The sequence below is a fragment of the Rothia santali genome (assembly GCF_024199905.1).
In the GTDB taxonomy this organism is placed as follows: Bacteria; Actinomycetota; Actinomycetes; order Actinomycetales; family Micrococcaceae; genus Rothia; species Rothia santali.
In genome coordinates, this window is record NZ_JANAFB010000008.1 from 1 (window position 1) to 55,937 (window position 55,937).

General features: G+C 73.7%; 49 protein-coding genes, 4 tRNA genes and 4 pseudogenes. 22 read left to right on the forward strand and 35 right to left on the reverse strand.

The annotated features are described in order from the left end of the window. Nucleotides 1-331 (reverse strand): hypothetical protein (locus tag NBM05_RS04615; protein ID WP_254165466.1); only part of this gene is annotated, 331 nt, incomplete at its 3' end. After that, entirely contained in the window at nt 328-801 is a 474-nt protein-coding gene (locus NBM05_RS04620; protein WP_309248115.1) for a sugar O-acetyltransferase, read from the reverse strand. The genes NBM05_RS04620 and NBM05_RS04615, both read right to left, overlap by 4 nt. On the opposite strand from NBM05_RS04620, the gene NBM05_RS04625 reads away from it, so the two are divergent. Next, entirely contained in the window at nt 778-1,398 is a 621-nt protein-coding gene (locus tag NBM05_RS04625; protein WP_254165467.1) for a hypothetical protein, read from the forward strand. The two genes, NBM05_RS04620 and NBM05_RS04625, sit on opposite strands and share 24 nt — an antisense overlap. A gap of 89 nt (nt 1,399-1,487) precedes the next feature. On the opposite strand, the gene NBM05_RS15965 is transcribed toward NBM05_RS04625, so the two are convergent. The 5 genes and pseudogenes from NBM05_RS15965 to NBM05_RS04645 all read right to left on the reverse strand — a co-directional run bounded on the left by NBM05_RS15965 (nt 1,488) and on the right by NBM05_RS04645 (nt 6,576). Next, nucleotides 1,488-2,537: a dihydrolipoamide acetyltransferase family protein gene (locus NBM05_RS15965; protein WP_444965567.1), complete on the reverse strand. Its 1,050-nt coding sequence runs from the start codon at nt 2,535-2,537 to the stop codon at nt 1,488-1,490. Nucleotides 2,538-2,964: 427 nt separating this feature from the next. After that, nucleotides 2,965-3,129, reverse strand: a pseudogene (locus tag NBM05_RS15970) (biotin/lipoyl-containing protein); the annotation flags it as partial. Between the two features lie 30 nt (nt 3,130-3,159). Then, entirely contained in the window at nt 3,160-4,149 is a 990-nt protein-coding gene (locus tag NBM05_RS04635; RefSeq protein ID WP_254165468.1) for an alpha-ketoacid dehydrogenase subunit beta, read from the reverse strand. Further along, nucleotides 4,146-5,312 carry a thiamine pyrophosphate-dependent enzyme gene (locus NBM05_RS04640; protein WP_254165469.1) on the reverse strand — a complete coding sequence of 389 codons (1,167 nt, stop codon included), beginning with the start codon at nt 5,310-5,312 and terminating at the stop codon, nt 4,146-4,148. The genes NBM05_RS04635 and NBM05_RS04640 overlap by 4 nt, the downstream gene beginning before the upstream one ends. Nucleotides 5,313-5,382: 70 nt before the next feature. Then, nucleotides 5,383-6,576 (reverse strand): histidinol-phosphate transaminase, encoded by a 1,194-nt coding sequence (locus tag NBM05_RS04645; protein ID WP_254165471.1) that lies wholly within the window; start codon nt 6,574-6,576, stop codon nt 5,383-5,385. Between the two features lie 443 nt (nt 6,577-7,019). On the opposite strand from NBM05_RS04645, the gene NBM05_RS04650 reads away from it, so the two are divergent. Then, the gene (locus NBM05_RS04650) at nt 7,020-7,382 is read left to right on the forward strand and encodes a PepSY domain-containing protein (RefSeq protein WP_254165472.1); all 363 of its coding nucleotides are present in this window, start codon (nt 7,020-7,022) and stop codon (nt 7,380-7,382) included. A 96-nt stretch (nt 7,383-7,478) separates the two neighbouring features. Here NBM05_RS04650 and NBM05_RS04655 read toward each other — a convergent pair whose 3' ends face one another. After that, entirely contained in the window at nt 7,479-8,438 is a 960-nt protein-coding gene (locus NBM05_RS04655) for an alpha/beta hydrolase (RefSeq protein ID WP_254165473.1), read from the reverse strand. A 91-nt stretch (nt 8,439-8,529) separates the two neighbouring features. On the opposite strand from NBM05_RS04655, the gene purB reads away from it, so the two are divergent. Beyond that, nucleotides 8,530-9,981, forward strand: a complete 1,452-nt coding sequence (gene purB, locus NBM05_RS04660) for an adenylosuccinate lyase (RefSeq protein WP_254165474.1) — start codon at nt 8,530-8,532, stop codon at nt 9,979-9,981. 194 nt (nt 9,982-10,175) lie between these two features. Here purB and NBM05_RS04665 read toward each other — a convergent pair whose 3' ends face one another. The 5 genes from NBM05_RS04665 to NBM05_RS04685 all read right to left on the reverse strand — a co-directional run bounded on the left by NBM05_RS04665 (nt 10,176) and on the right by NBM05_RS04685 (nt 14,032). Next, the gene (locus tag NBM05_RS04665; protein ID WP_254165475.1) at nt 10,176-11,111 is read right to left on the reverse strand and encodes a di- and tripeptidase; all 936 of its coding nucleotides are present in this window, start codon (nt 11,109-11,111) and stop codon (nt 10,176-10,178) included. 77 nt (nt 11,112-11,188) lie between these two features. Then, nucleotides 11,189-12,088: a spermidine synthase gene (locus NBM05_RS04670; protein ID WP_444965568.1), complete on the reverse strand. Its 900-nt coding sequence runs from the start codon at nt 12,086-12,088 to the stop codon at nt 11,189-11,191. Beyond that, on the reverse strand, nt 12,085-13,005 hold the full coding sequence (locus NBM05_RS04675) for a cation diffusion facilitator family transporter (RefSeq protein WP_254165478.1): 921 nt from the start codon (nt 13,003-13,005) through the stop codon (nt 12,085-12,087). Before NBM05_RS04675 ends, NBM05_RS04670 begins: the two co-directional genes overlap by 4 nt. Further along, entirely contained in the window at nt 13,006-13,335 is a 330-nt protein-coding gene (locus NBM05_RS04680; protein ID WP_254165479.1) for an acylphosphatase, read from the reverse strand. Nucleotides 13,336-13,354: 19 nt separating this feature from the next. Then, nucleotides 13,355-14,032 (reverse strand): SDR family oxidoreductase, encoded by a 678-nt coding sequence (locus NBM05_RS04685; protein WP_254165480.1) that lies wholly within the window; start codon nt 14,030-14,032, stop codon nt 13,355-13,357. A 213-nt stretch (nt 14,033-14,245) separates the two neighbouring features. Here NBM05_RS04685 and NBM05_RS04690 point away from each other — a divergent pair. Both NBM05_RS04690 and NBM05_RS04695 read left to right on the forward strand, forming a co-directional pair. Then, nucleotides 14,246-14,318 (forward strand) — tRNA-Thr (locus tag NBM05_RS04690). A 126-nt stretch (nt 14,319-14,444) separates the two neighbouring features. Further along, nucleotides 14,445-15,290, forward strand: coding sequence for an HpcH/HpaI aldolase/citrate lyase family protein (locus tag NBM05_RS04695; protein WP_254165481.1), 846 nt, complete (start codon nt 14,445-14,447; stop codon nt 15,288-15,290). Between the two features lie 275 nt (nt 15,291-15,565). Here NBM05_RS04695 and NBM05_RS04700 read toward each other — a convergent pair whose 3' ends face one another. From NBM05_RS04700 to NBM05_RS04715, 4 genes are all read right to left on the reverse strand, one after another. Beyond that, nucleotides 15,566-16,099, reverse strand: a complete 534-nt coding sequence (locus NBM05_RS04700; protein ID WP_254165482.1) for a dehydrogenase — start codon at nt 16,097-16,099, stop codon at nt 15,566-15,568. Nucleotides 16,100-16,352: 253 nt separating this feature from the next. Continuing rightward, nucleotides 16,353-16,631 (reverse strand): CstA-like transporter-associated (seleno)protein, encoded by a 279-nt coding sequence (locus tag NBM05_RS15580; RefSeq protein ID WP_309248116.1) that lies wholly within the window; start codon nt 16,629-16,631, stop codon nt 16,353-16,355. Between the two features lie 7 nt (nt 16,632-16,638). Then, entirely contained in the window at nt 16,639-18,915 is a 2,277-nt protein-coding gene (locus tag NBM05_RS04710) for a carbon starvation CstA family protein (RefSeq protein ID WP_254165483.1), read from the reverse strand. 193 nt (nt 18,916-19,108) lie between these two features. Continuing rightward, a complete protein-coding gene (locus NBM05_RS04715) occupies nt 19,109-20,161 on the reverse strand; it encodes an NAD(P)H-quinone oxidoreductase (protein WP_254165484.1) in 1,053 nt (350 codons plus the stop codon). Nucleotides 20,162-20,271: 110 nt separating this feature from the next. Here NBM05_RS04715 and NBM05_RS04720 point away from each other — a divergent pair. After that, nucleotides 20,272-20,359, forward strand: a tRNA-Ser gene (locus NBM05_RS04720). 157 nt (nt 20,360-20,516) lie between these two features. Here the strand turns inward: NBM05_RS04720 and NBM05_RS04725 are convergent. The 3 genes from NBM05_RS04725 to NBM05_RS04735 form a co-directional block, all read right to left on the reverse strand. Beyond that, a complete protein-coding gene (locus NBM05_RS04725; RefSeq protein WP_254165485.1) occupies nt 20,517-21,236 on the reverse strand; it encodes a DUF3800 domain-containing protein in 720 nt (239 codons plus the stop codon). Nucleotides 21,237-21,401: 165 nt separating this feature from the next. Beyond that, on the reverse strand, nt 21,402-21,902 hold the full coding sequence (locus NBM05_RS04730; RefSeq protein WP_254165486.1) for an NUDIX hydrolase: 501 nt from the start codon (nt 21,900-21,902) through the stop codon (nt 21,402-21,404). Continuing rightward, nucleotides 21,899-23,887 carry an FAD/NAD(P)-binding protein gene (locus NBM05_RS04735; protein WP_254165488.1) on the reverse strand — a complete coding sequence of 663 codons (1,989 nt, stop codon included), beginning with the start codon at nt 23,885-23,887 and terminating at the stop codon, nt 21,899-21,901. Before NBM05_RS04735 ends, NBM05_RS04730 begins: the two co-directional genes overlap by 4 nt. Before the next feature lie 149 nt (nt 23,888-24,036). Here NBM05_RS04735 and NBM05_RS04740 point away from each other — a divergent pair. After that, nucleotides 24,037-24,128, forward strand: a tRNA-Ser gene (locus NBM05_RS04740). Between the two features lie 232 nt (nt 24,129-24,360). Here NBM05_RS04740 and NBM05_RS04745 read toward each other — a convergent pair. From NBM05_RS04745 to upp, 3 genes are all read right to left on the reverse strand, one after another. Then, nucleotides 24,361-24,894: a SixA phosphatase family protein gene (locus NBM05_RS04745; RefSeq protein ID WP_254165490.1), complete on the reverse strand. Its 534-nt coding sequence runs from the start codon at nt 24,892-24,894 to the stop codon at nt 24,361-24,363. A gap of 134 nt (nt 24,895-25,028) precedes the next feature. Beyond that, nucleotides 25,029-25,820 (reverse strand): winged helix-turn-helix domain-containing protein, encoded by a 792-nt coding sequence (locus NBM05_RS04750; RefSeq protein WP_254165492.1) that lies wholly within the window; start codon nt 25,818-25,820, stop codon nt 25,029-25,031. Between the two features lie 703 nt (nt 25,821-26,523). Continuing rightward, nucleotides 26,524-27,162, reverse strand: coding sequence for a uracil phosphoribosyltransferase (upp, locus tag NBM05_RS04755; protein WP_254165494.1), 639 nt, complete (start codon nt 27,160-27,162; stop codon nt 26,524-26,526). A 64-nt stretch (nt 27,163-27,226) separates the two neighbouring features. Between upp and tadA the strand changes: the two genes are divergently transcribed. From tadA to NBM05_RS04780, 5 genes are all read left to right on the forward strand, one after another. Continuing rightward, complete coding sequence (tadA, locus tag NBM05_RS04760) at nt 27,227-27,694, forward strand: tRNA adenosine(34) deaminase TadA (RefSeq protein WP_254165496.1); 468 nt, start codon at nt 27,227-27,229, stop codon at nt 27,692-27,694. A 235-nt stretch (nt 27,695-27,929) separates the two neighbouring features. Continuing rightward, nucleotides 27,930-28,853 (forward strand): P-loop NTPase family protein, encoded by a 924-nt coding sequence (locus NBM05_RS04765; protein ID WP_254165498.1) that lies wholly within the window; start codon nt 27,930-27,932, stop codon nt 28,851-28,853. Further along, entirely contained in the window at nt 28,850-31,312 is a 2,463-nt protein-coding gene (locus NBM05_RS04770; RefSeq protein ID WP_254165500.1) for a YhgE/Pip domain-containing protein, read from the forward strand. Before NBM05_RS04765 ends, NBM05_RS04770 begins: the two co-directional genes overlap by 4 nt. Next, on the forward strand, nt 31,313-32,104 hold the full coding sequence (locus tag NBM05_RS04775; RefSeq protein WP_254165502.1) for a TetR/AcrR family transcriptional regulator: 792 nt from the start codon (nt 31,313-31,315) through the stop codon (nt 32,102-32,104). Nucleotides 32,105-32,357: 253 nt separating this feature from the next. Beyond that, nucleotides 32,358-32,445, forward strand: a tRNA-Ser gene (locus tag NBM05_RS04780). 61 nt (nt 32,446-32,506) lie between these two features. Here NBM05_RS04780 and NBM05_RS04785 read toward each other — a convergent pair. Further along, nucleotides 32,507-33,607 carry a PrpF domain-containing protein gene (locus NBM05_RS04785; protein ID WP_254165504.1) on the reverse strand — a complete coding sequence of 367 codons (1,101 nt, stop codon included), beginning with the start codon at nt 33,605-33,607 and terminating at the stop codon, nt 32,507-32,509. A gap of 89 nt (nt 33,608-33,696) precedes the next feature. Here NBM05_RS04785 and NBM05_RS04790 point away from each other — a divergent pair, with 89 nt between their 5' ends. Further along, nucleotides 33,697-34,242 carry a GNAT family N-acetyltransferase gene (locus tag NBM05_RS04790; RefSeq protein ID WP_254165505.1) on the forward strand — a complete coding sequence of 182 codons (546 nt, stop codon included), beginning with the start codon at nt 33,697-33,699 and terminating at the stop codon, nt 34,240-34,242. Between the two features lie 117 nt (nt 34,243-34,359). Here the strand turns inward: NBM05_RS04790 and NBM05_RS04795 are convergent, their stop codons facing one another. Beyond that, a complete protein-coding gene (locus NBM05_RS04795; protein ID WP_254165614.1) occupies nt 34,360-34,911 on the reverse strand; it encodes a GNAT family N-acetyltransferase in 552 nt (183 codons plus the stop codon). After that, a pseudogene (locus tag NBM05_RS04800) lies at nt 34,900-35,283 on the reverse strand (VOC family protein); the annotation flags it as partial. The pseudogene NBM05_RS04800 and the gene NBM05_RS04795, both read right to left, overlap by 12 nt. Before the next feature lie 183 nt (nt 35,284-35,466). Here NBM05_RS04800 and NBM05_RS04805 point away from each other — a divergent pair. The 4 genes and pseudogenes from NBM05_RS04805 to NBM05_RS04820 all read left to right on the forward strand — a co-directional run bounded on the left by NBM05_RS04805 (nt 35,467) and on the right by NBM05_RS04820 (nt 39,171). Further along, nucleotides 35,467-36,399, forward strand: coding sequence for an ornithine cyclodeaminase family protein (locus NBM05_RS04805; RefSeq protein ID WP_254165507.1), 933 nt, complete (start codon nt 35,467-35,469; stop codon nt 36,397-36,399). Between the two features lie 217 nt (nt 36,400-36,616). Beyond that, nucleotides 36,617-36,928 (forward strand): annotated as a pseudogene (locus NBM05_RS04810) (DEAD/DEAH box helicase family protein); the annotation flags it as partial. A 211-nt stretch (nt 36,929-37,139) separates the two neighbouring features. After that, nucleotides 37,140-37,547 (forward strand): annotated as a pseudogene (locus NBM05_RS04815) (hypothetical protein); the annotation flags it as partial. Between the two features lie 400 nt (nt 37,548-37,947). Next, on the forward strand, nt 37,948-39,171 hold the full coding sequence (locus NBM05_RS04820) for an ATP-dependent helicase C-terminal domain-containing protein (RefSeq protein ID WP_254165509.1): 1,224 nt from the start codon (nt 37,948-37,950) through the stop codon (nt 39,169-39,171). Between the two features lie 204 nt (nt 39,172-39,375). Here NBM05_RS04820 and NBM05_RS04825 read toward each other — a convergent pair whose 3' ends face one another. Next, a complete protein-coding gene (locus NBM05_RS04825) occupies nt 39,376-41,529 on the reverse strand; it encodes a RecQ family ATP-dependent DNA helicase (RefSeq protein ID WP_254165511.1) in 2,154 nt (717 codons plus the stop codon). An 80-nt stretch (nt 41,530-41,609) separates the two neighbouring features. Here NBM05_RS04825 and NBM05_RS04830 point away from each other — a divergent pair, with 80 nt between their 5' ends. Both NBM05_RS04830 and NBM05_RS04835 read left to right on the forward strand, forming a co-directional pair. After that, nucleotides 41,610-43,154, forward strand: a complete 1,545-nt coding sequence (locus tag NBM05_RS04830) for an MFS transporter (RefSeq protein ID WP_254165514.1) — start codon at nt 41,610-41,612, stop codon at nt 43,152-43,154. 52 nt (nt 43,155-43,206) lie between these two features. Beyond that, nucleotides 43,207-43,923 carry a VTT domain-containing protein gene (locus NBM05_RS04835; protein ID WP_254165516.1) on the forward strand — a complete coding sequence of 239 codons (717 nt, stop codon included), beginning with the start codon at nt 43,207-43,209 and terminating at the stop codon, nt 43,921-43,923. An 88-nt stretch (nt 43,924-44,011) separates the two neighbouring features. Here the strand turns inward: NBM05_RS04835 and NBM05_RS04840 are convergent, their stop codons facing one another. After that, nucleotides 44,012-45,736, reverse strand: coding sequence for a purine-cytosine permease family protein (locus NBM05_RS04840; protein WP_254165518.1), 1,725 nt, complete (start codon nt 45,734-45,736; stop codon nt 44,012-44,014). A gap of 187 nt (nt 45,737-45,923) precedes the next feature. Here NBM05_RS04840 and NBM05_RS04845 point away from each other — a divergent pair, with 187 nt between their 5' ends. From NBM05_RS04845 to NBM05_RS04855, 3 genes are all read left to right on the forward strand, one after another. Continuing rightward, on the forward strand, nt 45,924-46,994 hold the full coding sequence (locus NBM05_RS04845) for a FecCD family ABC transporter permease (protein WP_254165520.1): 1,071 nt from the start codon (nt 45,924-45,926) through the stop codon (nt 46,992-46,994). 215 nt (nt 46,995-47,209) lie between these two features. Further along, on the forward strand, nt 47,210-48,172 hold the full coding sequence (locus NBM05_RS04850; protein WP_254165522.1) for an ABC transporter substrate-binding protein: 963 nt from the start codon (nt 47,210-47,212) through the stop codon (nt 48,170-48,172). Then, the gene (locus NBM05_RS04855; RefSeq protein ID WP_254165523.1) at nt 48,169-48,930 is read left to right on the forward strand and encodes an ABC transporter ATP-binding protein; all 762 of its coding nucleotides are present in this window, start codon (nt 48,169-48,171) and stop codon (nt 48,928-48,930) included. Before NBM05_RS04850 ends, NBM05_RS04855 begins: the two co-directional genes overlap by 4 nt. Nucleotides 48,931-49,006: 76 nt before the next feature. Here NBM05_RS04855 and NBM05_RS04860 read toward each other — a convergent pair whose 3' ends face one another. The 7 genes from NBM05_RS04860 to NBM05_RS04890 form a co-directional block, all read right to left on the reverse strand. Continuing rightward, nucleotides 49,007-49,933, reverse strand: a complete 927-nt coding sequence (locus NBM05_RS04860; RefSeq protein WP_254165615.1) for an NADP-dependent oxidoreductase — start codon at nt 49,931-49,933, stop codon at nt 49,007-49,009. Between the two features lie 177 nt (nt 49,934-50,110). Then, a complete protein-coding gene (locus NBM05_RS04865) occupies nt 50,111-51,172 on the reverse strand; it encodes an aldose 1-epimerase family protein (RefSeq protein ID WP_254165524.1) in 1,062 nt (353 codons plus the stop codon). Next, entirely contained in the window at nt 51,172-51,516 is a 345-nt protein-coding gene (locus NBM05_RS04870) for a hypothetical protein (protein WP_254165525.1), read from the reverse strand. Before NBM05_RS04870 ends, NBM05_RS04865 begins: the two co-directional genes overlap by 1 nt. Nucleotides 51,517-51,549: 33 nt before the next feature. After that, a complete protein-coding gene (locus tag NBM05_RS04875) occupies nt 51,550-53,223 on the reverse strand; it encodes a sodium:solute symporter family protein (RefSeq protein ID WP_254165526.1) in 1,674 nt (557 codons plus the stop codon). 350 nt (nt 53,224-53,573) lie between these two features. Continuing rightward, entirely contained in the window at nt 53,574-54,977 is a 1,404-nt protein-coding gene (ulaA, locus tag NBM05_RS04880) for a PTS ascorbate transporter subunit IIC (RefSeq protein ID WP_254165527.1), read from the reverse strand. Nucleotides 54,978-55,008: 31 nt separating this feature from the next. Continuing rightward, nucleotides 55,009-55,299, reverse strand: a complete 291-nt coding sequence (locus NBM05_RS04885) for a PTS sugar transporter subunit IIB (protein WP_254165528.1) — start codon at nt 55,297-55,299, stop codon at nt 55,009-55,011. A 121-nt stretch (nt 55,300-55,420) separates the two neighbouring features. Further along, a complete protein-coding gene (locus NBM05_RS04890) occupies nt 55,421-55,867 on the reverse strand; it encodes a PTS sugar transporter subunit IIA (RefSeq protein ID WP_254165529.1) in 447 nt (148 codons plus the stop codon). Nucleotides 55,868-55,937: the final 70 nt, after the last annotated feature.

The window sequence follows — 55,937 nt, forward strand, 5'->3', positions numbered from 1 at the left end:
CCTCGGAGGTGTGTATAAGAGCCAGGGTCTCCGGCGCGTCCACGGTGGGCATCCCCGCCGTGGGCGGAAGCCGCGGGGCGTCGTCGGCCGGCACGGCGCCCAGGGGCAGCGTGCGGTTGTCCTCGAGGACCTCCGTGGGCTCGTGGTCCAGGCGATCCCCGTCCCAGGGCTCCCCGCGGGGGCCGCCCAGGGGGACCGTGGCGTTCGGGTCGTCCGCGGCCCAGGAGCCGGCGGGCAGGGCCTCGGTGGCGTCGGGGTCCTCGGAGCGGCGCGGCCGCCGGGGGAGCGGCTCGGTCGCGTCGTCGCGGTCGAAGGGGCGCTCGCGGCTCATGCCGAGGCCTCCGCGTGGCCCGAGGGGCGCACGGGCGCCTCGGGACCCTCGGCGGCGACCTGCTCGCGGTACGCGGCCGGGTAGTTCTCGAGGGCGAACTGCCCCGAGCGCTCGGCGGGGTCGATGGTCCTGATGACGCGGGCGGGGGAGCCCACCGCGACCGAGAGCGGCGGGACGTCGCGCGTGACCACGGCGCCGGCGCCGATCACCGAGTCGCGGCCGATGGTCACGCCCGGCATCACGATCGCGCCGCCGCCGAGCCACACGTTGTCCTCGATCGTGATCGGCAGGCCGCCCTCCCAGCCCCGGGCGCGGTCGACCGGGTGCAGGGGGTGGGTGGGGGTCAGCAGCTGGACGTTGGGCCCGATCTGCACGTCGTCGCCGATCCGGATCTCGCACGTGTCCAGGGCGGTGAGGCCGAAGTTGGCGAAGAGGCGGTCCCCGACGTGGAGGTTCCAGCCGTAGTCCACGGCGAACGGCGGCCTGATCCGCACGCCCTCGCCCATCGAGCCGAGCAGGCCGCGCAGGACCTCCTGGGCCGCCTCCCGGTCCTCGAGCTCGAGCTGCTGGTACCGCGCCGTGGCCCGGGCGGCGTCGGGATGGCCGGCTTCCTGGGCTGGGCGGTGGCCCTGCTGCTGCCGGCGCTGACCGGGCTCGCGGTCGCCGCCGCGCCCGGGGGTGCCCTCGAGGACCTGACCGGCGGTGACGCGGCGGGGCTGGCCGGCTCGCTCGGATTCGCCGCCGTCTACCTGGTCTCATTCCTGTTCGGCGGGTACGCCGCGGGCCGCTCGGCCCGCTTCGCCGGGGCGAAGCAGGGCGTCGCCGTCTGGCTCTGGCAGCTGATGGGCGCCGCGGTGAGCACCGTGCTGTCCATGATCTTCGCCGACCGCGTGCCGGGCCTGCCGGCGCTGGGCACCGTGCAGGCGATGGGCGCCGACGCGCTGCTGTGGAACGTGCTCGCCGCGCTGTGCGTGCTGGCGATCGGGCTGCTCGCGGCGGTGCTCGGCGGCATGTGGGGCATGCGCTTCCACCACCGGGCCGACCGGTTGGGCTTCGAGGCCCGCTAGACGGCCGCCCGCCGGGCCCCGAGACGACGAGGACGCCGCCCCGCGGGGCGGCGTCCTCGTCGTCTCTGCGAGCGCGAGCGGCCGGGCGGCTACATGTCCAGCAGCAGCGCCGGCTCCTCCATCACGGCCGCGACGTCGGCCATGAAGCGGGCCGAGAGGTCGCCGTCGAGGATCCGGTGGTCGAAGGATCCGCCCAGCGTCGTGACCCAGCGGGGGATGACCTCGCCGTCCACGACCCACGGCTTCTGCTTGATGGTGCCGAAGGCGACGATCGCCGCCTCGCCCGGGTTGATGATGGGCGTGCCGGTGTCGATGCCCAGGGCCCCGATGTTGGTGATCGTCATGGTCCCGCCGGTCATGTCGCCCGGCTGGCTCTTGCCCTCCCGCGCCGTCTTGGTCAGCGAGTTCAGCGCGATGGCCAGCTCCTTAAGCGAGAGGTCCTGCGCGTCCTTGATGTTGGGGACCATCAGGCCGCGCGGGGTCGCCGCCGCGATGCCGAGGTTGATGTACCGCTTGATGAGGATCTCCGACTCGGTCCAGGCGGAGTTGACCTGCGGGTTGCGAGCCGTCGCCCAGATGACGGCCTTGGCCAGGATCAGCAGCGGCGTGATCTTGATGCCCTCGAAGCTCGGCGAGGTCTTGAGCCGCTTGACGAACTCCATGGTCCGGGAGGCGTCGACGTCGACGAAGATCGACACGTGCGGCGCCTCGAAGGCGGACTTGACCATGGCCTTGGCGGTCGCCTTGCGCACGCCCTTGACCGGGATGCGCTCGATGCGGTCCCCGGCCCCGTGGGAGGCGGGAACCCAGAAGTCCTGGGCCTTGGCCTCGCCGAGGTCCTGGGAGTTGGCGGCGTAGTTGATCAGGTCCCGCTGCGTGACCTGGCCCTGCGAGCCGGTCGCGGGGACCTGGGCGAGGTCGATGCCCATGTCCTTGGCGGCCTTGCGCACCGGGGGCTTGGCCAGCGCGGGGCGCCGGGGCGGCTCGGAGGGCACCGTGCGGTGGGCCGCGGCGCTGGGCATCGGCTCCTCGGCGGCGCGGCCCGGCAGGCGGTTCAGGGCGTCGCGGCCGCCCTCGGCCAGCCGGCGGGCGCGTTCGGCGAGGCTCGCGCCGAGCCCGTTGCCGCCGAGCCCGCCCATGCCCCGAGGAGGCCCGGGAGGCGGGTCTCGGCCCCGGCCGCGGGTGCGGCGGCCGGGCGGGCGGCGGCGTCGTGCCCTGGGGCGCGGGGGCGGCGGGGCGCCGGCGGGCCCGGCGCGAGACGGGATCCGCCTTGGGACCGCTGCCGACCAGGGCGGCGTTCCCGGACCCGCCGTCGGCGGCTCCGGACTCCGCGGCTCCGGACTCCGCCTCCGCGGCGGGGCGCCCGGGATCGTCCGGGGTCGGCGTCGAGGACTCCGGCGCGGAGCCGGCGGCGGGCTCCACCCCCGACGACGCGGCGGCGGGAGGCGCGGCGGCCGCGGTCCCGGCGTCCCCGGCTCCCGTCCCGCCCTCACCCGCGACGGCGACGGAGACGAGCGGCTGCCCGACCTCCACCGTGGCGCCCTCCTCGGCGATGATCCGCTCGACGGTGCCCGCGAACGGCGAGGGCAGCTCGACCACGGACTTGGCGGTCTCGATCTCCACGAGGACGTCGTTGACCTCCACCGTGCTGCCGGCGGCGACCTTCCAGGCGAGGATCTCCGCCTCGGTCAGCCCTTCGCCGACGTCGGGGAGGTTGAAAATCGATGACATGGGGAACTCTCCTCGTGCTGAGCGAGCCGGCTAGTGGCTGAGGGAACGGTCGAAGGCCTCGAGGAGGCGGTCGATGTTGGGCAGGTAGTCCTCCTCGACGCCGGCCACGGGGTAGGGCATGTGGTAGCCGCCGACGCGGATCACGGGCGCCTCGAGGCTGTAGAAGCAGCGCTCCCCGATCTCCGCGGCGAGCTCGCCGCCCATCCCGCCGAAGGTCGGGGCCTCGTGCGTGACCACGAGGCGGCCGGTCTTGTTGACCGACGCCTCGACCGTCGCGACGTCCAACGGGGAGATCGAGCGCAGGTCGACGACCTCGACGCTGCGGCCGTCCTCCCGCGCGGCCTCGGCCGCGGCCAGGGCCACCGGGACCAGCGAGCCGTAGGCGGCGAGCGTCAGGTCCCGACCCTCCCGGACCACCTGCGCGCGCTGCGTGTCCGTCGAGGCCGCCGAGCGGTCGACGTCGCCCTTGAGCCAGTAGCGGCGCTTGGGCTCGAGGAAGATCACCGGGTCCGGCGAGGCGATGGCCTCGCGCAGCATCGAGTAGGCGTCCTGGGCGTTGGACGGCGTCATGACCCGCAGGCCCGCGGTGTGCGCGAACAGCGCCTCCGGGGACTCCGAGTGGTGCTCGATCGAGCCGATGTTGCCGCCGTAGGGGATGCGGATGACCACGGGCAGGTCGATCCGCCCGTCCGAGCGGAACCGGATCTTGGCCAGCTGCGAGGTGATCTGGTTGAAGGACGGGTAGACGAAGCCGTCGAACTGGATCTCGCACACCGGCCGGTAGCCGCGCATGGCCAGCCCGATCGCGGTGCCCACGATCCCGGCCTCGCCCAGCGGGGTGTCCATGACCCGGTCCGCGCCGTGGGTCTCCTTGAGCCCCTGGGTCACCCGGAACACCCCGCCCAGGGTCCCGATGTCCTCGCCCATCATGAGCACGCTCGGGTCCGCCGCGAGGGCGTCGTCCATTGCGGCGTTCAGCGCCTTGGCGATCGGCAGGTTCTCGACCTGGTGGGTGCTCATCGGGTGTCCTCCTGAGCGGCGTCCTCGAACCCCGCCTCGTACTGCTCGAACCAGGCGCGCTCCTGGTCCACCAAGGCGTTGGCCTCGGCGTAGATCGTGTCGAAGTAGCCCTTGAACTGCGGCGGCTCCATGGCCAGCACGGCCTCGCGGACGCCGCGGCCGTACTCCTGGGCGGCCTCGGCGGCCTCCTCGAAGAACGCGTCCTCGACGCCCTCGAGCCGCAGGTGCTTCTCCAGGCGCACGAGCGGGTCCTTGGCGGTCCAGCCCTGCTCCTCCTCGCGGGTGCGGTACTTGGTGGGGTCGTCGGCGGTGGTGTGCGCCCCGAGGCGGTAGGTCTCCGCCTCGATCAGCACCGGGCCCTCGCCGCGGCGGATCTTCTCGAGCGCGTACGCGGTCACGGCCTGGACGGCGAGCAGGTCGTTGCCGTCGACCCGGATGCCCTCGAAGCCGTAGCCCGCGGCGCGCTCGGCGAGCGGGAGGCGGGACTGGGTCGAGAACGGGACCGAGATGGCCCACTGGTTGTTCTGGACGAAGAACAGGACCGGGGCGTCGTAGGAGGCCGCGAAGACCATGGCCTCATGCGCCTCGCCCTCGGTCGAGGAGCCGTCGCCGAAGTACACGATGGTCGACGGCGGCTGCTCGCCCTCGGCCGGGCCGTGCCCCGTGCCGAGGCGGGCGTCGAGCCGCTGCCCCATCGCGTAGCCCACGGCGTGCGGGATCTGCGCCGCGAGGACGAAGGTGTAGAGGTGGAAGTTGTGCGCCCTCGGGTCCCAGCCGCCCCCGGAGAAGCCGCGGAACACGCGCATCATGTCCGCGAGGTCGACGCCGCGCTCGTAGGCCAGCGCGTGCTCGCGGTAGGACGGGAACACGTAGTCCTGGGGCAGCATCGCCCGCGCGGAGCCGATCTGCGCCGCCTCCTGGCCGCGGGACGGGACCCAGAGGGCCAGCTTGCCCTGGCGCTGCAGGGCCGTCGCCTCGTCGTCGAAGCGGCGGACCGTGAGCATGCTCCGGTAGGCGGCCTTCAGGTCCTCCGGAGTCACCGCCTCCAGGTAGCGGTCGAACTCGGGGTCGCTCCCCCGCCGTCCGTCCTCCCCCAGGATGCTCACCCGGCGCAGGCGCCCCGGGGTCGCCCCCGGATGCTGGGTTTCCGGCTGCTCGGCCATCGTTCCTCCAGTGTGAATGCGTCGTTGGGGCGCGGGCGGGTCGGGTCCCCGCCGCGCGCGCACTACAACATTACCTGTCCGCGGGGGCCGATCCCCCAGGCCGCCCCGGGAATCGCGCGCAGAGCTCGAGCAGGCGCGTGTTGGCCTCCTCCTCGCCGATGCTGACCCGGACCCCCTCGGGGTGGAAGGCGCGCACGGCCAGCGCGTTCTCCTCGGCGAAGGCCGCGAACTCGGCCGAGTGCTCCCCCAGCGCGAGCCACACGAAGTTGGCCCGCGTGAGGGGCACGTCCCAGCCGATCTCCCGCAGCCCGGCGACGACGCGCTCCCGCTCGGCCACGATCCACCCGACCTGCTCCGCGATCTCGTCCGGGTGCTCCACCGCGGCGACGGCGCAGGCCTCCGCGAGCGAGCTGACGGCGAACGGCGTCGCGGCCACCCGCAGGGTCCGGGTGATCTCCTGCTGCGAGATCGAGTAGCCGACCCGCAGCCCGGCCAGCCCCGCGGCCTTGGAGAAGGTCCGCAGCACCACGAGGTTGGGGTGCCGCCGGTAGAGCGCCACCCCCTCGGCCAGGCCGCCCTCGGCGCGCTCGCGCCGCGTCAGCTCGGAGGCCTCGCAGAACTCCAGGTACGCCTCGTCCAGCACGACGACGACGTCGCGCGGCACCCGGGCCATGAACGCCTCGACCCGGTCGACGGTCAGCGCCGGGCCCGTGGGGTTGTTGGGACTGCAGAGCAGGACGACGCGGGTGCGCTCGCCGATCGCGTCGGCCATCGCGTCGAGGTCGTGCTCGCCGGTGGCCAGCAGGGGCACCTGGACGCTGCGAGCCCCGCCGAGGCCGACGATGATGGGGTAGGCCTCGAAGGAGCGCCACGCGTAGACCACCTCGTCCGGCTCCCCGGACTCGGACTGGCCGGCGAAGGCGCTGACGATCTGGGTCAGCGCCCCGTAGCTCCCGGCCCCGGCGACGATGTCCTCGGCCGGGACGCCCAGGGAGTCCGAGAGCGCGGTGCGCAGGCGGGTCGTCAGCGGGTCCGGGTAGAGGTGGGTCGCGGCGTCGTACTGCGCCAGCGCGCGGCGCACGGCCGGGACGGGGCCGAGCGGGTTCTCGTTGGAGGACAGCTTGTACTGGCGCAGGCCCTCGACGACCCGCGGCGGCTTGCCCGCCGCGTACCGGGGCAGCCCGCCGAAGACGTGGCGGGGGCGGATGGGCCGCCCGGCCTCGGGCTGGGGGGCGGCGGGGTCGGGGCGCTGCTGATCGGTCATGGACCCCAGCCTAACCGGACGGGTTTCGGCGCTTCGCCTCCCGCCGGCGTCGGAAGTGTGCGAATGTGGTGACATGGAACACATCACACGCTCCGGCATGCGGAGGAACGGTCATCGGGCGGTGCTGGGGCTGGCGGCGGCCGCCCTGCTGCTGCTCTCCGGCTGCGGGCAGGACGACGGCGGGGAATCGCCCGCCCCGACCGCCGAGCCGACCCTGGACTCGGCCAGCGGCGCCGCGACCGAGGGGCGAGCGAGGGGCCGAGAGCCAGGAGCCCGCGGCGTCGGGCTACGGCACGCCGTCGGGTCCGCCTCCGGCGCCGGCTCGGCCTCCCCACGGCGTCGGGGTCCGGCATGGAGTCGGGGTCCGGCGGGAGTCCGGTCAGGGCACGGCGGGCGGGGCCGGGCGGGACGACCCGGCGTTCGCCGCCATCGACGCCGCGCTGGTGGGCCGGTCCGGGGCCACCGTCGTCTCGGTGAACCGGGACGACGGCGGCATGGTCTACGAGATCGAGATGGCCGAGGGCGAGAACATCGTGGAGGTCGAGACCGCCGGCGAGGGCGAGGTGCGGGAGACCGGCACCGACTCCGACGGCGACGACCTGGCGAACGCCCGCGAGGCGAGCGTCAGCGCCGCCGACGCGATCGAGACGGCCCTGGACGGCCGCTCCGACCGGGTCCTGGACGAGGCCGAGCTGGACCGCCACGACGGCCGGCTGGTCTGGGCGATCGACCTCGACGACGCGCAGGGCATGGACGCCGGCGAGGTCCACGTCGACGCCGGGACCGGGGAGGTCATGACCTCCTGAGCGGGCCGGGGCCTCTGCGGCCCGCGGGCCGCGGCGGCCTCCGAGGTCACGCGACCGTGGTCGCACGCGGCCCGCGGCGCCCTGCGGCTCCGCGGTCTACCGCGCCCCGGACTCCCCCACCGGCTCGCCGCCCACGCTCAGCCGGGAGCTCGCGCCGTAGACCCGGAACTCCGGCTCCGCGCCCTCCGGCAGCACCGCGCGCAGCATGGCCGCGTACTCCGGGCCGCGGGGCTCCCGGGGCAGCCGCTCGTCCGCCCCGGACGCGGCGTCGGCGTAGGACCGGATCGAGTGGGCCCGCAGGACGCCCGGGCGGGCGTCGGTGATCAGGAGGATCGCCCCGGCGTCGCCCTGGGTGCCCCGGGCGTCGAGACCGGCGACCAGGTCCTCCCGGTCCGCGACGTCGAGGATCGGCAGGCCCGCCGGGGCGCCGCCGTAGTGCCGCGAGGGCGCGCCCAGGGTCAGCACGCCGGCCAGCCGGTGCCGGCCGAGGAACTCCCGGTTGCCCGCGAGGCTCAGCGCGACCATCCCGCCCTGGCTGAACCCGGCGAGCAGCACGGGGACCCGCCCGTCGGAGCCCGCCTCGACCAGGGCGGCGTCGACCATCTGCATGAGGGCCGAGGTCTCCGCGAGCGGGGCGCCCGGGTCGGTGACGAAGTTGTCCAGGATGCTGGCGAGGCCGTTGGGCTCGGCGACGTTGAGCAGGCTCGCGAAGTCGGTCCCCGGGATCAGCACGGCGAGGCTGCGGGCGCCGTCCGGGCCCGTGAGGACCGCGACGGCGAGGTGGGCGGTCGAGTCCCGCCCGCTCCCCGAGGCGGCGTCCAGCCGGGCGTCGGCGCGGGTGGCCGCCTCGATACCGGAGGCCAGGAACGCCACGGTGGGCTCCGCCGGGGAGGGGAAGGGCGTCGCGGGGTCCTGCGCCTCGGCGAGCGGCACCCGGGCGAAGCCCTCGAGGCGCGCGACGCCGATGCCGCGGGAGCGCAGCTGCCGCCGGATGAACCCGCCCGCGGCCGCGATCCCGGTGAAGGAGCGTCCCCATCCCTCGAACGCCTGGACCATCGCCGCACCCCTCACCCCGCGGGCCCGTCCCGCCGTCCCCCGATCCTCTCACGCTCGGATCGCGGCGATGCCGCGTGTCACAATGGTTGCCATGGCCCCTACTTCGCAGAGCACCACCGCGCCCCATCAGACCCTCCCCAACGGACGCCGGAGCCTCGCCTCCGCCTCGCCCGCCATCGCCCTCGGCCCCCTGGACGGCCGGTACCAGGCGCAGGCGGCCCCGCTGGTCGACTACCTCTCCGAGGCGGCGCTGAACCGCGACCGCGTGCACGTCGAGGTCGAGTGGTTCGTCTACCTGTGCGAGCACTCCGTGCTGCCCGGGCTCTCGTCCCTGACCGAGGAGCAGGTCGCCGGGCTGCGGCGGATCGTCACGGAGTTCGACGCCGGCTCGGTGGGCGAGCTCGCGGAGGTCGAGGCCGTGACCGTCCACGACGTCAAGGCCGTGGAGTACTTCATCGGCGACCGCCTCGAGGACCTCGGCCTGGGCCGCCTCAAGCCCCTGGTCCACTTCGGCTGCACCTCGGAGGACATCAACAACCTCGCCTACGCCGTGGGCATCCGCGACGCCGTGGCCGACGTCTGGCTGCCCGCCGCCCGCGGCCTCGTGGAGCGCGTCGCGGAGCTCGCCGAGTCCGCGCGCGAGGTGCCGATGATGTCCCGCACCCACGGCCAGCCGGCCACCCCCACCACGCTGGGCAAGGAGATGGCGGTCCTGGCGCACCGGCTGCGCCGCCAGGTGCGCGCGGTGGAGCACCAGGAGTTCCTGGGCAAGATCAACGGCGCGACCGGCACCTACGCGGCCCACGTGGCCGCGGTCCCGGGGGCGGACTGGCAGGCCGTGTCCCGCGGGTTCGTCGAGCACCTGGGGCTGACCTGGAACCCGCTGACCACGCAGATCGAGTCGCACGACTGGCAGGCCGAGCTCTACTCCTCGATGGCGCACTTCAACCGCGTCCTGCACAACCTGTGCACCGACGTCTGGTCCTACATCTCGATCGGCTACTTCCGCCAGATCCCGGTCGAGGGCGCGACCGGCTCCTCGACGATGCCGCACAAGATCAACCCCATCCGCTTCGAGAACGCCGAGGCGAACCTGGAGATCTCCTGCTCGCTCCTGGACACCCTGGGGCAGACGCTGGTGACCTCCCGCTGGCAGCGGGACCTCACCGACTCCTCCTCACAGCGCAACATCGGCGTGGCCTTCGGCCACTCGATCCTCGCGATCTCCAACGTGGACAAGGGCCTGGCCAAGCTCGACGTCGCGGAGGAGGTCCTCGCGGCCGACCTCGACCAGAACTGGGAGGTGCTCGCCGAGGCCATCCAGATGGTCATGCGCGCCGAGGCCGTGGCCGGCGTCGAGGGCATGGACAACCCCTACGAGCGGCTCAAGGACCTGACCCGCGGGCACCGCGTGGACCAGGCCCGCCTCCGGGAGTTCGTGGCCGGGCTGGGGCTCTCCGCGGAGGCCGAGGCGCGGCTGAGCGAGCTGACCCCCGCCACCTACAACGGGATCGCGGCGCGCCTGGTCGACTACGTGCGCTGACCCGGGCGGCGGACGGGGTCCGACGACGCGAGGGGCGCCCCGGGGGAGGAATCTCCCGGGGCGCCCCTGGCGTCTCCGGCGTCGGGTGCCGCGCTGGCCGGTGCCGTTCGCCGCTCCGGCTCCGCCGCGGCGGTGTCTGCCGCGACGGCGCAGGACGCCCCGCCGGGCGGTGGCGCGGCCGACTCGGTGGCGGCCTACTCGGTGGCGGGCTTCCCGGTGGACGGGCCCTTCGCCGCGTCGTCGTGCTCCGGGGAGTCCTGGCCCAAGGCGTCCTTCGCCGAGGACTCCTTCTTCGCCTGCTTCTTCGCGTCCTTGGCCGCGCGCCGGCCGGAAGCCCCGCCCTCGAGCGAGCCGACGGGAACCCCGGCCTCGGGGTCGGCGCCACCCAGGGAGGGCGCGCGCTCCTCGCGGTCCAGGCTGGAGGGGAACGCCTCGGGGGCCTCGCCGAAGGCCTCGTGCGTCGCGCCGATCACGTGGCGCCCCAGGGAGAAGTTCGCCCCGCCGCCGACGACGGCGCCGACCCCGAAGGGCAGCGCGCGGCCCAACGCCGCGCCGGACTGGCGCGCGAGGAACCTCTTGATGAACATGTTCCGGATGGTCTTGGCGACCGTGGATCCCTTGCTCTGGTTGCCCAGCATGAGGGCCCACTTCGAGGAGGTCCCGGAGACCCGCCCGGCCTGGCCGAGGAGACCCTCCATGAGCGAGGCGCCGTCCTCGCCGAGCATGAGCGCCATGACCATGGTCCGCGCCTTCTCGGGGTCCTGGAGGTGGACGCCGTGCAGCTCGGCCATGGCCTGGCAGTACAGCGCGGTGCGCTCCAGGTAGCCGCCGACGGCGACGAAGGACAGCCCGATCGACGTCGCGGTCCCGATGCCGGGCACGAAGGCCGAGGCGCCGATCGCGCCGCCGCCGACCGTGACGTCGCGCAGGTACGCCCGCTCGAGCCGCTTGGCGATCTGCCCGGGGGTGTCCTGGGGGTGCTTCTCGCGCATCTTCTTGACCCAGGCCACCACGAGCGGGCGCTGGACGCGCAGCACCGTGTCCAGCGCGCGGTTGAGGCCGGGCTTGGGCCTCCCCTCGCGGTCGAACGCGGATTTGAGGGCCGAGTTGAAGAGGTGATGCGATGCCATGCCGCCATCTAACCACGCGCGGCGGGGGCGTGGGCGGGCGGTGCGCTGAGAGCGCAGAGCCCCTCCCGGACGCGGCGTCATCGCAGGGAGCGGACGAAGCCCTCGGTCTCCAGGGGGTCCAGGACCGCCGCCGGGTGCGGCCCGGCCCGGCGCCAGGCCTCGGCCTGCTCGCGGGGGTCCACCGGCGCCCCGGAGGCGAGGCCGGGGCCCGCCGCCAGGACGAGGTTCCCCTCCCGGCGGCCGGAGAGCATCGCGGCCTCCGTCAGCGTCCACGGGCCGGCGGGGGCGGGACGGGAGACGGGGCCGGGATCGGAGCCGGAGCCGGGTCCCGCCCCGGGGTCGGCGGGCGCCGACGCCGTCGCGGCCGCGAGCGCGGCGGCCTGCTCGGCGAAGAACGCCAGGCCGGCGTCGTCGCCGATGTTCACGACCAGGATGCCGCGCGGCCCCAGCACCGCCAGGGCCTCGCGGTAGAAGCCCTCGCAGGCGAGGTGGGGCGGGGACTGCGGGCCGGCGAAGATGTCCACCACGACCAGGTCGAACCCCTCCCCCGGCGCGAGGCCCGCGGCGTCGGGAAGGCCGGGCAGGGCCGCGCGGGCGTCGTCGTTCAGGATCCGCAGGCGGGTGCCCGCGGCGAGCGGGAGCTCCCGCAGCACCAGGGAGGGCAGCTCCCGCTCGATCTCGACCGCGATCTGCGCGGACCCCGGCCGGGTGGCCTGCAGGTAGCGGGGCAGGGTCAGCCCGCCCGCGCCCAGGTGCGCCGCGGTCAGGGGCTCGCCGGCCGGGGCCATCGCGTCGACGACGTTGCCGATCCGCCGCAGGTACTCGTAGAAGATCCGCTCCGGGTGCGCGAGGTCCACGTGGGACTGCTCGGCGCCGCCGATTTCCAGGACGTGGCCGGAGGCGCCGAACCCGTCCGGGGCGATCCCGGCCGCCAACCCCGACAGGCTCAGCTGCACGGTGCGACCCGCCCCGGTCATACGGGGAACCCCTCGGCCTCGCGCCGGTAGTGGCTCAGCGGCTCGAGCTGGATGGTCGAGTGCTCGATCGAGACCTCGAAGTGCCCCGCGATGCAGTCCTGGATCTCCCCGAGCAGCTCCGCGCTGTGACCGTCGCCGAAGCACTCGTCGTCGAGCACCACGTGCACCGAGAGGATCGGGAGGTCGGTGGAGATGCGGCTCGCGTGCAGGTCGTGGACGCGCAGCACGTGCGGGTGCGCCTCGATGTGGCGGCGCACGTCGTCGAGGTCCAGCCCCGGCGGCGCGGACTCGAGCAGGACGCCGAAGGCCTCGCGCAGGATCGTGACCGCGCGCGGCATGATCAGCACGCCGATCAGCATCGCCACGATGGCGTCCGCCTGGACCCAGCCGGTCGTCACGATGATCACGGCGGAGACGATCACCGCGACCGAGCCCAGCGCGTCGTTGAGCACCTCGAGGAACGCCGCCTTCATGTTCAGCGTCCTGCTCCCGCCGAACAGCACGGCCAGCGCCACGACGTTGCCGATCAGGCCGACGACGCCGAAGACGACCAGCTCGGCGCCCGCGACCGGCTCGGGGTCGATGAGCCGCCCGACGGCCTGCACGACGACGAACACGCCGACCGCCAGCAGCACGGCCGACTGCAGCGCCGCGGCGAGCACCTCAACCCGCTTCCAGCCCCAGGTGCGGCGCGAGGTCGCGGGCCGCTCCGTGAGGATCGCGGCGAACAGCGCCATCGCGAGCCCCGCGGCGTCGGTGAGCACGTGCACCGTGTCGAACAGCAGGGCCAGCGAGCCGGTGACGACGGCGCCCACCACCTGGACCAGGAAGATCCCGAGCGTGATGCACAGGGCGGCCGTGAGCCGGCCCCGCCCCGACCCGCCGGGGGCCGGGGCGTGGGAGTGTCCGTGGCCCACCTAACGCACCCCGAAGTCGGAGAACTCGCCGGTGGGGTCGGCGTAGGCGTGGTCGAGGCCGCTGACCGAGCCCGCGGTGTCGCCCGAGCCCAGCGCCGAGAGCAGGTGCTCGACGCCGTCCCGGCTGCCCTCGGCCACGATCTCGACGCTGCCGTCCGGCAGGTTCTCCGCGTAGCCGACGAGGCCGTGCTCCCGAGCCAGGCCCATGGTCCAGTAGCGGAAGCCGACCCCCTGGACCCGGCCGGAGACCGTGGCCTCCAGCCGCGCCTCGGGGGCGGGGCCCCGCTCGCGGCCCTTCGACGAGCCCTTCATCGCATCCCACAGACCCATGACGTCCTCCTCGCGGGGCCTAGTCGAGCCGGTCGCCGGCCGGCACGGAGCCGACGGCCTCGGCGATCGGGGTCTGGCCGTCGGTGAAGGGGATGGCTTTGCCGATGGTCGAGGCGTCGGCGAGGACGGCGTCGATCACCCGGGCCACGTTGGCGCGCGCCGCGGTGCTCTCGCCGGGCTCGGTGGTCACGCGGATCTCGCCCGAGGGGTCCTCCTCCGAGAGGCTGTTGGGCCCGAGCAGGGTCCACTCGAGGTCCGAGCCGCGCAGGTGCTCGTCGGCCTCCGCCTTGGACTGGGCGTAGGCGTAGAAGTCGTTGTCCTGCGGCACCGTGTGCTCCAGCGAGGCGCCCATGTAGGAGACCATCACGTAGCGCGTGACCCCGGCGGCCTGGGCGGCGTCCATCGAGCGGATCGCGGCGTCGCGGTCCACCTTCCAGGTGCGCTCCGGGTCCCCGCCGCCGACGCCGGCCGACCACACCACGGCGTCGAGCCCGGCCTCGCGGAAGACCTCGGCCATCTCCTCGCGGGAGAGGTCCATGACGTCGCGGACCAGGGGCTCGGCGCCCAGCTGCTCGACGTCCTCGGCCTGGTCGGGGTTGCGGATGATGGAGACGACCCGGTCGCCGCGCTCCACCAGCAGGGGCGTGGCCAGGCGGGCGATCTTGCCGTGTCCGCCGATGATTCCGATGGTGGTCATGGGATTCCTCCTCGTGTTCCTCGCTGGTTCCAGCGTCTGTCCTCCCACTCAACACTTCCAGAAGCGCGCCTATGCCGGAAGACCCGCGGCGTTCGCTGTGGGCCGGGAGGCTCGGGGTCTCGTTTGTGGGGCCTCGCCGGAACCTGCTACAGTGGCACTCGCGTAAATCGAGATTTCCCGATGGCTTCGGCGAATGATCGTGTCCAGACGCAGGCCTCCTTAGCTCAGTCGGTAGAGCGTTTCCTTCGTAACGAAAAGGTCGCCGGTTCGATTCCGGCAGGGGGCTCGAGCAAAGGCCCCGTCATCGTCTCGATGGCGGGGCCTTTTTCGCCGGGCCCGGCGTCGTCGACGCCCCGGCCCGCCCCGGACCAGCCGCCGCCCGGCCGCCCGCAACGAGTGAGGATGAAATCGCATGTCGTACCACCGCAATGAACGCGCCGCCCAGCTGCCCGCCCGTCTCTCCCGCTCCTGGCTGCTGACCAACGCCTCCGACCCGTCGCTGTACGGCCCGGCGTCGGAGTCCGAGGCCGACTCGGTGATCCTCGACATCGAGGACGCCTGCCCGCCGGAGCAGAAGCAGGCCGCCCGCGAGCGTGTCGTGGAGGCCCTGAACAGCGGCATGAAGGCGTGGGTGCGCATCAACGACATCCACACCGAGTACTGGGAGGACGACCTCGCCGCGCTCACCGAGGCCAAGGGCCTGCGCGGGATCATGCTCGCGAAGACCGAACACCCGGACCACATCACCCGCACGGCCATGATGTCGCGGGCCGGGACCCCGGTCATCGCCCTCATCGAGTCGGCCGTGGGCATCGTCAACGCCGTGGACATCGCCCGCGCGCCGGGCACCTTCCGCTTGGCCTTCGGCCTGGGCGACTACCGCAAGGACACCGGCGCCAGCGACGACGCGATGGCGCTGGCCTACGCGCGCTCGGCCCTCGTGGTGGCCTCCCGCGTGGGCGAGCTGCCCGGCCCGATCGACGGCCCGGCCAACGGGGTCGACGCCGAGGGCCTCCGCGACGCCTGCCGGGTCACCGCCTCGATGGGCATGACCGGCAAGCTCACCCTGCAGCCCGGCCAGACCGAGGGCATCAACTCGGCGCTGGCACCCTCCGAGGAGGAGGTCCGCTGGGCCCGCGAGATGCTGCAGAAGAGCGAGGGCGGCGAGGTCCCCAAGGACGGCTCCTACCTCCCCCGCTTGGCCCGTGCCCGCAAGGTCTCCGAGCTGGCGCAGACCTACGGGATGTGGGGCAACTAGCCGACGACGGCGGCGGCTCCCCACGGAATTCCCGCCTCCGCGTAACGCGACGGCCGGCGCCGGCGCCCTTCGACGAGGGGCGCCCGCGCCGGCCGTCGTGCGTCCGGGGCCGCTCCCGGGTGCGGGCGCGCCACCGAGCCGACGGCCGGCGCACGTGGGAATGCGATGCGGGGACCTGCACCTGGGGTCCGGGCGCGCTGCTGGTGCGTCGTCGATGTGCGGCCCTGCGCCACCGGGGGTCTGGACGCCCTACCGGAACGGGCCGGCCCGGGTGGTCAGGCGCGGCGGCTGCCGTGCAGCTTCCGCGAGACCGCGTGCGGCGGCTCGGGCGCGCCGAGCGGGGGGTGCTCCGCGACCCGCAGGAGCCGGCGTGCCTCGAGCAGCTGCTCCTCCACGGCGGTGATGCGGCGCTCCACGGACTCGATGGACGGGCACCCGTTGCCCGCGCAGGAGCCACCGCAGCGCAGCATGGCCAGCGCCTCGGCGCACTGGGCGACGGAGTTCCCCGCCTTGGACAGCGCGCGGTGCAGGTCGGCGTAGCGGCCGTCCGGCGAGGCGGGGACGTCGGTAGACTCGCTGGGGGCGAGGCGGTGCGCGGACGCCGCGATCTCGCGCACGTCCGGCAGCAGGTCCGCCAGCCGGTTGGCCGCGGGGACCAGGGCCTCCAGCAGGGGACCCTCGTCCACCCGCTCGAGGATCTGGTGGAAGCGATCCAGGCCGCGCCGGAACCTGTCGTGGGCGCGGCGCCACACGCCCTGGCCCAGCTCGGCGTTGTCACGCCGGGTCTGCACGAAGTCTTTGAGCCCCATCTCCGCCTCCGTCCTGATCGCGCGAAGCTTAGGTGTACCTCACCAGGATATACGACTCCGGGTTTGGTGACAGCCTGTCAGGGGAAATTCAGGGACATCTTCCGGGATCCTCGCCGGAAGCGCGCGCCGCCTCGCGGCGAAGCGCATCCGGGACGCGCGGAACGCATCCGGTGCGGAGGGGTGTTGCGTCGGCCGACCGCGAGGCGCGGGGGAGGCCAACGCCTCCCCCGCTCGCACGCCGGCGTCGGTCCGTTCAGCAGCAGCGCCCCTGCGGGTGGGACTCCTGGTGCGCGGACAGCTCCCGCCAGTAGTCCCGCTCGCTGAGCGGCTCGCCGGGGCAGCCGCTGCGATGGTGGTAGTCGAGGTACCGGGCGTACTTGTCGGCCCCGAGCACGCCGCTGGCCAGGCGCGCTGCCCGCGAGCCGGTCACGCGGCGCCACCACCGGGCGGGGCGGGCGCCCCCGGCGTCGGGAGCCTCCGCTGCCCCGGCGTCAGGAGCCTTCGCCGCTCCGGCGTCGGGAACCTCCGGCACGCCGGGGTCAGTGGCCCGAGGAGCGGGTCCGTCCGGTCGCCGCGTCATAGGCCTCCCACCTCCGCTCCAGGTCTCGCTCGGCGGGCGTCGCGATCAGCCCGGCCGGGGCGTACAGGTGCGACTCCACGAAGGGGTCCTCGTGGTCGGAGACCTTCCTCCCCGCGACCGCGCGCGCCGCCTTGTACGCCGCGATCAGCACCACCACCAGGGTCAGGACCACGAACAGCACCGACAGGGACCCCTGCACCAGCGTGTTCCGCACGACCGCCTGGATCGCCTCGGGCGTCTGGGCGGTGCCGAAGCTCTGCGCCCCCGACTCCAGGGCCTCCCGGGCCTTGAAGTGGTTGGCCCAGTAGCCGATCACCGGGTCCGGGGAGAAGATCTTCTGCCAGGAACCAGTCACGGTCACCACGACGTCGAAGGCCAGGGGCAGAATGATGATCCACAGGTACCGCACGGCCCCGCGGTGCGCCGCGATTGCCAGGCACACGGCCAGCGCGATGGCGGCCAGCAGCTGGTTCGCGATGCCGAACAGCGGGAAGAACGTGTTGATCCCGCCGAGCGGGTCGGTGACCCCGAGCAGGAGGATGGACCCCCACCCGGCCACCATGACCGCCGTCGTGAGCCAGGCGCCCACCCGCCACGTGGGGTCCTTGAACCTCGGGATGAAGTTGCCCAGCGTGTCCTGGAGCATGAAGCGGGCGACGCGGGTGCCGGCGTCGACCGCGGTCAGGATGAACAGGGCCTCGAACATGATGGCGAAGTGGTACCAGAAGCTCATGAGGTCCAGCGCGGGCATCATCGAGTGCATGATGCCGGCCATGCCGACCGCGAGGGTCGGCGCGCCGCCGCTGCGGGAGACGATGGTCTGCTCGCCGACGGCGTGCGCGGTCGCGTCGAGCTGCTCGGGGGTGAGGTTCACCCCGGTCAGGCCGAGGGAGTTGACGAAGGCGGCCGCCCCCTCGATGGTCCCCCCGGTGGCCCCCGCCCCGGCGTTCATCGCGAAGTAGATGCCGCGGTCCACGGTGATCGCCGCGACCAGGGCCATGATCGCCACGAAGGACTCCATGCACATGCCGCCGTAGCCGATGAACCGGGTCTGGCGCTCCTTCTCGAGCATCTTCGGCGTCGTGCCCGAGGCGATCAGGGCGTGGAAGCCGGAGAGCGCGCCGCAGGCGATGGTGACGAAGAGGAACGGGAAGAGGGAGCCGGCGAAGACGGGGCCGTCGTCGCGCGAGGCGAACTCGCTGAAGGCGGGCACGGAGATCTCCGGGCGGACGACGACGATGCCGACCGCGAGCAGGATGATCGTGCCGATCTTCATGAACGTGGACAGGTAGTCGCGCGGGGCGAGCAGCAGCCACACCGGCAGCACCGCGGCGACGAAGCCGTAGACGATCACGCACCAGGCGAGGGTCACCCGGTCCAGGGTGAGGTACTGGATGCCCCACTCGGAGTAGCCCACGTACCCGCCGGCGATGATCGCGGCCAGCAGGAGGACGAAGCCGATGACGGAGACCTCCATGACCTTGCCCGGCCGGATGTAGCGGAGGTAGACGCCCATGAACAGGGCGATCGGGATGGTCATCCCGACCGAGAACACGCCCCACGGCGACTCGCCCAGGGCGTTGACCACCACGAGCGCGAGAATCGCGGTGATGATGATCATGATGACCAGCGTCGCGACGATCGCGGCGTACCCGCCGACGACGCCGAGCTCGTCCTTGGCCATCTGGCCCAGCGAGCGGCCGCCACGGCGCATCGAGAAGAACAGGACGAGGTAGTCCTGCACGGCGCCGGCGAGGATCACGCCGACGATGATCCAGATGGTGCCCGGCAGGTACCCCATCTGGGCTGCCAGCACCGGGCCGACCAGGGGCCCCGCGCCGGCGATCGCGGCGAAGTGGTGCCCGTAGAGCACCCGCCGGTCGGTGGGCATGTAGTCCTTGCCGTCGGCCTTGTACTCCGCCGGGGTCGCGCGGCGGTCGTCGGGGCGGACGAGCTTGTTCTCGATGAACTTCGAGTAGAAGCGGTAGCCGATGAAGTAGCTGCAGACGGCGGCGAAGACGAACCAGATGCCGTTGACGGTCTCGCCGCGCACCAGCGCGACCATGACCCAGCTGATGCCGCCGAGGACCGCGATGGCGGCCCAGACCAGGATCTTGCGCCAGCTCCAGCGGCCGTGCTCGGCCTCCAGGACCTCGGGGTCCACGTGGTTGGGGGGTTCTTCGGGTGCGGGGCCGTCCGGCCCGCGCTGCTGTGCTTCGGACGCAGCAGTGCTCATGGTGAGCCTCCATTGCCTCAGGGATGCGGTGATGAGATACAGATCATCATGGCATATGAGATACCCCACGGTAGGGGTGCGCGGCCGGCGTCGTCCCCTGCCGCCGGCCCCGGGCCGGGGCGCCCGACGACGTCGCCCCGGCTTCCCGGCCGCCGGCCGCCCGCGCGCGCCGCCGGCACCGCGCCGCCCGGGCCTACAGCGTCAGCAGCACCTTGCCGCGGTGCTCCCCCGAGTCGAAGTACTCGTGGGCCGCGCGCACCTCGTCGAGCGGGAAGGTGCGGTCGACCAGCGGGTCCACCACCCCGTCCGCCACCAGGGGCCACACCGTGCGCGCCATCCCGGCCAGGATCTCCCCCTTCTCCTCCGCCGAGCGGGAGCGCAGCGTGGTCCCGGCGACCGCGGCCCGCTTGGCCATCAGCCGGGAGATGTCCAGCTCGCCGGTGTGCCCGCCCTGCACGGCGATGATGGCCAGCCGCCCCTCGGTGCCCAGCGCCTCGACGTTGGGCCCCAGGTACTTCCCGCCCACGACGTCGAGGATCGCCCGCACGCCCTCGCCGCCGGTCTCCTCGCGGACCACCTCGGGGAAGTCCTGCTCGCGGTAGTCGATGACCGTCAGGGCGCCGGGAGCGCGGCCCCCGCTCGCCGCGATCCGCTCGTCCTGGCGGCGGGCGAGGTCCTCGACCCAGCGGGCCTTCTCCGCCGTGCCGACCGTGGTGAACACCCGGTACCCGAGCGCCCGGCAGAGCTGCAGGGCGTGCGCCCCGATGCCGCCGGTGCCGCCGTGGACCAGGACCGCCTCGCCGTCGCGGCGCGGCCCCTCCGGATCCAGGCCGGCGACCATGAACAGGTTGGCCCACACGGTCGCGGCCACCTCGGGCAGCGCCGCGGCGTCGGCCAGCCCGACGCCCTCGGGCGCGGGGAGCACCTGGGCGTGGTGGACCGCGACCCGCTCGGCGTACCCGCCCCCGGCCAGGAGCGCGACGACGTCCTGTCCCGGCGCGAACGACGTCGTGCGCGCCGCCTGGTCCCCCACCTCCAGGACCGTCCCGGAGACCTCGAGCCCGTAGGTCGAGGGCGCGCCGGGAGGCGGCGGGTAGTGGCCCTTCCGCTGGACGGCGTCGGCCCGGTTCAGGCCCGCGGCCGCGACCCGGATGACGACGTCCTCCGGCCCGCACCGCGGATCGGGGATCTCGGTGACCTCCAGGACCTCGGGCGATCCGTGCTGCTGCTCCACGACGGCTCTCATGATCGGGGCGTCTCCCTTCCTTAGACAATCGGTTGCGGGGGCCGGTAAGCTGTCATTCTGCGCCGCCCCCTCCCCAGCCCATGCTAGGCGTGAGCGGAGGGTGCTGACGAGGAAGCTTGTCCGAGCGGCCGAAGGAGCCGGTCTTGAAAACCGGTGTGCGGCAACCCCGTACCATGGGTTCGAATCCCATAGCTTCCGCGTGATGAGACAGGCCCCCGGACCGCCGCGGTCCGGGGGGCTGTCGCGGTCCCAGGTCACCCTGTCGACGCCCCAGCCGGAGGTGGGTAGACTGGGATCACGACGAACCGGCTACCGGGGCGTTGTCTGCCAGGGACCCGCGAGGGTCCCTGAGCTTTTAAGGAGACCACTTGCGCTCGTGATGGATCGGGCCCAACTCGCGCAGGATGCTCCGGGCGGCCCGGCGCACCCTCGCATTCTCCCGGTGATGGGGCTCGTGCACCCGCCGATACATGTACACGACGAGGTCGGCGGCCTGGATCCCTCGGTCGCCCTCCGAGTCGATCCATTCGATGGGCTGTTCGATGAAGTCCAGTCTCCGCGGTGTGCCGACCGGAGCGCCGACGCGGGTGTAGCCTTCGATGGCCTCCCTGAAGTCCGCGTGCCTGCTGACCAGATCAGCCCGGACCGAGCATGCCCTCCGTCCGTCCCTCATAGTGAGTTCGTTGACCTGTTCGAGAATGCGGCGCAGCACGATCTCGTACGGCGGATCCGGGTACCTGTATCGTCGCCGAAGGCGCCCGACGTCCAGACCTTCGACGAGGATCCGTGCTCCGGAGGATCTGATGGCCCGCATGGCGTGACGGTAGAGGCTGACCGCCTCGTGGACTCGTCCCCGCATGCACTCCCACGGGGAGGCTCCGTGCATCAACCTGTGGGCGTGCCACTCGATGTCCGGGTCAACGCCGAATCTGAGCGCCGCGTGCGCCGCCACGTCGTCGAGCTCCCCCGTCAAGCGTGCTTGCTGCTCGGGAGTGACCACGACGCCGGCCATGTAATAGTGCTCCTGGTGGTAGCTCTCGTCGAGGTAGAGCCGAAGCAGGTCATCTTCTGGCATTTCCGTCCGGGGGGGGGCTGGCTGCAATTGGTTTGAGGCAAACCCTAGGCGACGAGCACGCGGGCGGGCAGAAGATCACCCCCCCTCGGGCTATACGGTGCGGTTGAGTCATGCGGCCGTGCTGGTGCCCGGTCGATCAGCCGTTCTTTAGGATGCCCAGGGCCATCAGCCTTGGCCCTTCCCGCACCCCATGACCCCCGACTCCGCGAGGTAGGCGTCCAGCCCGTCGGTGAGCGGCAGCTCCCGCAGCTCCTGGGCGCTCACCCAGCGGGCGTCGGCGGCGTCGTCCGCGGGCTGGAGCTCGCCGTCGACGACGCGGGCCTCGAAGTCGTGGATCTCGTACTCGCGGCCCGCCCCCGCCGGCACCCGCAGGCTCCACAGCTCCCGGCCCACGACGACGCGCAGCCCGGTCTCCTCCAGCACCTCCCGGGCCGCGGTCTCCCGCAGGGTCTCCCCCGGCTCGGACTTGCCGCCGGGGACCGACCACAGCCCCTTCCCGGGCTCGTGACCGCGCTGGACCAGCAGGATCCGGCCCGCGGCGTCGACGATCACGCCGCACGCGGAGGGGATGGTGGCCGGCTCGCCGGCCTGTGCATCCGCGGCGGGCCGGGAGGCGTCGGCGTCGGCGTCCGACTCGCCCGGCTCGCCCTGGTCCCGCCCGCTCACGCCCGGCCGCCCAGGACGTCCGCGACGACGTCGTCCGCGTTGAGCAGCGTCTGGGCGCCGTAGCGCAGGTCCGCGTCCGCCTGCGCCGCGATGGCCGTGCCCCACTGGGCGGAGGACAGCTGCAGGCCCAGCACGTACACGTGCCGGGCCGCCTCCCCGGTGGGCCCGATCAGCCGGTACGGGGACTCGGTCACCTCGAAGCCGCGGCCCGGGGCCGGCGCCGCCGAGTCGCCCAGGGACAGCTGCCACGGGCGGGCGTACCCGTCCTCGAACAGGCGGCGGATCAGGGGCGAGGTGCTGATCCGGACGTCGTTGGCCGGGGCCAGGGCCTCCACGAGGGAGTCCGCGTGGACCGGCTCGTCCCGGACCCACGGCGAGGAGGCGACGAAGGTCCCCTCCGTCTCGTCCGGCCCGAACACCGGGTCCGGCCCGAGGAAGCGCAGCACCCCGGCCCGGGCCAGCGCGGCCATCTGCTGGATCCGCAGCACCGGCGGCCCGGAGGCCAGCCCGTCGACGAGGCTCGCGAACGTCCGCTCCAGCCCCCGCATCCACGACTCGCCGCTGACCCCGTGGTCCTGCACCGCGTACTTGGCCAGGGCCCGCCCCTGGTTCAGGGAGCCGATCGCCATCTTCAGGGGGCTGTCCTCCCCCGCGAAGGAGGCCTCGACGTCGCGGTCCAGCAGGTGCACCACCGCCGCGGCGTACTCCTCGTGGGACTGGAAGCTCTGACCGCCGAAGGGCCGGGTCAGGCGCTCAGGGCGCAGGATCAGCTGCGGCTCGACCCGCTCCGTGGTCAGCCGCTCCAACCGCGTCCACCAGGAGACGTGGTCGGTGTCCTGCATGACGGCGTCGACCTCCCGCAGGAACTGCCGCGCGTCGCCGCTGACGACCTCGGGGGTCACCCGCACCAGCGTCTTGTAGTAGTTCCACTGGGCGTCACGGCGCATGAGCGGCCAGTACTCGGTCTCGAAGTCGATCGCGCGCCCCTCCTCCTCGGCCCGGGAGCGGATGCGGTCCACCAGCTCGCGGGTGAAGAAGCGGTTCTCCACCGAGGGCGGGTAGTAGGAGTCCAACACCGCCTTGGCCCGGTACGGGGTGCCGCGCCGGGAGGCGACCCAGATCTCCGGCTCGCGTCCGCTGGGGCGGTAGACCACGCGGTGGGGGCGCTCGGCGTCGGCCTCGAAGCTGCCGCCGCGCCCCTCGGTGAGCCGGGCCAGGACGTCGTGGAAGTTCAGGCCCATGCCGCGGACGAGCAGGCGCCGGCCCGCGGGCAGGTCGTCCCAGTGGACGTCGGCGGGGACGGCGGGGGGCCAGTAGCCGAGGTTCCAGGCGGCGGCGAACTCCATGAGGTCCCGCTGGTCGTCGTGCAGCGTGGCGTCGGTGTGGCCCAGCGCGAGCACCACGGCGTCGGCGGAGAGCACGACGCCGTCCCCCAGCTCCACGTGGTAACGGCGCGAGCTCTCCTCCTCCGCCGGTGAGACGCGGATGGCCTCCTGCGGGTGGTAGGTGACGTTCAGCGAGGCGGGCGCGCCGGTGCGGAGCCGGACGTAGACGTCGGAGAGGTAGGTCCCGTAGATCTTGCGGGACGGGAACCCGGATCCGGTGAGCGCCCCGAGCTCCTCCCGGTCCTCGTCGGAGAGGCCGACGAGGGAGCTCGCGGGGTCCGCGGCGACCTCGGCGCGCCAGCGGTCGAAGGAGAGGTCGCGCAGCGCGGGGATCGGCGGCGGGAAGCCGGACCCGGCGGGGACCGTGGCCAGGGTGGCGTCGGTGGGGACCGCGGTCGGAAAGAAGCTCGGCGTGTTCATCAGGAAGTGGCGCGACTGGTCGGTCCGCCACACGTGGCCCGGCCCGGGCGGGAAGGGGTCGACGACGTGCGCGTCCACCCCGCGCCCCGGCTCGGCCGCCGCGTGCGCGGCCAGCCGCTCCAGGACCGAGAGCCCGCGCGGCCCGCCCCCGATGATCACGATGTGCTGCGTTCTACCCATGCCTCTCAGGGTAGCCGGGCGGCGTCGGGCCCCGACGCCGGATGCCCGACGCGTCACGCGCGCCGCGGCTTTTGACCGCGCGGAGTGTTCCCCGATAAGCTGTGAGGGTTGTTTCGGTAGACGGCCTCGCCGCCCGCCGATGTCAGCATGGAGACGTGCCAGAGCGGCCGAATGGACTTCACTGCTAATGAAGGGTCGGGCTAAAACTCGACCGGGGGTTCAAATCCCCCCGTCTCCGCCATGCGACCCGGGTCGCGCCGACTGATCTGCTCAGGAGGTGCGGCTCGGGTTTCTTCATGTCAGAGGGGCTTCTCGGCTCCGGTCGAGCCTTCGGGGCCTCCGCTCCGGTCGAGGCGGCGATTTCCCTCGCTCTGGCCGGGCCGGCCGGCCCCCTCGCTCCGGCCGATCCGGCGGGTCCCCTCGCACCGGCCGGCCGCGGCCCCGTCCCTGCGCTGCGCGGCTCCGCGCGGCCCCTACGGCGCGACGAAGGCCCGCAGCACGGCGTCGGCCTGGTCCAGCGCGGCCCAGGGCGTGGCCGTGGTCAGGACGGCGAGGCCGCCCGGGGGGAATCCGGAGGAGGCGTCCATGACGGCGTCGTAGTCGGAGTCCCGGGAGGCGAGCCGCATCGCGACCTCCTGGACCGCCGGGTAGTGGGCGATGAGCAGGAGCGACCGGACGGACTCGGGCACCCGGGCGATGGCCCGCATCAGCTCCCGGGGAGGGGCGTTGTAGAGGCGCTCCTCGAGGCTGGCCGTGGGCGCCTTCTCCCCCAGGGCGTCGCAGACCCACGTGCAGGTCTGGCGCGTGCGGAGGGCGGCGGAGCAGACGATCATCTCGGGCGTCGCGCCGACCGAGGCCAGCCAGTGGCCCGCCCGCGGCGCCTGGGCGTGGCCGCGCTCGGTCAGGGGGCGGTCGAAGTCGCTCGTGCCCCACGGGGCGTCCGCCTCCGCGTGGCGCATGATGACGAGGGTCCTGTCCTGCGAGCGCGGATCGATCAAGAGACTCATGATTCCCAGCTTACGGAATCCGCAGATGGGGAGCCCGTCCGGACGACCGGGCACGAGGCGCGGTCGCCCGGACGGCTCGCCTCCGGGCGCGGTCGTCCGGACGGCTCACCTCCGGGCGCCGCGCCCGGACGGGATCAGATGGAGTACTCGGGGGCCGCCCAGATGACGACCTCGGGGTGCTCGTAGAACCGGTAGCCCTGGCCGCGCACGGTGCGCACGGTGTTGGACAGGCGCCCGAGCTTGGAGCGGAGGCGACGGATGTGCACGTCGATGGTCCGCTCGTTGGGCGTCTCCTCGGCGTCGCGCCACAGCGAGTCCAGCAGCTCCTCGCGGCCGACCGTGCGGGCGGCGTTCTCCACGAGGTAGTTCAGCAGCTCGAACTCCTTGTACGTGAGGTTGAGGACCTCGCCGTCCAGGAACACCTCCCGGCGGGAGAGGTCGATGAGCACGCCGGCCGGCTGCGAGGGCTTGACCTCGGCGGCCTGGGGGACGGCCGAGGTGTCCGGCACGTTCCGGGGAGCGGTCGGGTCGCCCAGGGCGTCGCGGACGACGTCGAGGTCGCTGCCCTCGGCGCCCGCGGGGGCGATGGCGACGGCGGCGTAGGAGTCGGCCTCGGGGGCCAGGCTCTGCGCGTAGGCGCGGATGTCCTGGACCAGGCGGACGAGCGAGGTGCCGTTCTGGGCCGCGACGTCCTCGTTGATCCCCACGTAGAGCACGAAGCCGCGGGCCTCGTTCTCGGCGGCCACGGCATGCAGCTGCGCCTGCGGCTCCTGGGCGGGGACCACCGGCGTCATGGCGCGCAGGGAGCGGTAGCTGGTGGGCTCGCCCACCGTGCCGCGCCCCGTGGGCGCGGCCGAGCGCATTCCTCGGGCGGCAGTGCTCCGGTTCCGCTGGGAAATATGCACGTATCCAGGTGCGCCTGACATCGGATCCCCGTCTCTTCTCGGTCGAACGTCGGTGCGGACCGGGGTCTCGTCACCGTTTTCAGCAGTTCCCGGCCTCTCGACTGATCGGCGCGGGACGAGCGGCGCGCCGACGCAACGATGTGGAGGCATTCCAAGGCGAGCGCACCGCTTTCGTTTAATAGTGACCGGTCGAACTCTGAGCCGCAAGTAACAAACGCCTCACCATCCCACGATGCGAGATCGCCGAGCGAATATGCACCGCGCCCGCCGGCGTCGTCGGGGCCCGAAATTCACACCAAAGTCGCTAGACAAGCGCGTCATTTCGCCTCTTTTGGCCGCTTCACGAAAGGTCACAAAGTCGTCACGGTTCTAGATCAACTCGTGAAGCCAATGTCAAATGCTCCCAGGAGCCATGTCGTGCGCCGCAACGGCTCGGGTCGACATGCATCGCGATTGCCGCGCGCTGGCGGCGGATGCGGCCGAATGACGCCGGGAGTTCACAATCTGACACAAAACGAACGGGCATCGGTCGAAATGAATGGACCGACGGCATTCACCCTGAGGAGGTTGTCATGCAGGGCGGCGACGACGAGTTCGCATCGCGAACGACCTTCACTCGGCCACTGAAACGAGCGGTTCAGGAGAGCCGCGGCGTCTGACCTCGGCGCGAGACCTGCCTGAAAATGAATGACGTGTGATTTACATCACTTATAATGATTCGGGATCACTCGGCGACGCCGTAGAGGCGGTCCCCGGCGTCCCCCAACCCCGGCACGATGTACGCCTTCTCGTCCAGCCGCTCGTCCCGCGCGGCCAGGAACAGGTCCACGTCCTCCATCCCGCGCACGCCCTGCTGCAGGGCCTCGATGCCCTCCGGAGCGGCGAGGATGCAGATGCAGGTGATGTGGTCCGCCCCGCGGGCCCGCAGGAACTTGATCGACTCGATGAGCGTCCCGCCGGTCGCGAGCATCGGGTCGAGCACGTAGACCTGGCGCCCCGTGAGGTCCTCGGGCAGGCGCTCCGCGTAGGTCACGATGTCGAGGGTCTCCTCGTTGCGGGCCATCCCCAGGAAGCCGACCTCCGCCGTCGGGATCAGGCGGGTCATCCCCTCCAGCATGCCGAGCCCGGCCCGGAGGATGGGGACCACGAGCGGACGGGGCCGCGCGATCTCGGAGCCCACGGCCTCGGCCACCGGCGTGCGGACCGTCTTGGGCTCGACGCGGATGTTCCGGGTCGCCTCGTAGGCCAGGAGCGTCACCAGCTCGTCGACCAGCTGACGGAACTGCGGGGACGCGGTGGTCCGGTCCCGCAGGACGGTGATCTTGTGGTCGACCAGGGGGTGCTCCAGAATCTTGACGCGCATGACTCACAACCTACCACCGCGGCGCACCGCGCACCCCGCCGGCCGGAGGGGTCAGAATGGAGGGATGAAGCAGCGCGATCACCGGCACGAGGCCTGGATGGGACTGGCCCTGGACGAGGCCCGCGAGGCCCTGGGCAGCGAGGACGTCCCGATCGGCGCCGTCGTCGTGGGGCCGGGCGGCGAGGTGCTGGGCCGGGGGCGCAACCGCCGGGAGGCCGACGCCGACCCCACCGGCCACGCCGAGGTGCTCGCGATCCGCGAGGCCGCCCGCCGCCTGGGCCGCTGGCGACTCGACGACTGCACGCTCGTGGTGACCCTGGAGCCCTGCGCGATGTGCGCCGGCGCCGTGGTGCTCGCCCGCATCCCGCGCCTGGTCATGGGCGCGTGGGACGAGAAGGCGGGCGCCGCCGGGTCCGTGTTCGACGTCGTGCGCGAGCGCCGCCTGAACCACTGGGTCGAGGTGTTCCCCGAGGTCCGCGAGGAGGAGTGCGGCGCCCTGCTGCTGGACTTCTTCCGAGCCCGCCGGGGGTGAGCGGGGCCCCGGGCGGGAATCGCCGCGGGTTGGAAGACGTCCGTGCGAGCGGCGTCGGCGTCGGGAAGACATCCGCGCGGACGGCGGCGCGGGCGGGCCTCGCCCCGGACGGCGGCGCCGCGGGCGATCCGTGCATCACATCGTCCCGATCTACTTGAACTGACCGGTCAGTCTAATTACGCTGAGTGGCGGGCCGATCCGCCCCCCCCTCCCCCACCGCCGTCAGGAGCCGACCGTGCTCGTCGCCGAGAACCTCCGCGCCGCGGGGCGCCGCACGCCCCTGGTGCCCGCCACCTCCCTGAGCGCCGCCCCGGGCGAGCTGCTGCTCGTCCGGGCCGAGGACCCGCTGACCCGAGCGGGCCTCGCGCTGCTGCTCACCGGGCGCATGCGGCCCACCGAGGGCCGCGTCCGGTGGGACGGGGACCCCTCGCGGAGGGCGCTGCGCCGACGCTCCGGCGTCGTGGACTCCCCCGTCGTCAACGCCATGGAGCGTCACCAGCGGGTGCGCGACCACGCCGCCGAGATGCTCTCCTACCTCCGCCCCTCGCCCCTGCGCCGGAGCAGCACCGTGGCCTGGCTCGAGGACCGCGGGCTCGGGGACCTGACGGACCTGCGGGAGGAGGAGCTCACCGGCGGGCAGCGCCTCCGCCTGGCCTGCGCGCTGGCGGGGGCCGACGCCGACGCCGAGCTGCTGGTCTTCGACACCCCCTCGCGGCACGCCGCGGACCCCGCCCGGGAGCCGGACGCGTGGCTCGCCCCGCTCCTGGAGCTGGCGCGGGACGAGGACCACCCGCGCGCGGTGGTCGCGGTGGTCCCCGTCCTCCCGGACGGATGGGACGGGCCGGTCGCGGAGGCCGGTCGCGCGGAGACCGACGGCCAGGAGGCGGACGGCGCCGCCGGCGGCACGGGGGACCGCGCCGCGTCGCCGGAGGCCGACGACGGGGAGGCGTCTCCCGAGGCGCTCCGCGAGTCCGAGGAGCCCGCCGGCCACGACCGGCCGGCCGACCCCGCCGGCCCGGCTGATGCAGCAGACGCCACCGCACCGGCCGACCCCCAGGACCCGGCCCATCGAGCAGACCGCGGCGACCCCGCCGACCGGATCTCCCCCGCCACCCCCACCCGAACCATCCCCCACGACCCGACGAGGAGAGCCCTATGACGTCCCTGCGGGTCGCCCTGACCGAACTCAAGCGCTTCTCCGGGGGCGTGCTGCCCAAGCTGGTGATGATCGCGCTGGCCTGCATCCCCCTCCTCTACGGCGGGATGTACCTGTACTCCAACTGGGACCCCTACGGGAACGTGGACCGCGTCAGCGGCGCCCTGGTGATGGAGGACGAGGGCGCCACCACCTCAGACGGCGAGCGCGTCGACACCGGCGCCTCGGTCGCGGACGAGCTCCGCTCCTCCGCCGACTTCGACTGGCAGGACGCCCCGACCCGCGACGACGCCGTCCGCGAGGTCTCCGCCGGCGACGTCGACTTCGCCCTCGTGATCCCCTCCGACTTCTCCGAGCGCCTGCTCTCCACCTCTCGCTTCGCCCCCGGCGCCGACGGGACCCCGGGCGAGGTGGACCCGCAGCAGGCGGGCCTCGAGGTCATCACCAACGATGCCAACAACTACCTGCTGACCAGCATCGTCACCCGCGCCGGCGCGACCGTCCGCGACTCGGTCTCCCAGCAGGTCGGCGAGGAGACGGCCGGCACCATGCTGGCCGAGTTCACCACGATCCACGGGCAGCTCTCCGACGCGACCGACGGCTCCCAGCAGGTCACCGACGGCGCGGTGGGCCTCTCCGACGCCGTCGACCGCCTCAAGGACGGCACCTCGTCCCTGGCCTCCGGCGCGACGCAGCTCGACGACGGCGCCCGCGCCCTCCTCGACGGGGAGGACCAGTTGGTGGACGGCAGCCGCAGCGCCCTCGACGGCGCGCAGCGGCTTGACGACGGCGCCCGCACCCTCTCCGACGGGGCCGCGACGCTCGCCGGCGGCACCTCCGCGCTCGCCCAGGGCGCCGACGAGCTGCACGGCGGGACCGGCGAGCTCTCCACCGGGGCCTCGCGGCTGGCCGAGGGCACGTCGTCGCTCTCCGACGGAGCGGGGCAGCTCTCCGACGGGGCCGCGGCCCTGGACGGGACCCTCGAGCAGTCGGGCCTGGGCACGCTCGCCGGGGACCTGGACGCGGTCTGCGCGGACCTCTCCCGAGCGAACGACGCCGAGCCCACCGGCCGCCTGGGGGCCGACGCCTCCCAGGCCGTGCTCTCCGAGGTCGGCGGCGTCGCGACCCAGCGCGTCCAGGCGCTGGTGAGCGACGGGACGCTGACCCAGGAGCAGGCCGACGCCCTGGTGGGCAGCCTGACCGACGACGACGCCCGCACCCGCCTCGCCGACGCCGCGACCTCAGGCCTCGACGACCTCGAGCAGACCCCGCTCGGCTCCGGCCTGCAGCGCTTCCGCGACTCGGGCTGCGCGACCGACGGGACCTCCCGGCTCGCCGGCCAGATCGACGGCCTGACCGGCGCCGTGTCCCAGCTCAGCGCGGGCGCCTCCGGGGTGGCCCAGGGCGCCCGCGACGCCGACGACGCCGCCCGGCAGCTGGCCGACGGCGCCGGCGCCCTGGACGGGAAGACCGGCGAGCTCGCCGACGGCGCCCGGCAGGTCGACCAGGGCGCCCAGGACCTCTCCACCGGCGCCTCCGACCTGTCCGGCGGCACCGGCGAGCTGGCCTCCGGGGCCCAGCAGCTCCTCGACGGCCAGGAGGGCGCCCGGGACGGGGCCCGGCAGCTGGCGGACGGCACGGGCGAGGCCGTGAGCGGCTCCTCCCAGCTGGACGAGGGGGCCGGGCAGCTGCGGGACGGCTCGGGCCAGCTGCGCGACGGATCGCAGCAGCTGACCGACGCGCTGCGCGACGGCGCCGGCCAGGTCCCCGACCTCGGCTCCTCGGACCGGGACGCGCTGTCCTCGGTGATGTCCGATCCGGTCTCCGACGAGCACGACTCGCTGGCCGGCGCCGGGACCTACGGCGAGGGCATGGGCCCGTTCTTCATGATCCTGGCCCTGTGGATCGGCCTCCTGATGGCCGGGCAGTTCCTGCGCGCGGGCAACTCCCGGGCGCTGGCCTCCAACGCCTCGAGCCTGCGGATCGCGCTCGGCGCGTGGGCGCCGTTCGCGCTGGTGGGCCTGGTGCAGGGCGTGTTGCTGTTCGCGGTGGTGAAGTTCGCCCTCGGGTTCGACATGGCGCACCCGTGGCTCGCGTTCTGGTTCCTGTGCTTCGTCTCGGTGGTGTTCAGCGCCATCTGCCAGGGCCTCATCGCCCTGCTGGACGCCCCCGGTAAACTCGTCGTACTGATCCTGCTGGTCCTGCAGCTGGTGACGGCCGGCGGCATGATGCCCTACCAGACCCTGCCCGCCCCACTCGCGTGGATGCACGACGTGCTGCCGATGTCCCACGCGCTCACCGGGTTCCGGAGACTGGCGTACGGCATCGACACGGCCGCGGTCTGGCCGACCGTGGCGCTGCTGGCCGGCTTCCTGCTGCTGGGCCTGGCGTTCGGCGTCCTGGGGGCGGTCAAGGACCGCACCTGGACCCTCAAGAGACTCGACCCGGAGGTGGAACTGTAGATGATGGCCGACCCAGCGCCCGACGACGACGCCGCCGGTGACGTCCGCGGCCCCGGGCACCGCGACGGACACCGCGGCGACGGGCACCGCGACGACGCCCGCCACGACACCCCCGTGCGCGACGCCGGCGGCTCGCCCTCCCCGCGCCGCCGGCCCGCCCGCTCCTCTCGGACCCAGCTGAAGCTCTTCGAGGCCGCGATGGTCATCATGAGCGAGAAGGGCCCGACGGCGACCACCGTGGACGAGGTCGCCGCCAAGGCGGGCGTGTCGAAGGGGACCGTCTACTACAACTTCGGCTCCAAGAAGTCGATGGTCGAGGGGCTGCTGAGCTACGGCATCGAGCTGGTCCTGGAGCACATCGCCGACGCCGGGGCTCAGGTCCCGGACCCCCGGGAGCGCCTGCTGCGCGGGACCATCGCCGCGCTGCGGTTCCTCGCGGACAACCCCGGCTTCGCCCGCCTCGCGGTCGCGGAGATCTGGCGGCCGGGGCACGAGGAGGGCGGCTCCGGGGCGCTGCTGCGCCAGCGCGCGGTCGTGATCGAGCGGATCACGGCGATGGTCGACGAGCTGGGCGAGTACTACGCCGTGGCGCCGCACCCGGACAACCGCTCGGTCGCCGTCGGCATCTTCGGGGCGACCTTCATGCTGGCCATGGACCGGGAGGTGCGGCAGAGCGAGCGCACCACCCAGCAGGCGGCGCGGACGGTGATGACGCTGGTGGACGGCTACATCCTGGGGCCCAAGGCGGAGGGGCGGGGGCTCGCGCCGGATCCGGGTGGGGCGCCGGTCTGAAGGGTGTGACCGGGGCGGATCAGGCAGGGGCCGGGCCGGTTCATGCGGGGCCCCGGCCGGGTCGAGCGGGAGCCGGGCCAGATGACGCTGGGTCCCGAGCCGGGTCATGCCGGGTCCGGACTGGATCAGGCGGGTCCTGGCCCGCGGGTGGGCCGGGACCCGTCTGCCTGGTCAGCCCGGGTTCGGCCCGCGGGACGGTCCGCTGCGGCCCGAGTTGAGCGCGTGGGGATGAGCCGGTACAGTATCTCAAGTTGGTGACGTGTCCGAGCGGCCGAAGGTGCAACACTCGAAATGTTGTGTACGGTAACCCCGTACCGAGGGTTCAAATCCCTCCGTCACCGCTCTTGAGGAAGGCCCCCGCCAGCCCGGTTGATCCGGGTGGGCGGGGGCTTTTCGCGTGCCCTAGACGGCCCCCGCCGCCTGGGTGGGAAGACACGCAGTTCCGGTGAGGATGATCCGGGCGGTCCGCGCCAGCCCCGCCGTCGCGAGCCCATCTTCGCCCCGGGTCTCCGCCGTGACGGTCACGGTGCCCTTCGGGTGACGGATCGTGACCTCGCCCGGCGCCGCGACGGGCAGGACGGCGTCGAGCACCGTGCCGCCCAGCGCCGCCGCGGAGCCCAGGGCCAGCGCCACGGTCACCGGCACCGCGTGGTGGAAGACCCCCATGGAGGTCACGCGCACGTCCAGGTCGGCGCCGCCGGTTCCGGGCGCCACGCAGGCGACCCGCGGCACTGCGGCGCTGCCCGCCACGCCCATGCGTTCCCCGGCCTCGCGGCGCAGGGCCTCGATCCGCGCCAGCAGCTCGGCGTCCGCGTTGAGCTCGGACGGGTGCAGGGCCGGGTCCACGCCGGCCTCCGCGGCGTCGAGGACCACCAGGGGGTTCGAGACGTCCACGAGGGTGGCCCGTACGCCCCCGCCCAGCTGCGAGACGCGGCCCTCCGGGAAGACCGAGCCCGTCTTCTCTCCGCCTGGCTCCAAGAACTTAAGATCCACGCGCGGGCCGGGGCCGCCGGCGCCGGACATCAGGTAGTCGCCGGTGCGCGGGAGCCTGCCGTCCTCGAGCGGGTGCTCCACGAGGAAGACCGCACCGGTGTTGGCGTTCCAGACCCGCGCCGAGACGCGCTCGCCCCCGCGCTCGAGCAGACCCGCGTCCAGGGCGTAGGCGCTCACCGCGGCGCTCAGGTTCCCGCAGTTGCCGTTCCAGTCCACCGAGGCGGAGGCGACCGCGGGCTGCGCGAAGACGGTGACCAGGTCGACGTCGGCCGGGCAGGCTTCTTGCCACGGAAGGCCCACGAGGTCCTCCGTCCGGCCCACGGCCATGACCTTGGAGTTCGACGACGCCCCGCCGCCCAGGCCGTCGACGGCCAGCGGGTCGGGGCCTCCGATCAGACCGATGCACAGGCGGTCGCGGGCCTGCGCATCGCGTGGCAGGTCGCTAATTCGCAGGAAGACTCCTCGACTGGTGCCGCCGCGGACCACGGACACGGGGATCTCGTATGTCATGCTGCCCATCCTCCCCCGATCGCGAGCCGACGGCCGGGAGGACGGGGCCGAATACCACGGGGCGGAGGGGCGTCGCTAGCCTGGGATTCATGAGCACCCCGTTCGCGCCGATCCGCACCCGCCGGCTCGTCCTGCGCCCGCACGTCGCCTCCGACGCCGGGTGGATGCAGCGCGTGTACTCCCGCGACGACGTCGCCCGCTATCTGCTCGACGAGCCCTGGACTCCCGAGACCGCCCGGGCCAAGAACGACGAGCGCATCCGGCGGACCGGGCTCGACGGGCCGGAGGGCGCGCTGAACCTGATGCTCGAGCACGAGGGCCGGCCCGTCGGGACCGTGTCCCTCTGGCTGACCGACCGGGAGTCCCGCCTGGCCGAGGCCGGCTGGGTGCTGGACCCGGACCACGGCGGCAGGGGGCTGGCGACGGAGGCCGTCGCGGCCGTCGTCGAGCTGGCCTTCGAGCGGTACGGCGTCCACCGGCTCGTTGCGCGGATGGACGCCCGGAACGCCGCCTCGGCGAGGCTCGCCCGGCGGGTCGGGATGTGGCAGGAGGCGCATCTGCGGCAGGACTGGTGGAACCGGGGCGAGTGGACGGACACCCTCGTGTTCGGCCTGCTGGAGGGCGACCGGGGCTGAGGCGGCGGCGCGCGGGCCCGGATGCTGCGGCGGGCCCGGGTCCCGGGACCTCAGGCCCCGGACCTAGGGTCCGGGGTCTCGGTCATGACCTGAACGCCGCGAGCTCGCGGCCCGCGGTCACACGCCGAAGGCCGCCGGATAGCCGACCGTGCCCCGCGGGACCTCGGCGGCGGGGTCGAGGCGCAGCGCCATGAACGCCTCGTCCGGGACCTCGAAGGGCGGCACGATCCCCCACCCGGAGGCCCGAGCGAAGCCGAAGCGGGGGTAGTACTCGGCATGGCCCAGCACGATGACCAGGTTCTCGCCCCGCGCGCGGGCCGCCTCCAGGGCCCCGCGGATCGCGGCGCTCCCCGCCCCGGTCCGCTGACGGTCCGGGAGCACCGCGCAGGGCGCCAGCGCGAGCGCGGGGCGGTCCCCCACGAGGCACCGGGTCAGCAGCGCGTGGCCGACGACATCGCCCGCCTCGTCCTCCGCCACGTAGGACAGCCCGTCGATCCAGGCCCCGGGATCGGCGCGCAGCGCGTCGACGAGATCCGCCTCCTCGGCGGTCGGGAAGGCGGCGAGCTCGACGGCGCGGACGGCCTCGCGGTCCGCGGCAGTCTCGGGGCGGACCCGCCAGGCCGGGCGCTCGGCGGGAGGCTCGGAGCCGGCCGTCTCCTCCGCCACCACCTCGGCCTTGAACCCCGCCGCGTTCTCCAGCCAGCCCGCGTAGTGCTGCGGGCCGCCCGCGTGCGGGTAGCGATCCTGGTAGAGCGGCGTCCAGCCGTGCTCCGTAGCCTCGGCCATGACGGCGTCGACCTCGGACGCCGTCCCACCGTGGAAGGCCAGGTGGTTGAGGCCGGCGCGGCGGCGGTCGTGGGACGCGTCCGCGAGGTTCGGGGAGCTCGTCAGCGTCAGGTAGGCCCCTCCCGCCGACCAGCTGCGGCCCGTCCCCCAGTCCTGCTCCAGGACGAAGCCGAGCCGGCCGAGCAGCCAGGACCAGTCCTCACCGCCGACCTCGTGCGCGGGGAGCCAGATCTCGAGATGGTGAAAACCATTCATGCTCCTATCTCAGCACAGCTGCGGATCTTCCGCGCTCCACCTCGCGGGATGCGCCCGGTGGAGACGGCGCCGGCTCGCGCCCCGCCCCGCTTCACCGAGTCGACAGCGGAAGTCACGGCGTTAGACTCGCATCACACGCACCCGATGAGGCCTTCCCCCCGCTCGGAGGGCCGAGGAGGAGAGTTGACCGCACCGCATCGCCCGGAGATCCGCTCCGTGGGCCCCGATCAGGTCATGGCCCATCTCCCGCTGCGAGCCGCCGTCGACGCCCTGCGCCAGGCGCTCGTGCAGGGCCTGGACCCCTCCGCCCAGGCGGCCCGCACCTCCTCGCCGCTGGCGCACGGCGAGTTCCTCCTCATGCCGAGCGAGTTCGAGGGGTACGCCGGCGTGAAGATCCTGACGGTGGCGCCCGGCAACCCCGCGCGCGGCCTGCCCAAGATCCAGGGCAACTACATGCTCTTCGACGCCCAGTCCCTCCAACCGCTCGCGCTGATCGACGGCGTCGCGCTCACCTCGATCCGCACGCCCGCCGTCTCCGCCCTGGCGATCGACGCGCTGGCCGCCCCGGAGGCCCGCGACCTCCTCGTCTTCGGCACCGGCCCCCAGGCCCTGCACCACGTCCGGGCCGCGGCGGCCGTGCGGCACCTGGAGCGGGTCGGCGTCGTCGGGCGCTCCGAGGAGAAGGCTCGGCGGCTCGTGGAGCGGCTGCGGGAGGAGGGCTTCCCGGCCGAGGCCGCGGGGGCCGAGCGCGTGGCCGAGGCCGACGTCGTCGCCTGCTGCACCAGCGCCCGCACCCCGCTCTTCGACGGCGCGGCGGTGCGCGACGACGCCGTCGTGGTGGCCATGGGCTCCCACGAGCCGGACGCCCGCGAGACCGACGACGCCCTGGCCGCGCGGGCGACCGTGTACGTCGAGGACCGGGCGACCGCGCTCCGGGAGGCGGGCGACGTCGCGATGGCGGTGGAGCACGGCGCGCTCGGGGCCGAGGACCTCGTGGACGTGGCCACGATGCTGGGCGAGGAGCGTCGCCCGGGGCCCGCCCTGGTTAAGACCGTGGGCATGGGGTGGCAGGACCTCGTCACGGCCCGCGCCCTGTACGAGAACCTGCCCGGCTGAGCCGAGCCGGGCCTCCCGGGGCAGCGGCTCCCGTCGCTCCCCGCGGGCCTGGCACACTGGACCGGTGAGCACCTTCGACCTCAGACGCATCGCGGCCGGCCTCCCCGCCGCCGGGCTGATCCCCCGGCTGCGGGCCCTGGCCGACGCCGCGGGACCCGTGCGGGCCGTGGTGGACGCGCCGCCGGGCACCGGGAAGACCACGATCGTCCCGCCCCTGATGGCCGATGTCATCGGCGGGCGGGCGGGGTCCGCGCCCGCCCGCATCGTGGTGACCCAGCCCCGGCGCATCGCGGCGCGCTCCGCGGCCCACCGGCTGGCGCAGCTCAGCGGCGCCCGGCTGGGCGAGGAGGTCGGGTACACCGTGCGCGGGGAGCGGCGCGCCGGGCCGCGGACGCTCGTGGAGTTCGTGACCACCGGGGTGCTGCTGCGCCGCCTGGTCCGCGACCCGGAGCTCGCCGGCGTCGACTGCGTCGTGATGGACGAGGTCCACGAGCGCCACCTCGACGCCGACCTCGCCTTCGGCATGCTGCGCCAGCTCGCCGAGCTGCGCGAGGACCTCTCCCTGCTCGCGATGTCGGCGACCCTCGACGCCCCGCTGTGGGCCGGCCTGCTCGGGACGGAGGAGGCCCCGGCGCCCGTCGCCGCCGTCGAGTCCGCCCTGCACCCGCTGGAGCTGCGCTGGGCGGCCCCGGACCGGCCCGCCCTCGACGCCCGCGGCGTCACCCCGGACTTCCTGCGCCATGTCGCGGCCACGGTGCTCGACGACGTCGGGCGCCGCTCCCCGCCGAGACGGGCGACCTCCGGTCTTCCTGCCCGGCGCCCGGGAGATCGACGCCGTGGCGGCCCGCCTCGCCGGCCGCGCCGGCCTCGAGGTGCACTCGCTCAGCGGCCGCACCCCGCCCGCCGAGCAGCAGCGGATCCTCGCCCCGCGCCCGGCCGCCGACGCCGTCGCCGAGGGGCACGGGGCCGAGGGGCACGGGGCCGAGAGACACGGGACCGCCCGGGGGCGCGGGACCGCCGGGGCGCGCCGGGTCATCCTCGCCACCAACGTCGCCGAGTCGGCGCTGACCGTGCCCGGGGTCAGGACGGTCGTCGACGCCGGACTCGATCGGCAGCAGCGGCTGGACACCGTGCGCGGCATGAGCGGCCTGGTCACCGTGGGAGCCTCGAAGGCCGCCATGACCCAGCGGGCCGGCCGCGCCGCCCGCGAGGCGCCGGGGACCGCGATCCGCTGCCTCGCGCGGAACGACTACGCGGCGCGGCCGGCCACGACTCCCCCGGAGATCTCCACCAGCGACCTGACCACCGCCGCGCTGGACCTGGCCTGCTGGGGCTCGCCCGGCGGCGTCGGCCTCCGGCTGCCGGACGCCCCGCCCGAGCGCGCCCTGGCCGGCGCGCACGCGACCCTCCGCGCGCTGGGCGCCGTCGACGACGCCGACCGCACCACCCGCTCGGCCGGCGCCTCGCCGCGGTGCCCGCCGACCCGCGGCTGGCCCGCGCCCTGTTCGACGGCGCGGACCTCCTCGGCCCCGCGCCGCCGCGGAGACCGTGGCCGCCCTCGCCTCCGAGCGGCGGGCCCCGGGGTCCGACGCCGCGGCCCTGCTCCGCGAGCTGCGCCGGAGCCGGGACGAGCGGTGGCGCCAGGACACGCGCCGCTTCGAGCGGGAGCTGGCCGGGGGCGAGGAGGCCGGTGGCGGCACCGGAACCGGGGGCGGCACTGGGGCCGCTGCCGGGGCCTGGTCCGCCTCCGGGCCCAGGAGCACCTCCGGTTCCACGGCCGCCTCCGAGGCCAGCGTCGGCCTGATCACCGCCCTGGCCTACCCGGAGCGCATCGCGCGGCTGCGCCCCGGCAGCGAGGACGACTACCTCATGGCCTCGGGCTCCGGTGCCGTCCTGCCCCGCGACGCCTCCCTGAAGGGGCACGCGTGGCTCGCGGTCGCCGAGATGGGCCTCAGCGGCGGGCGCCCCCTGATCCGGTGCGCCGCCGTCATCGACCAGGACACCGCCGAGCTCGCCGGCGCCGAGCTCCTCGTCGAGGAGGAGACGGCGCGCTTCGACGGCAGGGTCACCTCCCGGGACGTCCGGCGGCTCGGCGCGATCGAGCTGTCCTCGACGCCGCGCCGCCCCTCCGTCGCGGCCGGGCGTCACGCCGTCGCGGAGGCGCTCCAGCACGAGGGCCTGGAGGCCTTCCTCGCCCCGGGCCCCGAGTTCGAGGCGCTGCGGGGGCGGCTGGGCCTGCTGCGCGCCGTCTACGGCGACCCGTGGCCCGACGTCCGCCTCGCGGCCCTGGAGTCCACCGCCGAGGACTGGCTCGGGCCGGAGCTCGAGCGGGTCGCCGGCGGTGCGTCGCGGCGGCGGCTCGACGCCGTGGGCGCGCTGCGGCGCCTCCTCCCGTGGCCCGAGGCCGCGCGCCTGGACGAGCTGGCCCCCGAGCGGGCCCGGGTGCCCAGCGGCTCGTCCGTGCGCCTGACCTGGCCCGCCCCGGAGGACCACGGGGACGACGTCGCCCCGCCCGTGCTCGCCGTGAAATTACAGGAATGCTTCGGGTGGGCCCGGGGACCGGCCGTGTGCGAAGGCCGGATCCCCGTGCAGCTGCACCTGCTCTCCCCGGCGCGCCGCCCCCTCGCGGTCACCTCCGACCTGGCCTCCTTCTGGGCCAACGCCTATCCCGGCGTGCGGGCCGAGAACCGCGGTCGGTACATCAAGCACCCCTGGCCCGAGGACCCGTGGAACGCCCGCGCCACCGCGCGCACCAAGGCCCGGGGCGGCTGAGGGCCCACGACCGGCCCCGCCGCAGACAGGAGGGCGGGCGGACCGAGGCGCCACCATCCGGGTGACGACCCGAGGCGATACCCATTCGGGTGACGACCCGAAGCGAGGCCTACCCGGGTGACGACCCGAGGTGACACCCGGGTGGGCGGCGGCCCCAGGCAACGCCCGCCCGGGCGGCGGTCCGGGGCGGCCAATCGGGCGGGCCTACGCCTGCAACGCGAGCGCGAAGGGCAGGACCGCCTCCGCGCCGGCCAGCCGCAGCTCCCGCGCGCAGACGGTCATGGTCCAGCGGGAGTCGATCAGGTCGTCCACCAGCAGCACCGGCCCCTCGACCTCGGCCAGCCGGCCCGCGAGCTCCTCCCCCACGCGGAAGCGCCCCCACACCGAGGCGAGGCTGTACGCGCTGTTGCCGCCGCGGCCACCGGCCCGGGCCGGGAAGTCGGCGACCGCCTCCAGCTCGCCGAGGTAGGGCAGCCGCCCGGCGCCCGCGATGCCCCGCGCCAGCGAGTCCACCAGCCGCGGCCGCGAGGCCGAGGGGATCGCGACGACGCCGGCCGGCCGCCGCGACCAGTCCCACCCCGCGAGCACCCCCACGCAGGCCCGGCCGAGGTCCGGTGGGACCTCGCCGTCCAGGGGGCGCCCGGCGTCGTCGTTGACCATGACCTCGCGGAGGCGGTTGCCCCAGCCGAGGTCGGTCAGGCGGGCCAGGGCGCGGCCCCGCTCGGCGCGCTCCGCCTCGGGGATCTTGCCCTTCTTCTCGATGCCGAGCGTGGGCAGGCCGGTGGGCCACTGGGCGCGGGGGTCCACCGGGACGCCCACCCGGACCAGGCCGTGCTGGGCGCGGCGGGAGGCCTCCTCGTCCACCTCGCGCGGGTACCAGGGGCCCGCGCAGACGTCGCAGCGGCCGCAGGGCTCGGCCGTGGCGTCGTCGAGCTCCCGGGCCAGGAACTGCATGCGGCAGGTGCCGCCCGCCTCGTAGTCCAGCATGGCGTCCTGCTCGCGGCGGCGGGCCTCGGCGATCCGCCCGTACCGCTCGGCGTCGTAGACCCAGGGCCTGCCCGTGGAGACCCAGCCCCCGGAGACCCGGTCCACGGCGTCCTCGACCGCGAGGACCTTGAGCAGCAGCTCGAGCGAGGTGCGCTTGACGTTGACCGCGGCCTCGAGCGCGGCGACCGACATCGGGCCGCCCGCGGCGGCGAGCGCGCCGAGGACCTGCCCGGCGTTCTCCTCGGTGGGCATCGAGGCCGTGGCGAAGTACTTCCAGATCTCCGGGTCCTCCCGGCCGGGGAGGAGCAGGACGTCGGCGCTCTCGGTCGCACGGCCCGCGCGCCCGACCTGCTGGTAGTAGGCCACGGGCGAGGAGGGCGCGCCGAGGTGGACCACGAAGCCGAGATCCGGCTTGTCGAAGCCCATGCCGAGCGCGCTCGTGGCCACCAGCGCCTTGACCCGGTTCTCCTTGAGCTCCCGCTCGGCGTCCTCCCGCTCGCCGGCGTCCGTGCGGCCCGTGTACGGACGCACGTGGTAGCCCGCCTCGGTGAGGATGCGCGCGGTGTCCTCCGCCGCGGAGATGGTCAGGGCGTAGACGATCCCGCTGCCGGGCAGCTCGCCCAGGTGCTCGATCAGCCACGCGATCCGGGCCGCGTTGTCCGGCAGCCGCAGGCAGCCCAGGCGCAGCGAGGCCCGGGAGAGCGGGCCGCGCAGGGTGAACACGTCCCGTCCCCCGGTGCCGCCGACGCCGAGCTGCTCCCGGACGTCGGTGACCACGCGCTCGTTGGCGGTGGCGGTGGTGGCCAGGACCGGGACGCCGGCCGGCAGCTCGCCGATGAGGTCCCGGATGCGGCGGTAGTCGGGGCGGAAGTCGTGCCCCCAGTCGGAGATGCAGTGGGCCTCGTCGATGACGAGCAGGGAGCAGGTGCGCAGCAGCTCCGGCGCCCACTGCTCGCGGAAGCGCGGGTTGTTCAGCCGCTCCGGGCTGATCAGCAGGACGTCCAGCTCCCCCGCGCCGATGCGGGCGCGGATGTCCTCCCACTCGGTCGCGTTAGCGGAGTTCACCGCGGCGGCCCGCACCCCCGCCCGCTCGGCGGCGGCCACCTGGTCCCGCATGAGGGCGAGGAGCGGGGAGATGATGAGCGCGGGGCCGCCGCCCTGCTCCCGCGTCAGCAGCGAGGAGATGAAGTAGACGGCCGACTTGCCCCACCCGGTCCGCTGGACCACGAGCGCGCGGGCCCGGTCCTGGACCAGGGCGCGGATGGCCTCGAACTGGCCCGGGTGGAAGTCGGCCCCGGGGTTGCCCGTGAGCGCCTGGAGGTGGGCGCGGGCCCTGGCGTGGAGGTCGGTGGTGGTCGTCGCGGTGTCCATGGGACCCAGTCTGTCAGGGATCGGCGGGGCCGGAAGCCCGCACGGCTCACCTGTGGACGACGACTGGCTACGATGAGGTCATGCCCTGGACCGATGCCATCCCCCTGCGCGCCGGGAAGCGACAGTGGTTCGCCCTCGTCATCCTCATGATTCCCGTCCTGCTGATCTCGATCGACAACACGGTCCTGACCTTCGCGCTGCCCTCGATCTCCCGGAGCCTCGAGCCCACCGGGGTGCAGCTGCTGTGGATGGTGGACGTCTACCCCCTCGTCCTGGCCGGCCTGCTGGTGCCCATGGGGGCGATCGGGGACCGCATCGGGCGGCAGCGGATCCTGCTCATCGGGTGCAGCGGGTTCGCGGTGGTCTCCGGGCTGGCGGCGCTGGCCCCGGCGGCGTCGTGGCTGATCGCCGCCCGCGCGGGGCTCGGGTTCTTCGGGGCCATGCTCATGCCCGCGACGCTGTCGCTGCTGCGCAACATCTTCCTGGACCCCGCCCAGCGGCGCACGGCCATCGCGGTGTGGGCCTCGGGGTTCTCGGCCGGGGCCATCCTGGGCCCCATCCTGGGCGGCTTCCTGCTGGAGCACTTCTCCTGGGGCGCGGTCTTCCTCATCGCCGTCCCGCTGCTGGTGCCGGCCGTGGTGCTGCTGCCGCTGCTGGTGCCCAACTCCAAGGACCCCTCGCCCGGGCCGGTGGACCCGGCGTCGGTCGGGCTCGTCATGGTCACCATGGTCGGGGTGGTCTACGCGATCAAGGAGCTGTCCACCGCGGGACCGCACGTCGCGCCCCTGGTGGCGCTCGTCGTCGGGCTCGGCTGCGGCGCGCTCTTCGTGCGCCGCCAGCTCCGGGCGCGGGAGCCGATGCTCGACGTCCGGCTCTTCGCCCATCCCGTCTTCGCCGGGTCGCTGGTCTGCAACTTCACCGTGACCATCGCCTTCGTGGGATTCCTGCTCGCCTTCTCGCAGTACCTGCAGCTGGTCGAGGGCTACTCCCCGATGCGGGCCGGCGTCCTCATGATCCCGGGGATGGTCATGACCGTCCTGGGCGGCTTCGCGGCCGTCCCCCTGGTCCGGCGCATCCGTCCGGGCCTGGTGATCAGCGCGGGCCTGGCCGTCAACGCCCTGGGCTTCCTGCTCTGCGCGGTCACCGAGTTCCTCGGGGCGGGGCTCGTGCTGCTGCTGGTCGGCTTCGTGGTGTTCGGCTTCGGCAACGGCGCCGTCCAGACGCTGGCCAACGACCTGATCCTGAGCTCCGCGCCCGCGGGCAAGGCGGGCGCGGCCTCCGCGATCTCGGAGACCAACTACGAGTTCGGCCACGTCATGGGCGCGGCCACGCTCGGAACGGTCCTCACCGTCGGGTACCAGGGCTCGATCGCGGTGCCGGAGGGGATCACCGGGGAGCCGGCGGAGGTCGCGCGGCAGACCCTGGGCGGGGCGGTCGACGTCGCCCAGGCGATCGGGGGCGAGCTGGGGCGGGCGCTCGAGGCGGCGGCGTCGTCGGCCTTCACGACCGGGTTCGCGCTGGCGGTACTGGGCTCCACCGTGTCCTGCCTCGTCGGCGCCGTCGTCACGTGGTCCACGCTGCGGCGGACGCCGGCCGACCCGCAGCGCCCAGCCTCCGGGACGTGACGAGGGGTAGCATGGTGCCGATTCCCCCGATCCCCCTCCCGAACGGCTGACCATGACCCCTCTGGCCTCGATCTCCGCCCTGACCGCCGACCTCCAGGCGGCGGGCGCCGTGCTCGCGCCGCACCCCGCCCTGTTCGGCATCGACATCGAGGCGATCCTCGACGGCGCCGGGCCCTGGGTCCTGGGCGTGGTCGCGGCGATGATCTTCATCGAGTCCGGGGTCCTCTTCCCGTTCCTGCCCGGGGACTCCCTGCTGTTCACGACCGGGCTGCTGCACCACCAGCTCGGGCTGAACCTCGCCCTGCTCCTGGTCGTGGTCAGCGTCGCGGCGGTCCTCGGGGACCAGGTCGGGTACACGCTCGGCAAGGTCTTCGGGCGGCGGCTCTTCTCCCCCGACGCGCGGATCCTGAGCACCGCCAATCTCGCCAAGGCCGAGCAGTTCTTCGAGCGCTACGGCGGGAAGGCGCTCGTCCTCGCCCGCTTCGTCCCGATCGTGCGGACCTTCGTGCCGCTCGCCGCCGGGATGGCGGGGTACCGCTACCGCGACTTCGCCAAGTGGAACATCACCGGCGCCCTGCTCTGGTGCCTGCTGCTGACGCTGGCCGGCGTGTGGCTGGGCAACGTGGCCTTCATCCGCGAGCACGTGGACCTCATCGCCGTCGGCCTGGTGGTGCTCTCGATCGTGCCCATCGGCTTCGAGGTGGCGCGCGAGCGGCGTCGCGCGGCCCGGGCCGAGGGGTCGGCCGGGACCGGCGGCCCCGCGGAGTAGCGGCGGGGGAAGACGGGCCCGGGGTGGCGCCTTCCGCCGCCCCGGCTGGGCCGTCTCCCACCGCGCCCTCGCCGCTGCGGCCGGGCGCCTACCGCCGCTGCGGCGGCAGGACGTGCACCCCGCTCTTGTCCTGCGCCAGCGCGAGCGAGGAGATGTACTGCGTCCGCCCGTCCGGCCCGGGGACGGCCGAGGCGATCATGTCCGGCCGCTCGAACTCCAGGCCGGTCACGCAGCAGCGCAGCCGGGCGTCGCTGGGGTTGCCCTCGGCGTCGAACATCGGCAGGTCGATCCCGTCGTCGGTGCGGCGCAGGTAGAAGCGGCCGCGGGTCGCGATGGCCAGGACCGGCGGCATGACCGCCGCGATCCCCACCGCGAAGAGCGGCGAGTAGGGCTGCACGGCCGCTCCGAACGCCCCGAAGTAGATCGCGATCGACACGAGGGCCGAGGCCAGCATCGAGCAGAACCCGACCGGGTTGACCGCGTGCAGCATCCCCCGCCGGAACTCCGGGACCTTCGGGGAGATGCGGAGCAGATACTTGTTGATCACGATGTCGGAGGCCACCGTGACCACCCAGGCGATCGCGCAGTTGGCGTAGAAGCTCAGGATCGAGTTCAGGAAGTCGAACATGTTCGCCTCCATGAGCGCGAGCGCGAAGCCCAGGTTCACCAGGACGAAGACGAGCCGGCCGGGGTAGGTGCGGGTCACCCGGGTGAAGGAGTTGGTCCAGGCCAGCGAGCCCGAGTACGCGTTGGTCACGTTGATCTTGATCTGGGAGATGACCACCAGGACCACCGCGAGCGCCATCGCCAGCCACCCCGGCATCATCTGCTCGTAGACGCCGAGGAACTGGTGCACGGGCTCGTTGGCCTGCGGCGAGGCCCCCGGGACGGCCCGGGAGATCAGGTACACGGCGATGAACAGGCCGATGACCTGCTTGATCGCGCCGAAGACGACCCAGCCGGGCCCGGCCATCACCACGGCCGTCCACCACGCGCGGCGGTTGCCGGCGGTGCGGGGCGGCATGAAGCGCAGGTAGTCGATCTGCTCCGCGATCTGGGCCATGAGCGAGAGACACACGCCCGCGGCGAGCATGACGAACGCCGAGTCGACGCCGGAGCCGCCGGCCTCCCCCCGGAAGGCGAGGAAGTCGCCCACGGCGTCGGGGTCCCGCGCCACCAGGTACACCAGCGGGATGACCATGAGGACCAGCCAGAGCGGCGTCGTCCACACCTGCAGCTTGGACAGGATCCGCATGCCGTAGACGACCAGCGGGATCACCATGAACGTGGAGACCGCGTACCCGATCCACAGCGGGATGCCCAGCCCCACCTGGAGGCCCTGGGCCATGATCGCGCCCTCGGTGGCGAAGAAGATGAACGTGAAGGAGGCGAAGACGACGTTGGTGACCACCGAGCCGTAGTAGCCGAACCCGGAGCCGCGGGTGATGAGGTCGAGGTCGATGTTGTACCGCGCCGCGTAGTACGCCAGCGGGAAGCCGGTGACGAAGATGATCAGCGCGGCGACCAGGATGCCGAGCACGGCGTTGGTCGTGCCGTAGGAGATGCCGATGTTGGCGCCGATCGCGAAGTCGGCGAGGTAGGCGATCCCGCCGAGCGCGCTGGTCGCGACGACGGCCGGCCCCCACCGGCGGTACGAGCGCGGGGCGAAGCGCAGGGTGTAGTCCTCCAGGGACTCCTTGGTCGCCGAGTCGATGCGGCTGGAGGCGGTGGTGGTGTCGGGGACCGTCTCGGTCCTCAGCGGGGTCTGGGCCACGTGCGGCTCCTCGGGGTGCGGGTGTCGGTTGAGGTTCATCGTGGTCCGCGGCCGTTGCGCGGCCGTCTCCCGGGGGTTACGTTTCGGTTTCGCGGTCCCCGGAGCCTCGTGTCCGCGGCTCACCCCGCGCGCGGGCGGACGTACAGTGAGGGGGCGCCGACGCCGGCCGCGCGCCCACCCCGGAACCGGCACCCGCACAAGCACCAGCACCGACCAAGGAGACCCCGTGACGGAGACGACGGACGCGCTCGGCCTGGCCGCCGGGCGCCGCCGGACGCTGTGGTGGTGCGCCGGGCTGGTCCTCGCGCTGGCGGCCGCGGCGGTCCTCGGCATCGGGGTCGGCTCGGTCCCGATCGCCCCCGGCGAGGTCCTGCAGGTCATCACCCGCCACGCGGTCGGCTGGCCGGCGCGGCTGGGCTGGAGCCCGGCCGTGGACGCGATCGTGTGGGAGGTCCGGCTGCCCCGGGTGCTGCTGGGCGCCTGCGTCGGCGCCGGGCTGGCGGTGTGCGGTGTCGCGCTGCAGGCCATGGTCCGCAACGTGCTGGCCGAGCCGTACGTGCTGGGGGTCAACTCCGGCGCCTCGTGCGGGGCCGCGGCCGCGATCCTGTTCGGCGTCGGGCTGGGGCTCGGCGAGCACGCGCTGCAGGCCACGGCGTTCCTGGGCGCGCTGGCCGCCTCGGTGCTGGTGTACGGCGTCGCGCGGTCCGGCGGGCGGCTGACCTCGCTGAAGCTGCTGCTCTCCGGGGTGGCGGTGGGGTACGCGCTCAACGCGCTGACCAGCTTCCTCGTCTTCGCCAGCGGGAACGCCGAGGGCTCGCGCTCGGTGATGTTCTGGCTGCTGGGCTCGCTCTCGCTAGCCGGGTGGGGGACGCCGCTGGCCGCCGTCGTGGTCGTGGTCCTGGTGGTCGTGGCGGCGCTGACGACGCTGGGGCGGCGGCTGGACGCGCTGGCCATCGGCGACGAGACGGCCGACTCCCTGGGGATCTCCCCGGACCGGCTGCGGGCGGGGCTGCTGCTGCTCGTCTCGCTGTGCGTGGGGGTGCTGGTCGCGGCGTCGGGGTCCATCGGGTTCGTCGGGCTGGTGGTGCCCCACCTGGCGCGCCGCTGCGTGGGGGCCCGGCACGTCCGGACGGTCCCGGTCGCCGCGCTGATGGGCGCGCTGCTGCTGGTCCTGGCCGACCTGGTCGCCCGCACGGTCCTGCAGCCCCAGGAGCTGCCCATCGGCATCCTGACCGCGCTGCTCGGCGCGCCCTTCCTGCTCGTCCTCGTCCGCCGCGCCCGGAGCGGTGCGGCATGATCCGAAAGAGCCGCATCCGATGACGACTCGTCACCCCACCCCCGGCGCCGGCCGGCCGCGATCCCGCCCCGCCGCCCGCCGTCCGCGCGCCCGCGGGAGCGCCCGCCGCGCGCGGCGTCACTGCCCTCGCCCTGGCCTCGCTGCTGCCCCTGACCTCCTGCGGCCTGGGCCCCGAGGACCCCGGGGCGCCGGCCGCCGCGGGCGGCCACTACCCCGTGACGGTGGAGAACTGCGGGAACGACGTCGAGTTCCCCGCCGAGCCCGGCCGCCTGGTCCTGCTCAAGAGCGCGCCGGTGCCCGCGCTGCACGCGCTCGGGGTCCTGGACCGGGCGGTGGCGCGCGCCGGCGCGTACCCCGAGGAGTACTACGACGACGCCACGCGCGCCGAGCTCGCCGCGATCCCGCAGCTAACCGGGAGCACCGACACCGGCGGCCACCTGCAGATCTCGAAGGACGCCGTGCTCGCCCAGGAGCCGGACCTGGTCCTGGGCGAGGTCGAGAGCCTCCCCCGGTCCTCCCTGGCCGGGCTCGGCGTCCCACTGCTGGAGGAGCCCGCCCTGTGCACCTCGGGCCGCCCCGAGCACCCGGGCTTCGAGGACGTCTACGCCCAGGTCGAGGCCTACGGGCGCGTCTTCGACCGGGAGGACCGCGCCCGCGAGGTCGTGGACGGCCTGCGGGAGCGGGTGGAGGCCGTCCGCCGCGAGACCGGGGCCCACCGGTCCGGTGACGCCGGGGCGGGCGACGGGGACGCATCCGGAGAGGCCGAGGACCGCAGCGACGCCGCGTCGGATCGGTCCGGCGACGCCGCGCCCCGCACCGCCGCGGTGCTCTACCCGACCGTCGGCGGCGGCCCCGTCTACGCTTACGGCAGCCAGAGCATGGCCGAGCCCCAGCTCGAGGCGGCCGGCCTGGAGAACGCCTTCGCCGACGTCGGGGACCGCGTGGTCGAGGTGACCCCGGAGGAGCTGGCCGGGCGCGACCCCGACGTCCTGATCCTCCTGCACTCCGACGGCGACCCGGCGGCCGTCCGGGCCAGCCTCGACCTGATCCCCGGCGCCGGCTCGCTGACGGCGGTGCGCCGCGGTGACGTCATGGTCCAGCTCCTGAACTACACCGAGCCGGCGACGCCGCTCGCGGTGGACGGGCTCGAACGGATCGCGGCGAGGTTCGGCCCGTGATCCGGGCGGACGGCGTCGGCTACTCCTACGGCGGGCGGCCCGCCCTGCGGGAGGCGACGCTGGAGACCTCGCCGGGGAGGGTCCTGGGCCTGATCGGGCCCAACGGCAGCGGCAAGACCACGCTGCTGCGGCTGCTGCACGGCGGGCTGGCCCCGGCGAGCGGGACGGTGACCGTGGACGGCGCCGACCTCGCCGCGCTGGCCCCGCGCGAGCTGGCCCGCTCCGTGGCCGTGGTGGTCCAGGAGGGCGAGGGCCCGAGCGGGCTGAGCGTGGCCGAGATGGTGCTGCTGGGGCGCAGCCCGCACCTGGGCGCGCTGCAACGGGAGGGCCGCGAGGACCGGCGGATCGCGGAGGAGTCCCTGCGCCGCGTCGGGGCCCTGGGCCTGGCCGCGCGGCCCTTCGCGGGGCTGTCCGGGGGCGAGCGGCAGCGGGTCCTGATCGCCCGCGCGCTCGCCCAGCGCACCGAGCACCTGCTCCTCGACGAGCCGACCAACCACCTGGACGTCCGGTTCCAGCACGAGGTCCTCGGCCTGGTCCGGGGGCTCGGGGCCACCGTCGTCGTGGTGCTGCACGACCTGAACCTCGCGGCGCGCTACTGCGACGACGTCGTGCTGCTCGACGCCGGCCGCGTCGTCGCCCGGGGGACCCCCGCCGAGGTGCTCGTGCCCGAGCGGCTGGAGGGGGTCTACCGGATCGGGGTCCGGCGGGTCGAGCTGGACGGGCAGCTGCACCTGCTGTTCAGCCCGCGCGGGGGCTGAGCCGCAGGGCCGGTCGGCGTCCGGCCGCGTACGCCGGGGACCGGCCCGCGCGAGGCCGCTCGCCGGGCCCGCGGGATCAGTCGCCGGAGACCTGGAGCACGATCTTGCCGACCGTGCGGCCCTCCTGGCTCTTCTCGAAGGCCTGGGGCAGCCGGTCCAGGGGGAAGACGGAGTCGACCCGCACGGTCAGCCTGCCCCGCTCGACCAGCTCGCCGAGCTCGGCCAGGTCCTCGGCGTCGGGCACGACCCACATCCAGGCGCCGCCCTGCTTCTCGACCTCGGGGTCCGCGATCGAGGCGTGCGTGCCGCCCTCGGCGAGCACCTCCAGGGTGACGTCCAGGACGCCGCCCACGAAGTCCGCCACGATGTCCACGCCGTCGGGCGCGAGCTCCCGGACGCGGTCGACCAGGCCCTCGCCGTACTCGACCGGCTCGGCCCCGAGCTGGCGGAGGTAGTCGTGGTTCTTGGCCGACGCGGTGCCGATCACCCGGGCGCCGGCCGCGACCGCGATCTGCACGCCCATGCTGCCCACGCCCCCGGAGGCGCCGTGGATGAGGACCGTCGAGCCCTCCTCGAGGTCCGAGCGGGTCAGGACCTGGTAGGCGGTCAGGCCCGCGAGCGGCAGCCCGGCGGCCTGCTCCCAGGTCAGGTTGTGGGGCTTGCGGGCCAGCGCGCGCAGCGGGACGCTCACGTACTCGGCGAAGGTGCCGCCGTGGATCCAGTCCTTGCGGGCGTAGGCGATCACCTCGTCGCCCTCCTCGAAGCCCGGCGAGTCGATGCCCTTCGCCGCGACCGTCCCGGCCACGTCCCAGCCCGGGATCGCGGGGAACTGGGTCTCGATCATGGGGTCCAGCCCGCCGGACATCGCCTTCCAGTCCACCGGATTGATCCCGGCCGCGTGCACCTTGACCAGCACCTCGCCGGGGCCCACCTTGGGGAGGGGCTGCTCGGTCAGGGACAGCTCCGAGGAGTCGCCGAACCGTTCGTACGTCATCGCCTTCATCGTGCTCATGTCCGGCACAAGTCCCTGTCCGGGCGGATTATTCCGGCGGAGGCTTCGCCGACGGCGAGCACCGCGGTCCGCCCGGGGCGCCGGCGTCGGTCCGCATCGGCTCGTCGTCCCGGCTGTCTCGTCGCCCGGCCCGCCTCGTCGCCCGGCCCGCCTCACGGCCCGGCCGCGTCACCACCCGGTCTCGGCGATCGTCCACCAGGCCGCGTGCCGCTCCCCCGGTTCCAGCACCGTGAGGTCCCGCCCCGAGCGAAAGGCGTCCGCGGGCGCCGTCATGGGCTCGACGGCGACGGCGCGGCGGCCGTCCTCGGGATGTGGCTTGTCGTCCGTGTACACCTGGACCCATCGGATCCCGGGGCCGCAGCGCAGCACGACGCCGCGCGCCTCCTCACCGTGGGTCAGCGCGCAGGAGAAGCCGCCGTCGGCGTCGCGCTCGATCTCCCCGAGGGCGATGTCGTAGGCCGTATCGCCGAGGACGCGGCCGCCGCGGAAGTCGAAGACCCCGCCGTCGACCCGGTGCTCCGCGACCGGCAGCAGGCGGTCGGGGTCGGCCTCGAGGTAGGCCGCGGCGGGCACCGAGAGCCTCCAGCCGGGGATGCTGCCGGGGGCGTCGCCGTCGGATCCGTCCGCCACGAGGTAGGGGTGGCCGGCCACGGCGTAGGGGGCGTCGTCGCCGCCGGTGTTCTCCGCCGTGACCTCCCAGCGCAGGCCCGCGGCCGAGACGGCGTAGCGGGCCGTGAGCCGCAGGGAGAAGGGGTACCCCGGCTGGGGCACGAGGTCCAGGGAGAACTCGGCGACCGCGGACTCGGCATCGGCATCAGCCCCAGGCTCGGCCTCGGCACCCGGCCCGGCGTCGTCGCCCTCCGTCCCGGTCTCCGGCCCATCCCCCGCCCCGTCCGCCACGCTCCACCGCTGCCAGAGCGCGAGCCCGTGCGAGGCGTTGCCCCGGCCCGGCTCGGTGAGCGGCAGCTGGTGGGTCTGGCCGCCGAAGGAGTAGCGGCCGTCCCGGATCCGGTTGGGCCACGGGGCCAGGATCGCCCCGTTGCAGCCGGTGCGCAGGTGGCCGGGCGGCGTCGTGCGCACCAGGTGCCCGTGCGGGCCGGTGAGCGAGACCAGGCTCGCCCCCACCTCCGCGATCACGGCGGTGTAGCCGCCGGCGCTGATCTCGTGCCGCGTCCCCTGGGGGTCGGGAACGCCGGGCTCGGTGCGGTCGGATGTGGCGTGGGTCTCCATCAGTCGAGCTTACCCTCTCCCTCCGCCTTCTTGATCTCCTCCGCCTCGGCGCTGGCCACGATGTCCTCCGCTGGCACCGGCGCGAGCCGGTCCCACAGGAAGAACAGCCCCGCGGCGACGATCATGCTGGCCCCCGCCCACAGGTTGATGTGGATCCCGCCGGTGGGGGCGGTGTCCGCGGCCGGGTCGAGGACGCCCATCAGCGTCACGACCACCCCGTAGACGAGGAACAGGCCCCCGATGATGCGGCGCAGGTCCGTGCGGCGGGTGTGGCGGACCAGCTCGTCCTTCTGCTCCTGGCTGAGGCTGATGCGGCCCGGGGTCTCCGGTGAGTTCTCGCTCATGGCGTCTCTCCTGGTGGTGGTGGTTCGGCGGGGTCAGAGGAAGGGCAGGTACAGCACCACGCAGAGCGCGAGCGCCACGGTGCCCAGCAGGGCGGGCGAGCGGTACCAGGCGGCGTCGCCCGCGACGACGTCGCCCTTCACGTCGATGGTCCCGACCCCGTAGACCAGCCCCTTCAGCTCCGCGAGCGGCTTGGGCTTGGTGAACAGCGTGACGGCCACCGAGACGACCATGACGGCGAGGAAGGAGTAGATCGCCCCGTACATCGTCTCGGCGGTGGCGGAGCCGAACAGCGACTCGTCCCGCAGGTAGGCGATCCACACGACGGTCGGCGCGATGATCCCGGCGATGTACCCCCACAGCCCGGCGGCCGGCGTCATCCGCTTCCACAGCAGGCCAAGGATGAAGACGCCGAAGAGCGGCGCGTTGAAGAAGGAGAACAGCGTCTGCATGTAGGTCATGATGTTGCCGAACTGCGAGGCGAGGAACGCGGCCCCGATGCCCACGACGACGCCGATCGCCGTCACCCAGCGCCCGGTCCGCAGGTAGTGCGCGTCCGGCATGTTCGGCTTGATGTACTCCTGCCAGATGTCGTAGGTGAACACCGTGTTGAAGCTGGAGACATTGGCCGCCATGCCCGCCATGAACGAGGCCATCAGGCCGGTGACCGCGACGCCGAGCACCCCGGAGGGCAGGTACATCTGGATCAGCTTGGGGATCGCGTCGTTGTAGGTCAGCGTCCCGTCCGCGAACTGGTTGCCCACGGTCGCCGCGGCGATCAGGCCGGGCACCACCACGATGAACGGGATGAACAGCTTGGGGAACGCGCCGATCAGCGGGGTGCGCCGCGCGGCGGACATGTTCTTGGCCGAGAAGGCCCGCTGGACCTCGGTGAAGTTGGTGGTCCAGTAGCCGAAGGAGAGCACGAACCCCAGCCCGAGCACGATCGCCAGCCAGTTGGCCCCGATGGGGTTGGTGACGTCCCCGATCCCGGTCCCCTGCCACGTCGACAGCTGCAGCCGGCTGACGCCCTCGGTGTTCAGCAGCGCCTCCTTCAGCCCGCCCCAGCCGCCGACCCGGTGGAGCCCGACGACGGTCAGCGGCACCAGCCCCGCGACGATCACGAAGAACTGCATGACCTCGTTGTAGATCGCCGAGGAGAGCCCGCCGATGGTGATGTAGAGCAGGACGAAGCCGGCGGAGACGATGATCGCGATCCACTCCGGCCAGCCGAGCATCGCCTCGATCACGATCGACATCGCGTAGAGGTTGATGCCCGCGATCAGCACGTTGGAGACCGCGAAGGCGATCGAGTTGACCACGTGCGCGGGCTTGCCGAAGCGCTTGAGCATGAACTGCGGGACCGAGCGGACCTTGGAGCCGTAGTAGAACGGCATCATGACCAGGCCGAGGAAGACCATGGCCGGCACCGCGCCGACGATGTAGTAGTGCAGCGTCGACATCCCGATCTGGGCCCCGTTGGCGGCCATGCCGAGGATCTCGGTGGCGCCCAGGTTGGCGGAGACGAAGGCCAGGCCGGTGATCCAGGCGGGCATCGACCGGCCGGAGAGGAAGAAGTCCATGCTGGTCTTCACCCGGCGCTTGGCCATGATGCCGATCCCCAGCACGGTCGCGAAGTAGATGATGAGCAGCAGGTAGTCGACCCAGGTGAGGGAGAGCCTGATGCTGCTGGCGTCCGCAAGCGTCATCGCTTGCCTCCTGACAGACGGACATCGGCGCGTTTTTGTGCGTCAATGTTTGCGATTGATCATTTCGCGAGTCAGTCTACTCCCGGATGTGAGCCAGTCAACACCATGTGGTGTCCGATCTGCGGTGCGGCCGCCCCGACCCATCATGGCACTATGTTTTCTTTTGTTTGAGAGCACACGGGCCGGTTCGCGGCGGGGCCCCGGCCCTTGGTGCATCGAGCTCCACCGCGCCGAACGCACCGGACCCCGCCGCGTGAACGCACCGGGCCCCGCCGCCTGAACGCACGGGACCCCGCCGCCCGCGAGGGGCGACGGGGTCCGTCGGTCGGCCGCGAACGGCGCGGAGGAGCCTAGGCCGTGGCCTCCGACTCCTCCCGCTCGGCCTCGGCCCGGCGCTCGAGGCGCTTGGCCCGCCGCCCGGCGAGCAGGCTCGCCCCGAACAGCGCGAGCGTCGCCGCCACGATGCCGGCCACGATCAGCCCCTGCCCGCCGCCGAGGCCCAGCCAGCCGAGGTACAGCCCGACGACGCCGTAGTCGGAGTCACCGAAGGTCGAGTTGGCCGTCCCGATCTCGCCCAGCACGGGCAGGAGCAGCAGCGGGACGATCGTGATCAGCAGGCCGTTGGCGAAGGAGCCGAGGACCGCGCCGCGCCGACCGCCCACCGCGTTGCCGATGACGCCCGAGGCGCCGCCGGTCATGAAGTGCGCGACGATGCCCGGGATGATCACCGCGGTCCCCGCCGCGCCCATCACGGCCATCCCGAGGATGCCCGCCACGAGCGAGGAGAAGAACCCGACCATCACGGCGTTGGGCGCGAAGGTGAAGGTGATCGGCACATCCAGCGCCGGCTTGGCGTTGGGCACCAGCTTCTCCGAGATGCCCTTGAAGGCGGGCACGATCTCGGCGAGGATCACGCGCACCCCGGCCAGGATGATGAAGACGCCGGCGGCGAACTGCCCCGCGGACATCACGGCCCACAGCAGGTAGTTCTGCCCGTCGGAGATCTCCGCCTGGACGTAGGCCGGCCCCGCGACGAGCGCCACGATCACGAAGATCAGGCCCATCGAGAGCGCGACGACGACCGTGGAGTCCCGCACGAAGCCCAGCGACTTCGGCACCTTGAGCTTCTCGGTCGACTTCTCGGGATCGCCCCCGGTCACGCTGGCCACGAGCCCGGACAGCGCGATGCCGAAGCCGCCGGTGTGCCCCAGCGCCACGGTGTCGTTGCCGGTCACCCGCCGCATGAACGGCTGGACCACGGCCGGGGAGACCGTGGTGATCACGGCCTCCGCGATCGAGCCCCACAGCACGGCCTGCCACGGCTCGAACCCGGCGACCATGAGGATCACCGCGATCATCGCCGACTGGTACAGCGCCACGTGGCCCGAGAGGTAGATGTACTTGAACCGCGTGAGCCGGGCGAAGACCACGTTGATGATCATGCCGAAGAAGAAGATCAGCGCGGCCACGGTCCCGTACTCCTGGAGCACGGGCCCCACGATGGCCTCGTTGTTGGGCACCACGCCCTGGACCCCGAAGACCTCGGAGAACATGGTGCCGAACGGATCCAGGGCGCCCACCACGACGGCGGCGCCCGCGGAGAGCACGAGGAAGCCCACGAAGGTCTTGACGGTGCCCTTCATGACGTCGGCCCCGCCCTTCTTCTGCAGGAGCAGGCCGACCAGCGCGATCAGCGCCACCAGGATGGCGGGCTGCGAGAAGACCTGGACCAGGATCTCGAGGAAGCTGTTCATTGTCACGTGTCCTTTGCCCTAGCGCACGCCGCTAGTCGGTGGTGGCGATCCCGTGGCGCTGGCACGCCTCGCGCACCTTACCCACGAGCTCGTCCTGGTCGATGATGGAGTTCAGCACGACGACGTCGTCGAACTGGGAGACCGAGTTCTCGAGGTCCCGGCCGACGAAGAAGACGTCGGCGGACTCGGGGCCGGCCGAGCCGAGGTCCGCGTGGTCGACCTCGACGCCGTCGGCGCCGACCGTCTTCAACGCGGTCTCGATGTTCATGTGGACCATGAAGGAGCTGCCGAGGCCGGAACTGCACATCGCCATGAATTTCATGAGGGTTCTCCTGATCTGTTGGGGGTCGGTGGTCTGTTGGGGGTCGGTGGGACGCGCCCGGCGGTTGCCGGTGGGACGCGTCGGGGGTGTCGGCGGGGGTTGAGCGGCGAGTCGGCGGCCGTCAGCCGGCGGGCCGGAGGAGGCGGGCGACGTCGTCGTGGGCGCGCGCCGCGAGCAGCGCCGAGCGGGCCTCGGGGTCCATCAGCAGGCGGGCCAGCTCGGCCATGGTCTGCTGGTGGTCGTCGGTCCCGGTCGCGGCGAGGACGAACACCGCCCTGACGGGGTGCTCGGGGTCGTCCGCGAGGTCCAGGGGCCGCTCCGGGATCAGCAGGGACAGCGCGGTCCGCTCGACGCCCTCCTCCGGGCGGGCGTGGGCCAGCGTGATGCCGAAGCCCAGGTCCATGTAGGTCCCGCCCGGGGCGGCGATGGTCTCGAGGATCTTCTCCACGTACCGCGGTTCGACCGAGCCGTCCGCGACGAGCGGCCGCGCGGCCTCGCGGACGGCGGCCCGCCAGTCCCGCGGTGCGGCGAAGAGGACGCGGTCCTCGGTGAGGTGGTGTTCGAGCACTCTGGTGACTCCTTCGGTGGCGGGGCGGGGTCGGTGGGACCTCGGGATCGGGGTGCGGATCGGTGGGACA

Coding starts and splice junctions, on each gene's coding strand:
- NBM05_RS15965 (WP_444965567.1), bottom strand. CDS start 2,537: ATGGGCGGGCTCGGCGGCAACGGGCTCGGCGCGAGCCTCGCCGAACGC.
- NBM05_RS04635 (WP_254165468.1), bottom strand. CDS start 4,149: ATGAGCACCCACCAGGTCGAGAACCTGCCGATCGCCAAGGCGCTGAAC.
- NBM05_RS04640 (WP_254165469.1), bottom strand. CDS start 5,312: ATGGCCGAGCAGCCGGAAACCCAGCATCCGGGGGCGACCCCGGGGCGC.
- NBM05_RS04645 (WP_254165471.1), bottom strand. CDS start 6,576: ATGACCGATCAGCAGCGCCCCGACCCCGCCGCCCCCCAGCCCGAGGCC.
- NBM05_RS04655 (WP_254165473.1), bottom strand. CDS start 8,438: ATGGTCCAGGCGTTCGAGGGATGGGGACGCTCCTTCACCGGGATCGCG.
- purB (WP_254165474.1), top strand. CDS start 8,530: ATGGCCCCTACTTCGCAGAGCACCACCGCGCCCCATCAGACCCTCCCC.
- NBM05_RS04665 (WP_254165475.1), bottom strand. CDS start 11,111: ATGGCATCGCATCACCTCTTCAACTCGGCCCTCAAATCCGCGTTCGAC.
- NBM05_RS04670 (WP_444965568.1), bottom strand. CDS start 12,088: ATGACCGGGGCGGGTCGCACCGTGCAGCTGAGCCTGTCGGGGTTGGCG.
- NBM05_RS04680 (WP_254165479.1), bottom strand. CDS start 13,335: ATGGGTCTGTGGGATGCGATGAAGGGCTCGTCGAAGGGCCGCGAGCGG.
- NBM05_RS04685 (WP_254165480.1), bottom strand. CDS start 14,032: ATGACCACCATCGGAATCATCGGCGGACACGGCAAGATCGCCCGCCTG.
- NBM05_RS04695 (WP_254165481.1), top strand. CDS start 14,445: ATGTCGTACCACCGCAATGAACGCGCCGCCCAGCTGCCCGCCCGTCTC.
- NBM05_RS04700 (WP_254165482.1), bottom strand. CDS start 16,099: ATGGGGCTCAAAGACTTCGTGCAGACCCGGCGTGACAACGCCGAGCTG.
- NBM05_RS04710 (WP_254165483.1), bottom strand. CDS start 18,915: ATGAGCACTGCTGCGTCCGAAGCACAGCAGCGCGGGCCGGACGGCCCC.
- NBM05_RS04715 (WP_254165484.1), bottom strand. CDS start 20,161: ATGAGAGCCGTCGTGGAGCAGCAGCACGGATCGCCCGAGGTCCTGGAG.
- NBM05_RS04725 (WP_254165485.1), bottom strand. CDS start 21,236: ATGCCAGAAGATGACCTGCTTCGGCTCTACCTCGACGAGAGCTACCAC.
- NBM05_RS04735 (WP_254165488.1), bottom strand. CDS start 23,887: ATGGGTAGAACGCAGCACATCGTGATCATCGGGGGCGGGCCGCGCGGG.
- NBM05_RS04745 (WP_254165490.1), bottom strand. CDS start 24,894: ATGAGTCTCTTGATCGATCCGCGCTCGCAGGACAGGACCCTCGTCATC.
- NBM05_RS04750 (WP_254165492.1), bottom strand. CDS start 25,820: ATGTCAGGCGCACCTGGATACGTGCATATTTCCCAGCGGAACCGGAGC.
- upp (WP_254165494.1), bottom strand. CDS start 27,162: ATGCGCGTCAAGATTCTGGAGCACCCCCTGGTCGACCACAAGATCACC.
- tadA (WP_254165496.1), top strand. CDS start 27,227: ATGAAGCAGCGCGATCACCGGCACGAGGCCTGGATGGGACTGGCCCTG.
- NBM05_RS04770 (WP_254165500.1), top strand. CDS start 28,850: ATGACGTCCCTGCGGGTCGCCCTGACCGAACTCAAGCGCTTCTCCGGG.
- NBM05_RS04775 (WP_254165502.1), top strand. CDS start 31,313: ATGATGGCCGACCCAGCGCCCGACGACGACGCCGCCGGTGACGTCCGC.
- NBM05_RS04785 (WP_254165504.1), bottom strand. CDS start 33,607: ATGACATACGAGATCCCCGTGTCCGTGGTCCGCGGCGGCACCAGTCGA.
- NBM05_RS04790 (WP_254165505.1), top strand. CDS start 33,697: ATGAGCACCCCGTTCGCGCCGATCCGCACCCGCCGGCTCGTCCTGCGC.
- NBM05_RS04825 (WP_254165511.1), bottom strand. CDS start 41,529: ATGGACACCGCGACGACCACCACCGACCTCCACGCCAGGGCCCGCGCC.
- NBM05_RS04830 (WP_254165514.1), top strand. CDS start 41,610: ATGCCCTGGACCGATGCCATCCCCCTGCGCGCCGGGAAGCGACAGTGG.
- NBM05_RS04835 (WP_254165516.1), top strand. CDS start 43,207: ATGACCCCTCTGGCCTCGATCTCCGCCCTGACCGCCGACCTCCAGGCG.
- NBM05_RS04840 (WP_254165518.1), bottom strand. CDS start 45,736: ATGAACCTCAACCGACACCCGCACCCCGAGGAGCCGCACGTGGCCCAG.
- NBM05_RS04860 (WP_254165615.1), bottom strand. CDS start 49,933: ATGAAGGCGATGACGTACGAACGGTTCGGCGACTCCTCGGAGCTGTCC.
- NBM05_RS04865 (WP_254165524.1), bottom strand. CDS start 51,172: ATGGAGACCCACGCCACATCCGACCGCACCGAGCCCGGCGTTCCCGAC.
- NBM05_RS04870 (WP_254165525.1), bottom strand. CDS start 51,516: ATGAGCGAGAACTCACCGGAGACCCCGGGCCGCATCAGCCTCAGCCAG.
- NBM05_RS04875 (WP_254165526.1), bottom strand. CDS start 53,223: ATGACGCTTGCGGACGCCAGCAGCATCAGGCTCTCCCTCACCTGGGTC.
- ulaA (WP_254165527.1), bottom strand. CDS start 54,977: ATGAACAGCTTCCTCGAGATCCTGGTCCAGGTCTTCTCGCAGCCCGCC.
- NBM05_RS04885 (WP_254165528.1), bottom strand. CDS start 55,299: ATGAAATTCATGGCGATGTGCAGTTCCGGCCTCGGCAGCTCCTTCATG.